This is a genomic window from Streptomyces sp. NPDC001549 (assembly GCF_042894025.1).
Classification (GTDB): domain Bacteria; phylum Actinomycetota; class Actinomycetes; order Streptomycetales; family Streptomycetaceae; genus Streptomyces; species Streptomyces kutzneri.
The window spans coordinates 56021-110794 of sequence record NZ_JBIAVJ010000028.1 but is presented as its reverse complement, the minus strand read 5'-3'; the positions used below and the strand labels follow the sequence as shown (position 1 = coordinate 110794).

The window sequence follows — 54774 nt, the reverse complement described above, 5'->3', positions numbered from 1 at the left end:
ACGGCCAGCACGCCGCCCGCGACGGCCAGCGCGGTGCCCGCACCGCCGCCCGAGTCCTTGCCGGCCGCCGACGGGTCGTTCTCGTGCGACTGGGCCGGGGAGCCGTGCGAGGAGGTGTCCGCGCTCTTCGGCGGCACCAGCTCACCCACCGGCTTGACCTTCCCGGCCGCCGCGAAACCCCAGTCGAGGAGCGCGGCGGTCTGCTCGTACACCTGGTTCGCCCCGCCCCCGTCCGGGTTCATCACCGTGACCAGCAGCTTCCGGGAACCCTGCTGGGCGGCGCCGGTGAAGGTGGCCCCGGCCATCGAGGTGTTGCCGTTCTTCACCCCGGCCATCCCCTTGTACGGGGCGATCCCGGCCGTGCCCGTCAACAGCCGGTTGGTGTTCGCGATCTCGAAGTACTCGCGCGGCTTCCCGGGCTCCTGTAGCCCGGGGAACTTCGCGGTCACCGTGCCGCAGTACTCCCTGAAGTCCTGCTTCTGCAGTCCGGAGCGGGCGAACAGCGTGAGGTCGTACGCGCTCGACACCTGCCCCGGAGCGTCGTACCCGTCCGGGGACACCACATGGGTGTCCAGTGCCTGGAGCTCCTCGGCGTGCGCCTGCATGTCCTTGACGGTCTTGTCGATGCCGCCGTTCATGGCCGAGAGCACGTGCACGGCGTCGTTGCCGGACTTGAGGAACACGCCGAGCCACAGGTCGTGGACCGAGTATTCGAGGTGCTCCTTGACCCCGACCATGCTGCTGCCCGGGCCCACGCCCTCCATGTCCTTGTCGGTGACCAGGTGGATCTGGTCCTTGGGCAGGCTCGGCAGCACGGTGTCCGCGAAGAGCATCTTCATGGTCGAGGCCGGGGGCAGCTGCCAGTGCGCGTTGTGCGCGGCCAGCACCTCGCCGGACTCGGCGTCCGCCACGATCCACGACCGCCCGGTGAGGTTCGCCGGCAGCGCGGGCGCGCCCGGCAGCAGGTTCACCTGGGTCCCCGGCTGGCCGAGCAGCGATCCGCCGACGGTGGACATCGAGACGGGCGGTGCCGGTGCGGGGGCCTTGCCCGGCTGGCCCTTCGCGTCGGCCGGCGGGGTCGGCGCGGCGTGTGCCGGGGCCACCAGCAGGGTGGGGACCAGCAATGCGGCGGAAAGGACCGTCAGCGCGGTCGTCTTGGCAGACACGCAGGTGAAAGTACCTCCCGATGAGCTGGAGAGCGCAGCGGACCGGCCATTTCGAGGCAACCAACCCCGGGACAGCCCACCCCGGCGCGTCCGTCCTGGGGACGAATCCGATACTGAAGGCATGAGACTCAGCCGTACCGCCTCCTGGTTCCTGCTCGCGTTCGGAGTGTGGAGCTGGTTCATCTGGGTGTCTTTCGTCCGGAACCTGTGGAAGAACGGCAGTGGCCTTGCCTTCGATGCGGCGGGCGATCCCACGTCCTACTTCTGGGTGCACCTGACGCTCGCGGTGACGTCCTTCCTCCTGGGGACGGCGGTCGGTCTGCTCGGGTTGCGCAGCGTCCTCGCCCTGCGGCGTGAATCACGCACGGACCGTGCGGACGGCACGGGCAGCACGGACCGTGCCGACCGTCCGGACGCGGGAACCTCGGCATGACGGTCCTGGTCTTGGCACTCGTCGCCCTGGCGGTCTGCGCCCTGCTGGTCCTGGTCCACCGCTGGCTCTGGATCCGCCTGGTCCGCGACACCACCGCCCCCGGCGGCCGGACCCGGCGCATCGGCACGGCCTTGGCCATCGCCCTGCCCCTCCTCTCTGTGGCCGCGCTCACCACGGGCCGCGCGGGCGCCCCCTTCTGGCTCCAGCAGACGGTGGCCTGGCCCGGGTACCTCTGGCTCGCGGTACTCCTGTACCTGACCCTGACGATGCTGGTCGCGGAGCCGATCCGCGCGCTGTTGCTCCGCCGTCTGGCCCACCGCGATTCCGCCGGACCGGTGGCCGGCCGGCCCGCGCCCGTGGAGGTGCCCGCCGCGGCGGCACCCGCGCCCGCTCCGGCCACCGCGGAGCGGCCCGCCGCGGGCGACGGGCTGAGCCGCCGCCGGTTCGTCGCCCGCACGGTCGGCGGGACGGCCGCCGCCGTGGCCCTCGGCACGGTCGGGGCCGGGACCTACGGGGTCCTGCGCGGCCCGAGCGTGAAGCGGGTGCGGGTCCCCCTCGCGAAACTGCCGCGCGCGGCACACGGTTTCCGGATCGCCGTCGTCAGCGACGTCCACCTCGGCCCGGTGCTCGGCCGCGCCCACACCCAGCGCATCGTCGACACCGTCAACCGCACCCAGCCCGACCTCATCGCCATCGTCGGCGACCTCGTCGACGGCAGCGTCCCCGACCTCGGGTCCGCCGCGGAGCCCCTGCGCCGGCTCGCCGCCCGCCACGGCTCGTACTTCGTCACCGGGAACCACGAGTACTTCTCGGGCGCCCAGCAGTGGATCGACCACGTCCGCGAGCTGGGGCTGAACCCGCTGGAGAACGCCCGCCACGAGCTGCCGTACTTCGACCTCGCCGGGGTCAACGACATCCAGGGGGAGCGGGAGGGCAAGGGCCCCGACTTCGGCGCGGCCCTCGGTGACCGGGACCGCACGCGGGCCGCCGTACTCCTCGCGCACCAGCCCGTCGTCATCCACGACGCCGTCCGCCACGGTGTCGACCTCCAGCTCTCCGGCCACACCCACGGCGGCCAGCTCTGGCCCGGCAACTACCTCGCGGAGCTCGCCAACCCCACCGTCGCCGGTCTGGAGCGCTACGGAGACACCCAGCTCTACGTGTCCCGCGGGGCCGGAGCATGGGGGCCGCCGGTCCGGGTGGGAGCGCCGTCCGACATCACGGTCGTCGAACTCGCCTCATTTCAGGCCTGATCCGCCTCAAACCTCGAAGCACCCTCGTCAACTCGCCTTCCGGTGGCTGATATTCCGTGATGGGATGACCGTTAATCGGACAGCGCATCGCTGTCATCGGGACATGGGGTGGGGTTCAGGGGATGCGGTCTGTCCGCTCGAAGGTAATCGCGGCCGGGCTGGTCCTCGGCGTGATCGGCGTGGGGGCCTGGCAGTTGCTGCCGGAGGACGGAAGCGGCCGCGGCGCCGTCCGGGTCGGGACGAGTGACGTCGTCTCCTCCCTCGACCCCGCCGGGGCGTACGACGCCGGTTCCTGGGCCCTGTTCAGCAACATCTACCAGTCGCTGCTGACCATCAAGCCCGGCTCCGACGCCCCCGTGCCGGACGCCGCCGCCTCCTGCGGCTTCGTGGGCCAGAAGCTCACCACCTACCAGTGCGAGCTCCGCCCCGACGTGAAGTTCCCGGGCGGGCGCACCATCACCGCCGAGGACGTCAAGCACTCCTTCGACCGCATCAAGTCGATCAACTCCGACCAGGGTCCGGCTCCCCTCTTCAACACCCTGGAGTCGGTCAAGGCGGAGGGGCGCACGGTGACCTTCAACCTCTCCGCCGGTGACTCCACCTTCCCCTTCAAGATCGCGACGGGCGCCGCCTCGATCGTCGACAAGGACAAGTACCCGGCGAAGGCCCTGCGCGAGGACGGCAAGGCGGACGGCTCCGGCCCGTACACGCTGGGCGGCTACAAGGCCGGCACGAGTGTCGAGCTCAAGCCCAACAGCTCGTACAAGGGCCAGGGCAAGCCGGCCCGCACGCCTGTCACCATCAAGTACTTCAAGGACTCCGAGCAGCTCGACCAGGCCTGGAAGGGCCACCAGATCGACGTCGCCCACCGGGACATGCCGCCCGCCGTGCTCGCCGGCCTCAACCCGGGCATGAAGGACACCCGCTACCAGGCGTCCGGCGGCAGCGAGATCCGCTCCGTCGTCTTCAACGCCCGCCCCGGCTCCACCGCGGCCCCGCTCGCCGTCCGCCAGGCCGTGGCCGCCGTCCTCGACCGCTCCAAGGTGGCAGCCGAGGTCCACAAGGGGACCGTCACCCCGCTGTACTCCCTGGTCCCGGCGGGCATCGCCGGCCACAGCACGCCGTTCTTCGACGCCTACCCGGCCCCGAACGTGGCCACCGCCAAGAAGCTCTTCAAGGACGCCGGGATCACCTCCGCCGTCCACCTCAACCTCGGTGTGAACGTACGCGGCGCGAACATGCCCGAGGCCGAGGAGATCAAGCGGCAGCTGGAGTCCACGAGCCTCTTCCAGGTGACGGTCAAGCCGGTCGAGAAGTGGAGCGACTTCCAGAAGGGGTACGCGGCGGGCGAGTTCGACGCCTACACCATCGGCTGGATCGCGGACTTCCCGGACGCGGACAACTTCCTCGCCCCGCTCGTCGGCACCGACTCGTCCATGAACAACGGCTTCTCCGACAAGCACGTCGACGAGCTGATCGCCCGTACCCAGTCCCACGCGGAGCGGAGCGAGGCGGCGGCCGAGTTCCGCGACCTCCAGAAACTGGTCGCCCAGCAGGCCCCGATGGTGCCGATCTGGCAGAAGAAGGACTACGTGATGTCCCGCGAGGACGTCACCGGAGCCCAGTACCTGTCCGACGGCACCGGCGTCTGGCGCCTGTGGGAACTCGACTGGCTGTAGCCGCCCGGTTCCCGGCGGCTACGCGGGGTCCGTCTCCGGGTCCGGGTCCGGGTCCGAGGCCCTGCGCCGGGCCCCCGCCCTGGCCGTCTGGGCCATGCCCGGCAGGAAGTCCGCGAACAGCTCGTGCACTTCCCGCACCAGCGGCCGCAGCACCCGGAAGCGGGCCAGCACGATGCCCCGCGTCGTCAGCTGCGCGCCGCGCTCGGCGAGCCGCCGCGTCTTCTCGCTGTTCGGCGAGCGGTCGAAGACCCAGTACAGGACCAGGCCCATCTGCGAGAGCCACATCAGCTCCGGCAGTACGTCTTCCAGTTCGGCAGGGACCTTCGTCTTCGCGCCCGCCAGCACCTCGCGGTGGATGTCGATCGCGGCCTTGCGCGCCGGTTCCGATTCCGGCGAGAACGGGCTGAGCGGACTCTCGGGGTCGGCCGCGTTCTTGAAGAACTGCGAGGCGAACTCGTGGTACGGGGCGGCGATGTCCATCCAGCTCGTCAGCACGCCCGCGAGCCGCTTCTGCAGATCGGTCTCGCTGTCCAGGATGGGCCGGACCGCCGCCTGGTGGGCGGCGCCGATCCGGTCGTAGAACCCCTGGACCAGGTGTTCCTTCGACTCGAAGTAGTAGTAGGCGTTGCCGACCGAGACGCCGGCCTCCTTCGCGATACCCCGCATCGTCGTCTTGTCGAAGCCGCGCTCCTGGAAGAGGCGGAGCGCGGTTTCGAGGATGAGCGTGCGGGTCTGCTCGCTCTTGGGAGCCTTCTGATCAGTCACGGTGTATGAGCCTATCGGGGGACGGGGCACTGGTCGTCACAGGCCGGTCCCTCGGCGCCCTCGGGGTGACCCTCGGTACGCACGGCCTGCCGCCAGGCGGAGGCCGTGTACATGGCCGCCCGGGCGAAGGGCCGGCCGGCCGGGGTGGCCAGCCAGTTCGCCTTCGGCCGGTGCTCGACCAGCGCCCACAGGCACACGATGAAGGCATCGGTGCCGGTCCACACCTGCCCCGAGTCCCCGATGACGGTGATCTCCCGCAGCGTCGACGCGTGGTCGAGGCGGGGGAACCGCCGATGCGCCTCCCACGAAGCGGCGGGGACCAGGGCGAGCGGGACCAGCCACCGCTGCGCGAGCAGCCAGTGCCGGATGTGCACGCAGAGCGGGCAGCCGGCGTCGTAGAGGACAGTCAGGTTCCGCACGTGCGCGGCGGCGGCCGTCACGACTCAGGCCCCGACCGGTGCGGTCCACGCCTGCGGGGGGACGGGCGGAGTCTGCTGGCGCTCCATGATCCCGCGGCGGCGCATCTTGTTCAGCACCCACACGTTGCCGAGGTGCATGACGCCGAGGACCAGCAGGACGACGCCGAGCTTGACCGAGAGCGCCTCGAAGAGGGCGCGGGGGGTCTGGATCTCCTCGCTCGACCGGAGGTAGAGGGTCACGAAGCCGATGTTCACGAGGTAGAAGCCGACCACGAGGAGCTGGTTGACGGCGTCCGCGAGCTTCTCGTTCCCGTGCAGGACGTCACCGATGAAGACGCGGCCGTTACGGCTGAGCGTGCGGGCCACCCAGACGGTGAGGGCGATGCTGATGAGCAGGTAGATGACGTACGTGACTACGGTGAGGTCCATGGTCCCCAGTCCCTTTGAACGTGTTCAAACTTGCTGACAGGGATGACTGTAGGCCTCTTTTTGAACAAGTTCAAGCGATGTTCAGCGGGTGCTCCGGAAGCGGTTCGCGATCAGGGAGACCGAGAGCATCGCGGTGATGACGCCGACGGCCAGGGTGAGCGTGCCGGCCGTGCCGCCGCCCATGGCCCAGCCGTTGCCGAGCAGGAGGGCGGTGCCGCCGGCGCGGGAGAGCAGGGCGTACCCGCGGTCGCCGGCGCGGCCGAAGTGGCGGCCCAGGACGAAGCAGGCGGCGATCAGCGAGAGGAAGGTGATCGACCCCGCCGCGAAGTGGGCGTAGCTGTGCCAGGTGAGGGTGGCCGGCTGCCCGTAGGGGGTACCCGCGGGGAAGCCGTCGGCCGGGTCCATGACGAACACCCCCGCGGCGATCATTCCGAAGCCGCAGACGCGCACCAGGCGCGGCGCCCAGATGCCTCCGGGCGTGCCGTGCAGGGCCCGGCGCAGACCCGTCGCCCCCACGGCGAGCAGGGCTCCGACGATCAGGAAGTCGGCGATCTGGAGCCACCCCAGGGATCCGTTGCTCAGGGCGCTCAGCGGGTGGCGGGTGATGTCGAAGCCCTCGCGGAGGGCGGCCTGGGACAGCGCGACGGCCGCCCACAGGGGTGTCGCCGCGACGGCGCAGGTGAGCAGGGGGCGGGTGGCGGTCCGGGCGTGGGACCGGGTCGCGGGGGCGGAGGTGGTGGAGCTGGACGTGGTGGTCATGGCGGGTGCCTCTCGGGTCGGTCGTTGCCGGTTCTCACCGACACGTCGATCCGGAGATGTGACAGGGAACGGCGGCCGTTCCCTGTCACATCTCCTAGTTCGACGTGTTGGCGCAAGCACCGAACGACCGAGGAGAGGCACCCATGCGCTACCTGATGACGACCCGGCCTTCCGACACCGCCCCCGACGAGAACCTGTACGCCGAGATGGGCCGGTTCATCGAGGAACTGTCGGCCGCCGGTGTCCTGCTGGCCACCGGCGGCCTGGAGCCGGGCGGTGTCCTGGTGACGTCGCTCGGGGACGAGATCACCGTGACGGACGGGCCGTTCGCCGAGGCCAAGGAGGCCGTGGCCGGGTTCGCCCTGATCGAGGTCCGCTCCAAGGAGGAGGCGATCGAGCTGGCCCGCCGCTTCCGCAGGATCGCCGGTGACGGCGAGAGCGTGGTCCAGCAGGTCTTCGGCCCCTGATCGGCCGGCGCTGCCGCGCCCCGTGTCCGGCCCCGGCTTGCGTACGAGCCGGGGCCGGTGTTGTGATCGTGCCCGTGCCGGACACCCATCGCACGATCGACGCCGTCTGGAAGCTGGAGTCCGCGAAGATCATCGCCGGGCTCACGCGGCTGGTCCACGATGTCGGCCTCGCCGAGGAACTGGCCCAGGACGCGCTCGTCGCCGCACTCGAACAGTGGCCCGTCTCGGGAATCCCCGACAACCCCGGCGCCTGGCTGACGACCACGGCCAAGCGGCGGGCGGTCGACCACATCCGGCGCGACCGGCGGCTGACGCACAAGCAGGAACAACTCGCCCACGAGCTGGAACAGCAGCGGGAACCCCAACAGGACGACGTCCTGCGGCTGATGCTCATCTCCTGCCACCCCGTACTGCCGACCGAGGCCAGGGCCGCGCTGACGCTCCGGCTGCTCGGCGGCCTGACGGCCGAGGAGATCGCCCGTGCCTTCCTCGTCACCGGGGCCGCGATCGCCCGGCGCATCGCCGCCGCCAAGCGGACGCTGGCCGAGCAGCGCGTGCCCTTCGACCTGCCGGACGAAGCCGAGCTGGCCGGACGCCTCTCGTCCGTCCTGGAGGTCATCTACCTGATCTTCAATGAGGGTTACTCCGCGACCTCGGGCGACGATCTGATGCGGCCCGGGCTCTGCCTCGAAGCCCTGCGGCTGGGCCGGCTGCTGGCGGAACTGGCGCCGCAGGAGGCCGAGGTGCACGCACTCGTGGCCCTGATGGAGATCCAGGCCTCCCGCTCGGCCGCGCGCACCGGCCCGTCGGGCGAGCCCGTACAGCTGCACGAGCAGAACCGCGGGCGCTGGGACCAGTTGCTCATCCGCCGCGGGTTCACCTCGATGCTGCGCGCCCGGCAGGCCGGCGGAACGTCACCCGGCCCGTACCTCCTGCAGGCGGCGATAGCCGTGTGCCATGCGCAGGCCGCCACCGCCGAGGACACCGACTGGGCCCGGATAGCCGGCCTGTACGGGGCCCTGGCGCAGCTGCTGCCGACGCCGGTCGTCCAGCTCAACCGGGCCGTGTCGCTCGGGATGGCGTACGGCCCCCGTGCGGGCCTGGACCTGGTCGACTCCCTGACCGCCGATCCCGCGCTCCGCGACTACCACCTCCTGCCGAGCGTCCGGGGAGACCTGCTGGCGCGCCTCGGCCGGCACCAGGAGGCGCGGCTGGAGTTCCACCGGGCGGCCGCCCTCACCAGGAACGCCGCCGAGCGCGCCTTTCTGGAGCGGCGCGCGGACGCGATCGCCGGCACCGGCCCGGCCGGTCCCACGCTCGGGGAGGCCGCCCGCGATTTCCTCGCCCGCGGCGAGCTGGACGCGGCGACGGTCCGCTCCTACGGACAGACCCTCCGGCGGCTGTGCCTGACCCTTGGCGACCGGCGCCCGCTGGCCTCCCTGACGGCCGGCCAGGTGGCGGGCGTCTTCGCGACGGCCTGGGACGGGGCGGCGGCCAGGACCTGGAACCGGCACCGCTCGGCCGTGCGGTCCTTCGGCTCCTGGGCCCGCCTGGGCGACCTTGCGGCAGGGCTGGAGCGGCGTGCGGAGACGAGCTCCCGGGCGCCGGCACTGGGCCCCGCCCAGCTCGACGCGCTCTGGAGCCACCCGGACCTGCCGTTGCGCGAACGGACGCTGTGGCGGCTCCTGTACGAGTCGGGGGCCGGGGTGAAAGCGGTCCTCTCACTGAACGTCGAGGACCTGGACCTGGCGGACCGCCGGGCTCCGGCCGGCGGTCCCGGTCGCCGCACCTGGGTGAGCTGGCGCTCGGGGACCGCCCGTCTCCTGCCCGGGCTGCTGGCCGGCCGGACTCGGGGCCCGGTCTTTCTCTCCGACCGGCGGCCCGGACCGGGCCGGACGCCCGCACCGGCCGACCTCTGCCCGCAGACGGGCCGGCGCCGTCTCTCCTACGAGCGGGCCGAGTACCTCTTCAAGGAGGCCACCAGGTCACTGGATCCGGCGGGCGGCGGTTACACGCTGGGCCGGCTGAGGCCCCGCCCGGCGGAGCGCGTGCCTCACATGCTCAGCGAACGCGCGTAGTTGAGCTGGGACATCACCCACTGGTAGGTGTACGCGTCCACCGCCGGGATCATCGTGGAGTGGTGGCGGCCGCCGCTGGTGACCGTGATCTGGATGTAGCCGGTGGTGGTCTTCTGCTTCATCAGCAGGAAGAGCAGGCCGAGCAGGCAGAAGAGGAAGAAGATGATCGCGAGCACGATCGCGTGCGGCGGGATCTTCTCCTCGGTGCGCGAGAAGTCGGTCGCGTTCCACATCGCGCCCCTGAGCGGCATGTTGCCCGACGGGGTGATGATCTGGTCCCCGGCGATGGTGATGTCACCGAGGGACAGACCGGCTCCGCCGACCGGGGCGGCGGCGTGGTGGGCAGGGGCCGGGATGCCGGCGCCGCCGATGGTCGGCTGGTAGGCCGGAGGCGCCGGGTAGGGCTGCGGGTAGCCGTAACTGGCCTCGCCGGGACCCCACTTGTAGTCGCCCTGGCCGGGGGTGGCGGGCGTGCCGGGCTGACCGCCCTGGCCGGCGGGGTCGCTCGTGTACGGATTCGGCTGCTGCTCGCTCATGGCGCCGATCCTTCCACAGGGACTTGCGCCCTGTACCCCCGGTCCCGCAACCCAGGTCAGAGCGCTGCACCGACCAGGGCCGTGACGCGCCCCCGCATCAACTCACGCTCCCTGCTTGCCGGAAGGAGGGAGCAGACGACCGTGCGGCGCCCGCCCTCGGTGGCGAACACCCGCTCGTGGAGCGGCCCATGGAGCCGGTCCCGCCCCAGACGACGGTGCCGCCGATCTCGCCGCGCATCAGCCCGCCCACGCTGAAGCGGTCCTGCGCACCCTCGGAGAGCGCCGGCAGTTGGGGCCGTTGTGCCGCGTTGCCAGCACGGGGTATCGGGCGGGCAGCTCCTCGTCTCTCCGGGCGAACACCATCGTCCACCCTGAGCCTGAACTGCACAAAGCCCCCTCTCGGCCTGCGGGCTGGGAAGGGGCGATCTTGTCGTGTGCCGGTACCGTTCTGGTGTCGAGCCAGAACTGGAGCCCAGTATGCACGCTCTTCCTCATGACCACACTGGCGCGCGCATCAAGCGCCTGCGCCTCGAACGCCACCTCACCCAGACGGCGCTGTCCGAACTCTCCGGGGTTCCCTACAGCACGCTCACGAAGGCCGAGCAGGGCGTGAAGCCCGCAAGCCCGTACCTCATCGGCCAGATCGCCCGAGCCCTCCGTGTCGAAGTCGCCACGGTCACCGGCCAGCCGTACGTCAACGAACTCCGCGAGGACCAGCTGGACGTCCTCGTCCGTCCGATTCGCGAAGCCCTCGACGTGTACGACCTCGGCGCCGACCCCGACATCACCCCCCGCCCCCGCCAGCTGCTCGTCGACGACGCTGAAGCGCTCCTCGTCGCCGTCCGCGCCGGGGAGATCAAGCAGGCCGCCACCGTGGTTCCGGGTCTCATCCAGGAGGTCACCACGGCCGCACACGCGGCCCCGGGTCACGAGGGCTGGCTCCTCCTGGCCAGCACGTACCGCTCCGCCTACGACGTCGCGTCCAAGCTCGGCTACAGCGACCTGGCAGCCATCGCCCTCGCCCGCATGGACTGGGCCGCTGAACGCGGCTCCAGCGCGGCACTGGGTGGCATCTACCGCTACATGCGCGCCCTCACCTACCTCCGCGACGGCCAGTACCGCACCGGCCAGCGCCTCACCACCCTCGGCCTGAGCATCCTTGAGCAGGCCGACCCCGGACAGGAACGGGAGGTCGTCACCGGACAGCTCCACCTTGGCGCAGCAGTCATGGCCGGCCGCTCCAAGGATCAGGCGAAGGCGGAAGGGCACCTGGCCGAGGCCGAGCGGATCGCCGCCGGCACCGGGGAGGCGGCCAAGGTGCACTATCTGGCGTTCGGCCCGACGAATGTGAAGGTCCACCGCGTATCCGTACTGGCCGAGCTGGACGAGTACGGGCAGGCCGTGCAGACGGGTCGCAGTGTGCAAGTCCCGCAGGACTGGCCGCAGTCGAGAAAGTCGCACCACTACGCGGAGCTGGCCCGGGCGCAGCTGTGGACCGGCGATCTGCATGCCAGCTTCGAGAACCTGCTGAAGGCGCGGAAGGCTGCGCCGCAGCAGGCCCGCTACCACCAGACGGTGCGGGACACCTACTCGGGGCTGGAGGCGGCACACCGTCAGCTGCCGGATTCGTTCCTCTCGTACGGCAATTGGCTGGGCGTATAACGCCCCGACAGGTCTTGGCCCCGGCTATCACCAACTCGTGGTAGCTGGGGCCTTGTTGTGCCTTCACCCTGGTCTCACCACCCGCTGACGACGGTAGGAGTGACCCGTGTGACCAGCCACATCACGCAGAGCGGTGTCCGGAACGTAGTGAGTATCGACAGCCCGGACCGTTCGCGTCCTGGCGTTCGCGCGGTGAGTGAGCCCAGTGCCGAACTCCTCGATCGCGCCATGGTCGGCTGGGAGCGCTTCACGGGCGCCGACGAGGAGCAGCCGGATGTCTGAGGTGTACGAGTACGTACCGCACCGCCTGCTGCGCAAGCGGGTGCGCGACATCGCGTCCGGCGCCGAGGGCGAGTTGATGGCTGTCATCAACGAGAACGTGTCGAGCTCGGCGGTCGGGGAGCACTGGGTGGAGCTGGCCTACGTCCGGCTCTCGTCCGGCCGTGAGATCACGACCGCCGTCTACAACATCGAGTCGGCATGAGCGAGCTCCGCCGCCAAGGTCCTGTACGTCGTCGCCCTGGCCTCCATACTCGCCGCGATCCTCACCGGCGCCTTCTGACATCCCCTGTAGTGCTCATCCCAGGAGCGACACATGACCGCTCACCCCGTTTCGCCGAACACTGTGCTCGCCAACGCCCTGACCAGTGCTGAGGACGTCCTCGCGCCGCGTATCCACGCGGCCGAACCGGACCGCGTCACCTTCGGCGTCGGCACGCAGATCAACGGTGCACCCCACATCGGTACGAGCCTGGTTCAGGCTCTCACCTTCGCGGCTGCCGCTCGGACACGTGACCGCTACGGGCTCCCCGTTGCCGTCGCCTTCGGGGCCCTGGACAACGCGCCGTACGAGATCACCGTTGACCAGTAGCCGGGATTGTCCTCCCCCGCCGGCCGGGCTACTCCCCGACCGAAGTCGTCCGATACGACGAAGGCCCCGCCCCACGGACAAGATCCGGGGGACGGGGCCTCTGCGGCCCGCCGGTCTCAGCCGAGACCGACGGACGGAGTCCGTCGCAGCGCCTCGAAGCCGGGGAGGCCCGCCAGGGCCGAGCCGTGCGAGAGGCGCGTCGAGAAGGCTAGAAGCGGCGCGTGATCAGCGCACGCTTGACTTCCTGGATCGCCTTCGTGACCTCGATGCCACGCGGGCACGCGTCGGTGCAGTTGAAGGTCGTGCGGCAGCGCCACACGCCGTCCTTGTCGTTCAGGATCTCCAGCCGCTGCTCGCCGGCCTCGTCACGCGAGTCGAAGATGAAGCGGTGCGCGTTGACGATCGCCGCCGGGCCGAAGTACTGGCCGTCGTTCCAGAACACCGGGCACGAGGACGTGCACGCGGCGCACAGGATGCACTTGGTGGTGTCGTCGAAGCGCTCGCGGTCCTCGGCGGACTGCAGACGCTCGCGCGTCGGCTCGTTGCCCTTGGTGATCAGGAACGGCATGACGTCGCGGTAGGCCTGGAAGAAGGGCTCCATGTCGACGACAAGGTCCTTCATCACCGTGAGGCCCTTGATGGCCTCGACGGTGATCGGCTTCTCCGGGTTGATGTCCTTGATCAGCGTCTTGCAGGCGAGCCTGTTCTTGCCGTTGATCCGCATCGCGTCGGAGCCGCAGATGCCGTGCGCGCACGAGCGGCGGAAGGTCAGCGTGCCGTCGAGGTCCCACTTGATCTTGTGGAGACCGTCGAGCACGCGCTCCTTCGGGTCGATCTCGACCTGGAAGTCCTGCCAGGTCGATTCCTCGGAGATCTCCGGGTTGAAGCGGCGGATCCGGAAGGTGACCGTGATGAACGGCGAGGCCGCGGCCGCCGCCTCCATCTTGTCCAGGGTGGGGGTGGCCATCAGTACTTACGCTCCATCGGCTGGTAGCGGGTGACGACGACGGGCTTGTAGTCCAGCCGGACTGAATCCTTGCCGTCGTCGCCGACCTCGCGGTACGCCATGGTGTGGCGCATGAAGTTGACGTCGTCGCGGTTCGGGTAGTCCTCGCGGTAGTGACCGCCGCGGGACTCCTTGCGCGCCAGCGCGGACACGGCCATGACCTCGGCCAGGTCGAGCAGGTTGCCCAGCTCGATGGCCTCCAGCAGGTCCGTGTTGAAGCGCTTGCCCTTGTCCTGGACGGACACGTTCTTGTAGCGCTCGCGCAGCTCCGCGATCTTCTCGACCGCGGTCTTGATGGTCTGCTCCGTACGGAACACCATCACGCACGCGTCCATCGTCTCCTGGAGCTCCAGACGCAGTTCGGCGACCCGCTCGTTGCCCGTGGAGTTGCGCAGGTGCTCGACGAGGTCGATGACCTGCTGCGCCGGGTTCTCCGGGAGCTCGACGTAGTCGTTCTCCTGGGAGTACCTGGCGGCGGCGATGCCGGAGCGCTTGCCGAAGACGTTGATGTCCAGCAGCGAGTTGGTGCCCAGGCGGTTCGCGCCGTGCACCGACACGCACGCGACCTCGCCGGCCGCGTACAGGCCCGGGACGACGGTGGTGTTGTCCGACAGGACCTCACCCTCGACGTTGGTCGGGATGCCGCCCATGGCGTAGTGCGCGGTGGGCTGGATCGGGATCGGGTCCGTGTACGGCTCGATGCCCAGGTAGGTGCGCGCGAACTCGGTGATGTCCGGGAGCTTCGCGTCGAGCTGCTCCGGCGGCAGGTGCGTCAGGTCCAGGTACACGTGGTCACCGGCCGGACCGCAGCCGCGGCCCTCACGGATCTCGGTGTAGATGGAGCGCGAGACGACGTCACGGGACGCGAGGTCCTTCATGACCGGCGCGTACTTCTCCATGAAGCGCTCGCCGTCCTTGTTGCGGAGGATGCCGCCCTCACCGCGGGCGCCCTCCGTCAGCAGGATGCCCATGCGCCAGATGCCCGTCGGGTGGAACTGGAAGAACTCCATGTCCTCCAGCGGCAGGCCGCGGCGGTAGCAGGCCGCCTGGCCGTCACCCGTGAGGGTGTGCGCGTTGGAGGTCACCTTGAAGAACTTGCCGGTGCCGCCGGAGGCGTAGATGACGGCCTTGGCCTGGAACACGTGGATCTCGCCGGTGGCGAGCTCGTACGCGACCACACCGGCCGACTTCTTGACGCCGTCCTCCTCGACCAGGAGCTGGTCCAGGACGTAGAACTCGTTGAAGAACTCCACGCCCTCCTTGACGCAGTTCTGGTACAGCGTCTGGAGGATCATGTGACCGGTGCGGTCCGCGGCGTAGCAGGACCGGCGGACCGGGGCCTCGCCGTGGTTGCGCGAGTGACCGCCGAAGCGGCGCTGGTCGATGGTGCCGTCCGGGGTGCGGTTGAACGGCAGGCCCATCTTCTCCAGGTCGAGGACCGCGTCGATGGCCTCCTTCGCCAGGATCTCGGCGGCGTCCTGGTCGACCAGGTAGTCACCGCCCTTGACCGTGTCGAAGGTGTGCCACTCCCAGTTGTCCTCTTCCACGTTGGCCAGCGCGGCGGCCATGCCGCCCTGCGCGGCACCCGTGTGGGAGCGGGTCGGGTAGAGCTTCGTCAGCACGGCGGTGCGGCTGCGCTTCGTCGACTCGATGGCGGCGCGCATGCCCGCGCCGCCTGCGCCGACGATGACGGTGTCGTACTTGTGGATCTTCATTGGTTTCGCCTCAGCCCCGTTGCCTAGCGGATGTTCGGGTCGAAGGTGAAGATCACCAGCGTGCCCAGAAGGATGGTGAACACCGTGGCGGTGTAGAGCAGGCCCTTCAGCCACAGCCGCGTGTTGGCACGCTCTGCGTAGTCGTTGATGACGGTACGCAGACCGTTGGCGCCGTGCAGCATGGCCAGCCACAGCATCAGCAGGTCCCAGACCTGCCAGAACGGGGACGCCCAGCGGCCGGCCACGAAGGCGAAGCCGATCTTGGACACGCCGCCGTCGAGCACCAGCTGGATCAGCAGGTGGCCGATGACCAGGACGACGAGCACGATGCCCGAGAGGCGCATGAAGAGCCACGCGACCATCTCGAAGTTCCCCCGGGTCGAGCGCGGGGTCTTGCCGGTGCGCTTGCGCGGGGCCTCGATGTAGGGCGCCGGGTTGTCCACGTCGTAGAGGGAAACGCCCTCCACGCCGCCGACTCCCTTTTCGAAAGAAGTGTCAGAAGACATGCGTGTCACTTCCCGAACAGTTCGAGGTAGGCGTGGCCGAGTACGGGGTACAGGGCGCTGCCCATCAGGACGACCCAGATGCCCACGACCCACCAGAGCATCGACTTCTGGTGGCGGGGGCCCTTGGACCAGAAGTCCACGGCGATGACACGGAGACCGTTGAGCGCGTGGAACAGGATGGCGGCGACGAGGCCGTACTCCAGCAGCGCGACGATCGGAGTCTTGTAGGTAGCCACGACATCGTCGTACGCCTCGGGGGAGACGCGGACGAGAGCGGTGTCGAGGACGTGTACGAACAGGAAGAAGAAGATGAGGACGCCGGTGACTCGATGAGCCACCCAGGACCACATTCCTTCCCGGCCGCGGTACAACGTTCCAGCCGGCACGGAAAACCCTCCGGAAGCGGGGCGGGGGCCAGCCGGCTTCTTTGTCGGTCGGGCCCGGCCGGGTACGGTCCTCCGGCCCCGGACATCGTAGCGACGCTTTGTCGGTTCCCTTGCGCGGGGGCCATCGGTGTGATCAAACAGGCACGTACGGGCTATCCCACAGGGGCGAATAGCCCGATTTCCGTGGCAGTCAGCCCATCCGGCGAGGTCAGCCAGCGTGTCAGATCCCAGAGCCGGGCCTGTGCGACACGGCGCAGCTCGTCCGCGGAGAGCGAGCGCTCCTCGTCGACCTCGTGGCCCATCCTCCGGCGGATCGCGCCCAGCAGCTGGTCGGCCTGCTCCTCCGGCGGGTGCCCGTCGAGGCAGATCACGAAGGCATGGCCGAACTTCCGTTCGTACTCCGCATGGGCCGCGTCGAGGGCCAGCAGCGCGGCGTACGAAGCCCCGTGGTCCAGCTCCGCCGAGCACTCCGCGGCCAGCGCCTCGGTCAGATCGCCCTGCGAGAGGTCGTACGAGGCCTCGTCGGCGGCGGCGAGCAGGGCCCCGGCATCCGGGTAGGGGCGGTGCGCCGCCACCCGGTGCGCCCAGCGCCGGCTTCCGCAGCAGTGCAGCAGGACGGCCCGGGCGGCTTCGGGGGACAGGGCGTTGAAACGGGCCAGCCCGAAGGCGGGAGAAGGGCCGGGACTTCCCCCGGACCCGGTCCGGGAGGTGCGCCCTGGGGCCTGTGCCGGAAGGTGGCTGGACAGCAGGGGGCTCCTCGGGGCGCGGCGGGGGTGTACCGCCACGCTATCGACGCAGGGCAGGGTGTGTCGTACCGATTCGGGGATTTCACCCGGAAGTGAGCCGAAAGGATGACGTGAGCGCCACGGGCAGGCATGGTGAGAGCCCCGGGAAGGGGAGGGCGACCGAGGCCGCCACCCCCCACAGGAGAGGCCCCGGCCGCCATCCGTCACGGGCTCGTGCGACAAGCCCGTACCCATGTCAGCGCCTCGGGTGCGTTTTGTGTCACACCTCGCTCCGCACAGGATTGGTTGCGCGTTGTATCACTCGTGGACGAGAGGTGCTTGAAAGCCGTAACGTGCTGATTTGCGCCACACGTACAGGACAGTGAACGGGTTGGGGACTTTGCTGGGGGACGACGCGGAGCTGACCGCCGCGGTGCTCGCGGCACAGGACGGCGACGAGAACGCGTTCCGTGCTGTGTACCGCGCCGTGCATCCACGGCTGCTGGGATACGTACGCACGCTCGTCGGGGACGGCGACGCGGAGGACGTGACCTCGGAGGCCTGGCTGCAGATCGCCCGCGACCTCGACTCCTTCACCGGCGACGCCGACCGCTTCCGCGGCTGGGCGGCCCGTATCGCCCGCAACCGCGCCCTCGACCACATCCGCATGCGCGGCCGGCGCCCCGCCATCGGCGGCGACGACACCGAGCTGACGAGCTGGGCCGCCGAGTCCGACACCGCGGGCGCGGCCATGGAGTCCCTCTCCACCGGGCGGACCATGGCGCTCATCGCGCAGCTTCCGCAGGACCAGGCCGAGGCCGTCGTCCTGCGCGTCGTGGTCGGGCTGGACGCCAAGAGCGCGGCCGAGACCCTGGGCAAGCGGCCCGGCGCCGTACGGACCGCGGCCCACCGGGGCCTGAAGAAGCTGGCCGAGCTGCTCGGCCCGGAGGGCGGCTTCGAGCCGGACCCGGACACCGGCTCGGACACCGGCTCGGATGCCGGCCCGACGGTCGGCCATAATGCCCGTGGCCAGGCATGGGGCGGCGGGGGCGGGAGGGATCTCGACGCCGTACCCGCGCAGCGTGGCCGGAGCGGGGGCTTCGCAGAACAAACCGGTGTGACGGATTCACGTTGGCGGACGCAGAAGGACATGTGATGGCCGACGAGCGCAACAGGTGGCTGGACGAAGCCGCTGCGGAGAAGCTGCTGCGCGGCGAACCGGTGGAACCTGTGGGGCCGGCCGCCGATCAGCGTGCCCGCGACCAGGCCGCCCGGCTGCGTGCCGCCCTGGACGCCCTGGGTGGCGTGAACGGGTCGCTGCGCGCGGGCACGGAACTGCCCGGTGAAGCCGCGGCGGTGGCTGCCTTCCGTACGGCGCGCGGCGGCGCGCGCCCTGCCGCGGCGCCTCCGGCGGCGGCCGCGTCCGCCGAACCCCTGGTCGACCTCGGCCGCGTCGTTCCCGCGCCCGCCCCCCGGCGCCGCCGGGCCGTGAGCTTCGGCCTGGCAGCGGCCCTGGCCAGTGTCGCCGTCGGCGGACTGGCCGCCGCGGCGGGTGCCGGGCTGCTGGAGCGGTCCCGGCACGACAGCGCGGGACCCGGTCCGGCGATGTCCGTGAGCGCCGGCGAGGACCCGGCCCCGGGCATCGGCAGCGGAGCTCCGAGCGCCGGCCCGAAGCCGACGCCCACCCCGCTGCCGAGTGGCTCGAATCCGACGGCCGCCACCGGTACGGCGCAGCCGCCGGGTACGGACGGGCGCGGTGCGACACCCGGGACCGGCACGGGTGCCGGCACCTCCTCGGGCTCGTCGGCGACGGCCGGCTCGGGCAAGGACCTCCAGGGCGGCGCGGCGGCCTCGGGCGGCATGGGCGGCAAGGACGGCGACCGGGAGACCTTCGGCGGCGGCGGCACGGGTGACAAGGACCGCGACCGTGACGGCGAGAACCGTCTCAAGGTCGCCGACCTGTGCACCGAGTTCAAGGCGGGCCGGCTCGACGAGGCCCGCCGTGAGCGGCTCTCGCGCCTGGCCAACGGCCTCACCCGGATCCCGGACTACTGCAAGGCGGTGCTCGACGACGGGGGCTCCGACGGCGGCAAGCGCAGCGACACCCAGCTGGGTGGGACGCTCAGGGCGCCGACCCTGACGCCGACGGTTCCGCGGGGTTCGGCCGACCTGCGCACCGGCCGCTGAAACGTGTGCTGACCTGCCTGTAACACTTTTCGAACCGGCGGCGCAGTACATATCGAGCCGACTGGTCATCGGCCGCGCATGAGCCGGGGTTCCCCCCGTACCCCTGGGCTCTGCGCAACCGGCGCGGGCGGGGCACGTTCCCCCGGCCCTGCCCGCGCCCATTACTTCGGACCTCTCGCCTCAGGCACGAGGCTTCGCGGGACCGGACACCGGTCCCGCCCCCGGCCCCGGCGGCATCACCAGTAGACGACGACCTTGTCGCCGACCTGCACCTGGTTGAACAGCGCCGACAGCTTGCCCTTGTCGCGGACGTTCACGCAGCCGTGCGAGGCCCCGTTGTAGCCGCGGGCCGCGAAGTCGGCCGAGTAGTGCACCGCCTGGCCGCCGCTGAAGAACATCGCGTACGGCATCGGCGTGTGGTAGATCGTCGACGTCCACTCCTTGGCCTTCCAGCCCACGTTGAACACGCCCTCACGGGTCGGGGTGTTCTCGGAGCCGAAGCGCACGTCCATCGTCGAGACGACCTTGCCGTCGATCATCCAGGCGAGGGTGCGGCTCTCCTTGCTGATGCACATGACACGGCCCTGCATGCAGCGCGGGTCCGGGGCGTCGACCTCGTTGACGGTCGAGGGACGCAGCTCGTCGGCGGTGGGCTTCTTGCTGGCGCCCTCGATCTTCTTCCAGGTGGCCTCGTCGACCGAGCCGGTCGCGTTCAGGCCGTTCTTCGACTGGTAGGACTTGACCGCGGCGGTCGTCTTGGAGCCGTAGAAGCCGGTCGGCGCGACCGACATCAGCTTGAGCTGGCGCAGCCGGGCCTGGAGCTCGCGCACCTGCTCGTTCTCGTCGCCGTTTGCCATGATCTGCTTCACCGAGGGCGAAGGGGAGGCAGAGGGGGAGGCCGACGCGGAAGCGGAGGCGGACGGCGACGCCGAGGTCTCGCCGGGCTTGTTGTCGGTGGAGGGGGAGGCTTCGGGGGAGGTGCCCGCCGTGGGCGAGGACGAAGCCGAGGAGGCGGAGGCGACAGGCTCCGTCTTCTGCGGTCCGCAGGCGGTCGCGGCGAGCGCGACGGCGGTTGCCACCCCGATGGTGCGGATTATGACTCTTTGGCGCTGCATTGCAGTCCCCCCGGTCTCTACGTCGTGTATCTAGGTGATGCTCCGCGTGCGTGGACAGTTGCGCTCGGCTCCGGGATGTTGCGCCATTGTGACCGGCAGTCGTCCGCAGCCTTACGCAGCGATGCGCGGCTGGGGGCACCCCAGCGGCGGCTCGGGGGAGGTTCCACCGGTCCCGGGCCCGCTTGCTCCACGGAGGACTACGTCACATGGCACACACCGAGAGCGGAATCCCGATCGAACCCGTCTACGGGCCCGGCGACCTGACGGGGTGGGACCCGGCGGCCGAGCTCGGGCAGCCGGGTGACTTCCCCTACACGAGGGGGATTTATCCGAACATGTACACCGGTCGGCCGTGGACGATGCGGCAGTACGCCGGCTTCGGCACCGCCGCCGAGTCCAACGCCCGCTACCGGCAGCTCATCGAGGGCGGCGGCACCGGGCTGTCCGTCGCCTTCGACCTGCCGACCCAGATGGGACACGACTCCGACGCCCCCCTCGCCCAGGGCGAGGTCGGCAAGGTCGGTGTCGCCGTCGACTCGCTCGACGACATGCGGACGCTGTTCGACGGGATCCCCCTCGACCGGGTCTCCACCTCGATGACGATCAACGCGCCCGCCGCGCTGCTCCTGCTGCTCTACCAACTGGTCGCGGAGGAACAGGGCATCCCGGGCACCGAGCTGACGGGGACGGTCCAGAACGACGTGCTGAAGGAGTACATCGCGCGCGGGACGTACATCTTCCCGCCCGGCCCCTCCCTGCGTCTGACGGCCGACACCTTCCGCTACTGCCGGGCCGAGATCCCCCGGTGGAACACCATCTCCATCTCCGGCTACCACATGGCCGAAGCCGGCGCCTCGCCCGCGCAGGAGGTGGCCTTCACCCTCGCCGACGGCATCGCCTACGTCCGTACCGCCCTGGCCGCCGGGATGGTGGTCGACGAATTCGCGCCCCGGCTCTCCTTCTTCTTCGTCGCCCGCACCACCCTGCTGGAGGAGGTCGCGAAGTTCCGCGCGGCCCGGCGGATCTGGGCCCGCGTCATGCGGGAGGAGTTCGGGGCCCGGGACCCGAAGTCGCTGATGCTGCGCTTCCACACCCAGACCGCGGGGGTCCAGCTCACCGCGCAGCAGCCGGAACTGAACCTCGTACGGGTGGCCGTGCAGGCCCTGGCCGCCGTCCTCGGCGGCACGCAGTCCCTGCACACCAACTCCTTCGACGAGGCGATCGCGCTCCCGACCGAGAAGTCCGCCCGCCTCGCCCTGCGCACCCAGCAGGTCCTCGCGTACGAGACGGACGTGCCGCACACCGTGGACCCCTTCGCCGGGTCGTACGCGGTGGAGCGGATGACGGACGAACTGGAGGCGGCGGCGCTCGCGCTGATGCGCCGGATCGAGGACCAGGGCGGGGCGGTGGCCGCGATCGAGGCCGGGTTCCAGAAGGCCGAGATCGAGCGGAACGCCTACCGCATCGCGCAGGAGACCGAGAACGGGGAGCGGGTGGTGGTCGGGGTCAACCGCTTCGCGCTGGAGCGCGAGGAACCGTACGAGCCGCTGCGCGTGGACCCGGCGATCGAGGCACGGCAGTGCGCGGCACTGGCCCGGCTGCGGGCGGAGCGCGAGGGGGCGGCGGTGACGGCGGCGCTCGCGGCCCTGAAGGAGGCGGCGGCGGGGACGGCGAACGTGCTGTACCCGATGAAGGCGGCGCTGCGCGCCCGGGCCACGGTGGGGGAGGTGTGCGGGGCGCTGCGGGAGGTCTGGGGGACGTACGAGCCGACCGGGTCCACCTGGTGAAACCGACTGGCGCGACAGGTGCAACCTTGTGGGACACTCCTGCGCATGCTGGGTGTGACAGATCTTCCGACTTATCTCGCCGGCCTGGTGCTGATCATTCTGCTGCCGGGGCCGAACTCCCTCTACGTGCTCTCCGTGGCCGCCCGCCGCGGGGTGAGCACCGGGTACAAGGCCGCCGCCGGGGTGTTCACCGGCGACGCCGTGCTCATGCTGCTGACCGCCGTGGGCGCCGGGGCGCTGCTGCGGGCGAGCCCGCTGGTGTTCACCGTGGTGAAGTTCCTCGGGGCCGGCTACCTGGCGTGGCTGGCCGTGGGCATGATGCGGGGCGCCTGGGCGCTGTGGCGCACGCGCGCGGAGCGGGCCGGGGCGGAGGCCGCCGACCCCGCCGACCCGGCCGAGAACGAGCGGCCCTACCGGCGGGCGCTGCTGATCAGCCTGCTCAACCCGAAGGCCATCCTCTTCCTGATGTCCTTCTTCGTGCAGTTCGTGGACCCGGCCTACGCCTACCCGGCGCTGTCCTTCCTGCTTCTGGGCGGTCTGCTGCAGACCGGCAGCTTCCTGTACCTGACGATGCTGATCTTCGGCGGGACCCGTCTCTCGGCGGCCTTCCGGCGCCGCAAGCGGCTGTCGGCCGGGGCCACCTCGGCGGCGGGCGTGCTCTTCCTCGGCTTCGCGGCCAAGCTCGCCGTCAGCTGAGCGCCCGGCGCAGCCATCCCATCCGCCGCACGGCCCGGCGCACCGCCCGGCTGCGCGGCAGGAACGACAGCTGCGCCGGGATGCCGCCCGGCAGGCCCAGGGAGGTCAGCCGGCGGCGCGTGAAGTACCGCCAGGTGCGCGGGGTCAGCTGCTTGGCCAGGTAAGCCTCGGCCGCCGGGCGGCGCGCGGCCAGGATCTGCGGCTGCATGGTGAACCCGACGGCGGTGAGCAGTGCGGCCGGTTCCGCCCGGACCTGCTCGGGGGTCGGGGGCGTCCAGGCGCGGACCGCCCCGGCGTCGGCGAGGTCCGGGAGCAGGGCGTCCACCAGGGCCAGCGGGACACGGTTGCTGTTCGGGTACGGGGTCAGGGTGGCCAGCACCGCGTCGGTGCCGGTCCGGGCCACCGGGAGCCCGTACAGCGTGGCGGCGGTCAGCAGCCCGGTGGAGAAGCAGCCGACGACCAGCGCGGGGCGCAGCCGCTGGTAGAGGGTCTCGGCCAGGACCGGGGCGGCGATCACGGTCAGCCGGGCGCCCAGCCGCTCGGCCTCCTCCTCGGCCCGGCGCCAGTACGCGGCCGGGGCGCCGGGGTGCGGCTTGAAGACCAGCTCCCGGTGGCCTAGGGCGTGCGCGCCCCGGACCATCGACACGTGCAGCTCCTCCTCCTCGGCCAGGGTCATCAGGTCGAGCGCGGAGAGGTACTGGCCCAGCAGGAGGGCCGGGGGCCCGGCGGGCCCGGCCGCCTCGTCCGGGGTGGCCTCGGCGAGCTCCGCGAGGACCTTGAGGAACGGCTCCGTCGGCACCAGTTCCACCCGCACCCCGAACTCCGACAGCAGCAGGGGCTCCAGCCCGGGCACCAGGTCCAGGTGGAGCACCCGCCGTACCCGCATCCCGAGCTGCGGGTCGAGGCGGAAGCGGGTGGGCCCGTAGCTCATGAGCCCGTCGGCGTAGACGTCGACGGCCGCCCCCGGGAAGAGCCGGCACAGGCTCTGGGCCGGCGGGACCTGGAGGGACTCCACGATCAGCTCGACCCGGTCCTCGCCCAGGTTCCACAGCGTGCGCAGCTGCCGCTCCCAGATCGGGACGTCCTCCGCGCGCGGGGCCCAGGTGCTCGGGTGCTGCGGCTCGATGACGCGGTTCCAGTCGAGGACCTCGTCGAAGCGCGAGCGCAGGGCGGCGAAGCCCGGCATGTCCGTGACCCCCGGGGTGACCTCGGCCGTGACGGCGTGGTTGCTGGTCAGCAGGATGCGGCGGCCGGAGGGCTGGAAGGAGCCCGCGTCGATGCCCGCCGCGAGCGTGGCCGCACCGTAGAGGGTGGAGGCCAGGAAGATCTGGGTGGGCATCAGGCACCCGCTCCCGAGGGGGCGGTGCGGCGGCCGGTGCGCAGGCGGCGCAGCACGGTGGAGCGTTCGGCGTCCATCGAGTCCAGGACCTGGTCCAGTACGTCCTGCGGCATGCGGCCGAGCGCGGCCGCGCTCATGAGGCGGAGTTTCTTGGCCACGTCCGGCTCCAACCTTTCGATGGACCCGAAATGGTGGGCGATAATTGCACAATAGGTTCGGACGGCTTTCGGGAGCAGTCGATCGGATTCCCGGTCGGCGATGACTTCCGCGAGCACTTGATCGAATGCGCGGATGAAATCGAGCTGCCGTTCGTCCCCTACCTGCGTCAATGACGTGGAAATCCCGCGCCGGTAGAAGACACCGGGCAGCCCGACCGCGGCGAACGACTCCGCCTCCCGGTGCAGCCGCCAGATCCACGGCCGGTCCTCCGCGGTCCGCAGCCCGTCGGTGAAGTGCAGCACCCCGCGGTCCAGCAGCCGCCGGTGGTACATCCCGGCCCAGGCGTACGGATAGTCCACCGAGGTGGCCCGGTCGGCCGGCAGGATCGCGGTGCGCGGCGCGGCGACCACCGACTGCGGGCCGAAGGGGACGCGCTGCACGCTCCGCGACCGGCCGGTGCACCGCACATGGTCGGTGCGGACGAAATCGCAGCTCAGAGCCTCTATGGCGGCCAGGGTGCGGGCCAGGTGGCCGGGCGCCAGCCAGTCGTCCCCGTCCAGGAAGGCCAGGTATTCGCCGCGGGCCGCGTCCAGACCGGTGTTGCGCGCGGTGGCCAGGCCCCCGTTGCGCTCGTGTCTGAGGTGCACCGCCCCCGGCAGCTCGCGCGCCGCCCGTTCCAGCAGGCCGGGCGTCCCGTCCGTCGAGCAGTCGTCGACGAGCAGGAACTCGAAATCCTCCCGGGCGTTGAGTTCGAGACTCTTCAGGGCGTCCGGTGCGTATGTCTGGACGTTGTAGAACGGCACGACAACAGAGAGCTTGGGCACCTGCGAGACATTAGGGCGCCGCCCGTCATTCACTGTGGCCCGGATGCGGATTCCATGTGAACGGCGCGGGGCGGGCGAGTTAACCCGTGCGCTTTCGTATTCAGTCGACGCGTTGTTAACCCGCTGTTGTGCGGTCGTTGGGCTGATCACCGAAATTCCGGAATAGCTTCTGCCGCGTGCCAGAACGCAAACGCGTCGCCGTACTCGCCGATTCCGATACGCGATGGAAATGGGGCGCACTCACCGCCCGCCGTCTCGTGCCCGACCACCAGCTCACCGGGTTCCTGCTGCGCGGCCGGGCCACGCCCACCGCGCGCCAGCTCGGCGAGGTGGGGGTGCGGGCCGACCGGCTGTCCGAAGTGACCTGCGCCGAGTTCCTCGCCGAGATCGAACGCGAGCGCTACGACGTGATCGTCCTCGCGCTCGTCGGCGGGGCCGTCCAGGCCGTCCTGCACGGGGCCCGTGCCCTGTGGCCCGCCCCGGCCCGGCGCCCCGTGCTCGTCACCGGCTACGTGGGCGTCGTGTACGAGAAGCTCGCCGACGGGCTGCTGCTGCGCCACGGCGCCGACCTCGTCCTCGCCAACTCCCGCCACGACGCGGAGCGCTTCCGCGCCGTGTACGAGGGGGTCGGCGCGGACGCCGCCGCCGTCACCGAGACCGCGCTGCCCTTCCTGGGCGGGGCGCCGTACGAGCCGGCCGGGAGCCGGGCCCACACGGTGGTCTTCGCCGTCCAGCCCTCCGTGCCCGACAGCCGCGCCGACCGCGCCTACCTGCTGGAACGGGCCGCCGGACACGCCCGGCTGCACCCCGACCGGGACGTGCTGATCAAGCTGCGCAGCAAGCCCGGGGAGCACACCACGCACCTGGAGGAGCAGCCGTACCAGCGGCTCGCGGAGCGGCTCCCCGGCGGACTGCCCGCCAACTGCCGCCTGGTGTACGGGAACATGGGCGAGGTCCTGGACGGCGCCGATCTGCTCGTCACCGTCTCCTCCACGGCCGCCCTGGAATCCCTGCACCGGTCCATCCCGACGGCGATCCTCACCGACCTCGGCATCCGCGAGGCCCTCGGCAACCACCACTTCCTCGGCTCCGGCTGCCTGGCCTCCTGGGACCAGATCGACTCCGGTCTCCTCCCGGCCGGGGATCCGGTCTGGCTGGCGGCGCAAGGCGTCCTGCCCGCGCCGGGTGTCGTGCCCGCGCCGGGCGCGGACGCCGGGACGGGTACGGGCGCAGGGAAGGGCGCGGACCCCGCGCCGGGCACGGACGCCTACGCCGTCGCCCGGGCCAAGGTCGCCGGACTGCTCGCCGCGGCCCGGCTGCCCTCGCCCGCCCCGTACTACACGCGCACCACCGCCCCCGGATACCTCCCCGGAATCCTCGCCCGCCACCACCTCGCGCCCGACGGCACCCCGCTGCCCGGCGCGGTGCGCCCGGCCGCGGGGGAGTCCCGGCTGCGCCGCAGGCTCCGCGCCCACCTGCGCGAGGCCGCCCGCGGGGCCTACCGGCACGGAGTGCAGCGCGTGGCCCCGGTGATCCGCAGGCTGGGGGAGCTGTGAGGGTCCTCGCCGTCATCCCGGCCCGCGGCGGCTCCAAGGGAGTCCCGGGCAAGAACCTCGCCGAGGTCGCCGGCACCCCGCTCGTCGCCCGCGCCGTCCTGGCCTGCCGCGCCGCGCCGACCGTCACCGACGTGGTGGTCTCCACCGACTCCGAGGCGATCGCCGCCGCCGCCCGCGCCGCCGGAGCCGACGTCATCGCCCGCCCCACCGGGATCTCCGGCGACACCGCGAGCAGCGAGGCCGCCGTCCTGCACGCGCTCGCCGCCTTCGAGGAACTGCACTCCCTCGCCGTGGACGTGGTCCTCCTCGTCCAGTGCACCAGCCCCTTCCTCGCCACCTCCGACGTCGAGTCGGTCGCCGTGGCCGTCGCCTCCGGGGCGGCCGACTCGGCCCTGACCGTGGCCCCCTTCCACGGGTTCCTCTGGCGGGAGGGGGCCGACGGCTCCGCGGCCGGCGTCAACCACGACGCGGCCTGCCGCCCCCGGCGCCAGGACCGGCCGCAGGACCTGCTGGAGACGGGCGCCGCCTACGCCATGGACGCCGCGGGTTTCCGCACCGCCCGGCACCGGTTCTTCGGCCGCACCCTCCCCGTCGCCACCGACCCCGCGCGGGTCCTGGAGATCGACGACCCGCACGACCTGGCCCGCGCCCGACTGCTCGCACCCCTGCTCGACCCGCGCCCCGGAGCACACCCCGCACCGCCCGCCCCGGACCGCGACGCGCACCCCGACCCGCAGCCCACACCCCGTACACCCCCGCACCGAAGGACGCCTCCTGCCATGACGACCATCCCCGACTCCCGCCTGCGTACCTTCGGCTCCCGCACCGCGGGCCCCGGCCGCCCCGTCTACGTCGTCGGTGAGATCGGCATCAACCACAACGGCGACCTCGGCAACGCCTTCGCCCTCATCGACGCCGCCGCCGAAGCCGGCTGCGACGCCGTGAAGTTCCAGAAGCGCACCCCGGAGATCTGCACCCCGCGCGACCAGTGGGACATCGAACGCGACACCCCCTGGGGCCGGATGACCTACATCGACTACCGCCACAAGGTCGAGTTCGGCGAGGACGAGTACCGCGCCATCGACGACCACTGCGCCAAGCGCGGCATCGACTGGTTCGCCTCCCCGTGGGACACCGAGGCCGTCGCCTTCCTGGAGAAGTTCGACGTCCCCGCCCACAAGGTGGCCTCCGCCTCCCTCACCGACGACGAGCTGCTGCGCGCCCTGCGCGCCACCGGCCGCACCGTCGTCCTGTCCACCGGCATGTCCACCCCGCAGCAGATCCGCCACGCGGTGGAGGTGCTCGGCAGCGCCAACATCCTCCTGTGCCACGCGACTTCGACGTACCCGGCCAAGGCCGAAGAGCTCAACCTGCGGGTGATCAACACCCTCCGGGAGGAGTACCCGAACGTCCCGATCGGCTACTCCGGCCACGAGACGGGCCTGCAGACCACCCTCGCCGCCGTCGCCCTCGGTGCCACCTTCGTCGAGCGCCACATCACCCTCGACCGCGCGATGTGGGGCTCCGACCAGGCCGCCTCCGTCGAGCCCGGCGGCCTCACCCGTCTGGTCCGCGACATCCGCACCATCGAGACCGCCCTCGGCGACGGCGTCAAGCGCGTCTACGAGTCCGAGCTCGGCCCCATGAAGAAGCTCCGCCGCGTCCGGGGCGAGCTCGCAGCCGTCTGACCTCCCGCCCGGCGCGTACGCGTGCCGTCCCCCGACAAGGAGCACGTGGTGACCCCCTCCAGCCCCTCCGCCTCCACCCTGGCGTTCGTCGAGAGTCCGGTCCAGCTCCTGAACGTGCTGGAGTGGGCGTACGCACGCCCCGGAGCGCAGCCGCAGCTGGACGGCGTCCCGCGCCAGCGGGGGCGCCGCGCCGGCGGCGGGGACCTGCCCGGCCCCGCCCCCCGGCCGGCGGACGACGCCTCGCCCCTGCGGATCGTCGTCCTGCCGCCCACCGACCCGATGTCCCGCGGCCAGCTGCGCCGGGTGGCCGCGCTGGCGCGGGACGAGGGGCACGAGGTCCGGTGGCAGGAGGCGCGCGGCAGCCGGTTCGCGCCGCTGAAGGCGCTCGCCGCGCTGGCGCACGACGTGCGCGCCGCGCGTACGGTCGTCGTCGGCGACCCCTTCTCGCGCTACGTCCAGCTGCTGCTCACCCTCGTGCGCGCCGAGGAGCTCGTGGTGGTCGACGACGGCACCGCCACCATGGAGTTCATGTCCCAGACCGCCCGCGGCGAACGCCTCGTACGGTGGCACCGGGTCGGTGGCGGCGGACTGCCCGGCCGGGTCCGCGAGCTGGCGTACGGACCCGTCTCGGCGACCGCGCGCCGCCGCTTCACCCCGGCCGCGCACCGCGGCCACCGCGTCGAGGTGTTCAGCTCGATGCCCGTCACCGCCCACGGCGGGATGACGCTGCGGGTCAACGACTTCGCCTGGACCCGCGCCCGGTTCGGCCCGCCCCGGCTGACCAAGGGCACCGACCTGGTCGGCACCTCGCTCGTGGAGACCGGGGTGGTGGACCCGGACCGCTATCTCGACGCGGTGCGCGCCCTGACCCTGGAGCACGGAGCCACCCGCTACTTCGCCCACCGCCGCGAGTCCCCGGAGAAGCTGCGCGCCCTGAGCCGGGCGACGGGGCTGGAGATCGTGCGCCCGGACCTGCCGCTGGAGCTGATCGCCCGGCGCGGTCCGGTCGGCCGGACGATCGTCAGCTTTCCGTCCACCGTCGTCCACACGCTGCCGTACGCCCTGACCGGTACCGGTGTCACGGTCGCCGTATGCGATGTGGACCCCGCCTGGCTCACCGGGTCCGCCTCCCCGCGCGCCCGCAGCTTCCTCGCGGGGGTCATTGACACCGCCCGTGATGTGCGCAGACTGCCTGCCCAGGCGGCTCCTACGGCCGGATGAGCGCGCGAGTTTACCCCCGGGTGCATCCGGTCATGCGTCCAGAGGCCGGGTTTCTTTCCCCTAACGGCATGAACTTTTCGTGATCCCCGGCCAGTTGACCCGTCCGTGCGCCTACCCTTCAACGGGTGAACCAGTTGATGTCCCGCGAGTCCCAGACCGCCCAGCCCGCCGCGTCCGACCGGCCCGAGCTGCCCGGCAAGCTTCCGGACCACCTGCGTACCGAACTGATCGCCTTCCGCCGGGACTTGCACATGCACCCGGAGCTCGGACACCAGGAATTCCGGACCACCGCGGCGATCAAGGCCCGGTTGGAGAAAGCCGGCCTGCGACCACGGGTGCTGAAGTCCGGCACGGGCCTGATCTGTGACGTGGGCACCTGGGACGGGGGCCGGCCGATGCTGGCCCTGCGCGCGGACATCGACGCCCTGCCCATCCCGGATGCCAAGACGCACGTCCCGTACCGCTCGACCTTCGCCGACCGCGCCCACGCCTGCGGCCACGACGTGCACACCGCGGTGGTCCTCGGCGCCGGTCTGGTCCTCGCCGAGCTCGACCGGCAGGGGCTGCTGCCCCGCCCCGTGCGGCTGCTCTTCCAGCCCGCCGAGGAGGTGCTCCCCGGCGGGGCCACCGACGCCATCGAGTCCGGGGTCCTGGACGGGGTCGGCCGGATCGTCGCCGTGCACTGCGACCCCCGGGTCGACGCGGGGCGCATCGGGCTGCGGGCCGGCCCCATCACCTCCGCCTGCGACCGGCTGGAGGTCACCCTCTCCGGCTCCGGCGGGCACACCGCGCGGCCGCACCTGACCACCGACCTGGTGACGGCCGCCGCACGGGTGGCCGTCGACGCACCGGCCCTGCTGGCCCGCCGGATGGACGCCCGCTCGGGCATGTCCGTCACCTGGGGCCGGATCGAGGCCGGGCACGCCTGCAACGTCATCCCCATGCACGCCGAGCTCTCGGGGACGGTGCGCTGCCTGGACCTGAACGCCTGGCACGAGGCGCCGGACATGATCCACGCGGCGATCGACGAGATCGCGACCATGCACGGGGCCAAGTTCGAGATCAACCACGTGCGCGGGGTGCCCCCGGTGGTCAACGACCCGGTGATCACCGAGCTGCTGCGTGAGGCGATGGGGGTCCGCTGCGGAGCGGAGTCGGTCGAGGACACCGAGCAGAGCCTGGGCGGGGAGGACTTCTCCTGGTACCTGGAGCACGTTCCGGGCGCGATGGCCCGGCTGGGGGTCCGTACGCCCGGTGACACCGCCAAGCGTGATCTGCACCGGGGCGACTTCGACGTGGACGAGTCCGCGATCGGTGTCGGCGTGGAGTTCTTCACGGCCGCCGCACTGATCGACGGGCATCGCGCGAGGCCCGCCGGCGACCGTTGACCGAAGGGGGCCGGGCCATCATCGCCCGGCCCCCTTCGGTGGATGTGAGCCACGCCTTGCTACCGGTGCGCGGCGCTTGAACGCTGCGTGCAGGAAGGCGCGGGCTCAGTGGCGGATCAGATGCGCCAGTGCTCGTATCCGAGCTTGTAAATGCCCGCGTTCGGGGCCCCGGGGCACGTGGCGGACGACGTCTCCCCGTTCTGCTTGGTGCTGCCCTTGATGACGGCCTGGGTGCCGTGGGAGTCGATACAGGTCACCTTGACGCGGAAGCGGTCGATGAAGGGCCACAGGCCGGTGCATTTGGCGTAACCCGTGTTGCCGGACTGCCATGTCTCGCAGCTAATGGCTTCGGCGCCATTGGTGGCTGCGGATGCGGAGGGTGCGGTAATGAGCGACGTGGCCGCCATTCCGATTCCAATGAGGCTGGCGATCTTAGCCTTGTGCATGTCTTTCTCCCCGATTTTGGTCGTACGAAAGTCTTAGGCGGATTCCTCGACGGCCACGCTCAGGACGCCGACGTTGGGGTCGGAAGAGCAGGTCGCGCTCGAGGTTTCGTTCGTGTGCTTCTTGGGTCCGTAGACGGTGAACGTCTGACCGCGGTAGTTGATGCACGTGAGCTTCACGCGAAACGTGTCCGCCCAGGCCATGCCGCTGCAGTACGCGGAGCCGCCCCAAGGTGCGCGGTTCGTCTTCCACGTGTTGCAGCTTGCGTCCTGCGGCCCCGGCTTTGCGCCGGAGACAGCGGCCGGAGCCGCCGACGTGTGGCTCGCGGCGACAGCCGGCGAGCCGACGCCCACGGACATGATGGTCAGCGCGGCGGCACCGAGCTGAACGATCGACTTCTTTTTCATTTCCCCGCTTCTCTTTTCGCGTTTCGTCGACTCCCAGGAAGCCGATGGTGCAGGCATGAGGAAATGACCACCCGGCAGGTGTCACGCGGGGCGGAAATGATCCTCGGGTAAAGATTTGACCATTGAGATCCCTTGCTTTGGTCATCTGACACGGGGAAGTAGGGAGTGGTCAATCTATTTTTTATAGTGTGGCGCGCATCACGCCATGCGTATGAGTGCGAGATTGAGACAGGTTGGCGAAATTATGCCTATTGGCTGAATCTGTTCATTGCGCATTGAGGCTCGCCGGTTCAATGAAAGGTTGAGCATGGCTGTTTCCTGGGATTTCGAGTTCCGTCCGATGCGGCCTGACGGTGTGCCGAGAGCTCCCGTTGCGACCGGTTTCGAGGCCGCCGGCGCGTGTGCGCCGGCGCGTGCCGGGAGGGATGCTTCGGGCTCCGCGGTTGCCGAGCGGCTGTCGGAGGGAGGGACGGCCGCGGCGCGGCGGTCCGCTTCGGTACACCGTCGACGATCCGCTGTGCAGGTGAGTCCAGCCCCTGGGACGCAAGGGCTGGGCGTGCGAGCGTTACCGATCGGTCACTGTCCGGTTCGCGACGATCCGATAACGACTGATGAACGGGCCTTTAACTGACATCTACGCGCGTTACGATCGCCGCGAAACCAGCGCCAGAAGAGGCGCTTTCGGTCAGTCTCGAAGGGACCCTCCTCTTGCGCCGGGTATCCAAGATCCTCTCCGCGTCCATCGCGACTGCGGCACTCGCCCTCACCGCCACCGCCTGCGGTGAGTCGTCCACCGAGAGCTCCGGCTCCGGCGACGGCAAGGTCAAGGTCGGTATGGCCTACGACGTCGGCGGCCGTGGCGACAACTCCTTCAACGACTCCGCCGCGCGTGGCCTGGACAAGGCCAAGGCGGACCTCGGTGTCGAGACCAAGGAGCTCACCGCCAAGACCGGTGAGACCCCGGCCGACCGCGAGCAGCGTCTCGTCTCCCTCGCCGAGGGCGGCTTCAACCCCGTCATCGGTGTCGGCTTCGCCTACAAGGACGCGCTCGAGAAGGCCGCGGCCAAGTACCCGAAGACCACCTTCGGCCTCATCGACTCCGTCTCCGAGAAGCCGAACGTCTCCTCGATCGTCTTCACCGAGGAGCAGGGCTCCTACCTTGCCGGTGTCGCTGCCGCGCTGAAGTCCAAGGACGGCCAGATCGGCTTCATCGGCGGGGTGGACATCCCTCTGATCAAGAAGTTCGCCGCCGGCTTCCAGCAGGGTGTCAAGGACACCAAGCCGGGCGCCAACGTCCAGATCCAGTACCTGTCCACCGGTACGGACATGTCCGGTTTCGGTGCCCCGGACAAGGGCAAGGCCGCTGCCAAGGGCATGCTCGACAAGGGCATCGACGTCGTCTACTCGGCCGCGGGCGGCTCCGGCGCCGGCGCCATCGAGGCCGTCGCCGCCAAGCCGGGCGCGTGGGCGATCGGTGTCGACTCGGACCAGGCCAAGGACCCGGCCCTGTCCAAGTACGCCGGCTCCATCCTGACCTCGGTCGTCAAGAACGTCGACACCGGTGTCTTCGAGCTCGTCAAGTCCGTCCAGGACGGCAAGCCGATGACCGGCACCCACGCCTACTCGCTCGCCGAGAACGGTGTCTCGCTGACGACCACGGGTGACCACCTCAAGGACATCCAGGCCCAGCTGGACGAGGCCAAGAAGAAGATCATCGACGGTCAGATCAAGGTCGCCACGACCCTCTGACACGGGTCACACTGGGGGCCCGGAACGGCTTCGGCCGACACTCCGGGCCCCTTTCCGTGTAAGCCTGCGGGCAGTTGAACATTTTTGCCAATGCTACGCGCGTAGCATGTCTGGTCGCACGGTAGCTTTCGCCACCAGCGCCCGCGTTCCCGCCCGTTCCTCGCCTCGTCCGAGCCCGTCCCAGCCTCGTCCTCCCACGCTCCCGTCCTTGGAGAGTGCGCCATCAAAGCCTCCAGTCCCAACGCCGTAGAACTCCGCGGCATCACCAAGCGTTTCCCCGGAGTCGTGGCCAACCACGACATCGACATCACCGTGCGCCGCGGCACCGTGCACGCCCTCGTGGGCGAGAACGGCGCGGGCAAGTCGACCCTGATGAAGATCCTCTACGGCATGCAGAAGCCGGACGAGGGGACCATCACGGTCGACGGCGAGCAGGTGGTCTTCAACGACCCCGGCGACGCCATCGACCGCGGCGTCGGCATGGTGCACCAGCACTTCATGCTCGCGGACTACCTCACCGTCCTCGAGAACGTCGTCCTCGGCTCCGAGAAGCTGTACGGCATCGGCGACAAGGCCCGCGCCAAGATCAAGGAGATCTCGGACGCGTACGGACTGGGCGTCCGCCCGGACGTCCTCGTCGAGGACCTCGGTGTGGCCGACAGGCAGCGTGTGGAGATCCTCAAGGTCCTGTTCCGCGGAGCCCGGACGCTGATCCTCGACGAGCCCACCGCCGTCCTGGTCCCGCAGGAGGTCGACGCACTCTTCGACAACCTCCGCGAGCTCAAGGCCGAGGGCCTCACCGTCATCTTCATCTCGCACAAGCTGGGTGAGGTCCTGTCGGTCGCCGACGACATCACCGTCATCCGGCGCGGCACGACCGTCGGTACGGCGGACCCGGCGCACATCACGACCAAGCAGCTCGCCGAGCTGATGGTCGGCGCCGAGCTGCCCTCCCCGGAGACCCGGGAGTCGACGGTGACGGACGTCCCGATGCTCACGGTCGACGGTCTGTCGCTGAGCGCGGTCGACTCCGACAGCGTGGTCCGCGCGGTCCTTGACGGCATCACCTTCACCATCCACAAGGGCGAGGTCCTGGGCATCGCCGGCGTGGAGGGCAACGGCCAGTCCGAGCTCGTGGACGCGGTCATGGGGATGCGCCACCCGGACACCGGCGTCGTCACCCTCGACGGCAAGGACATCTCCACCGCGCCGACCCGCAAGCGTCGCGAGGACGGCATCGGCTGCATCCCCGAGGACCGTCACCGGCACGGTCTGCTCCTGGAGGCCCCCCTCTGGGAGAACCGCATCCTCGGCCACGTCACCGAGAAGCCGAACTCCCGGGGCCCGATCCTCGACCTGAAGGCCGCCCGCAAGGACACCGAGCGGATCGTGCGCGAGTACGACGTCCGCACGCCCGGCATCGAGGTCACCGCGGCCTCGCTCTCCGGCGGCAACCAGCAGAAGCTGATCGTCGGCCGGGAGATGAGCCACAACCCCAAGCTGCTGATCGCCGCGCACCCCACCCGGGGCGTGGACGTCGGCGCGCAGGCGCAGATCTGGGACCAGATCCGCGAGGCGCGCCGCGAAGGCCTGGCGGTGCTGCTGATCTCCGCAGACCTGGACGAGCTGATCGGCCTCTCCGACACCCTGCGCGTGATGTACCGCGGCCGACTGGTCGCGGACGCCGACCCGGCCACCATCACCCCGGAGGAGCTCGGCTCGGCCATGACCGGCGCCGCCGCCGGACACCTTGAGCACGAAGAGAGCCCTGAGGGCACCGACGGCCCGGAGGACGAGGCCCGATGAAGAAGATCGACAAGGAGCGGCTGCTCCTGGGTATCGCGGCGCCGCTCCTCGCGGTCGTCGCCGCCTTCCTGATCACCGCCCTGGTCCTGGCCGCGACCGGCAAGGAGCCGTTCAGCGCCTTCGGGATCATGTTCGAGTACGGCGTGAAGTCGGACAGCCAGGTCTACATCATCAACAAGGCGACGACGTACTACCTGGCGGGTATCGCGGTAGCCGTCGGCTTCCGCATGAACCTGTTCAACATCGGTGTCGACGGCCAGTACCGCCTCGCCGCCTTCCTCGCCGCCGCCGTGGGCGGAGCGCTGACCCTGCCGGGCATCGTGCAGATCCCGCTGATCATCCTCACCGCGATGATCGTCGGCGCCATGTGGGCCGGCATCGCCGGTGTCCTCAAGGTCACCCGGGGCGTCAGCGAGGTCGTCTCCACGATCATGCTGAACATGATCGCGACCGCGATCATCGGCTACCTCCTCCAGCCTGGCCGCCTCGGCCACCTGGACGAGGCCGGCACCAAGGTCGCCACGACCCCGCTGTCGGACTCCTCGCACTTCTTCGAGATCCCCACCACGCCGACCCCGATCTACGGCTTCGTCGTGGTCGCAGTGATCGCGGGTGCCGCGTACTGGTTCACGCTGGCCCGCACCCGCTTCGGCTTCGACCTGCGCACCGTCGGCCAGTCCGACACGGCCGCCGCCGCCAGCGGTGTCAACGTCAAGAAGATGGTCATCACCGCCATGCTGATCTCCGGCGCCATGGCCGGTCTGATCGGCATGCCGACGCTGCTCAACGACTCGTACGAGTTCGGCGGCGACTTCCCCGTCGGCATCGGCTTCACCGGTATCGCCATCGCCCTGCTCGGCCGCAACCACCCGATCGGCATCGGGCTCGCCGCGATCCTCTGGGCCTTCCTGGAGCGCGGCGGTCAGAAGCTGGAGTTTCAGGACTACGACCGGGAGATCGTCGGCGTCATGCAGGGCGTCATCGTCCTCTGTGTCGTCATCGCCTACGAACTCGTGCGCCGCTACGGCCTCAAGCGCCAGCAGCGACAGGTCGGCGAGAAGCTCGCCGCCCAGGCCCGTTCCAACGACCAGACGGAGGTGTCGGCGTGACCGCCACGGCGACTTCCACCCCGCCGCCCGCCGCCCCCAAGGCGGCCGGTGGCAAGGGCGGCCGCACCCGGCTCTCCCTCCCGGTGATCCTGCTGATCATCGCGGGCGCGCTCGTCGCGCTCTCCGCCGTGCGCGCCATCACGGGAGCGCAGGACCTGACCTCGGCGGGCCAGGTCAGCGCGGCTCTCTCGCTGGCCGTCCCGATCGGCATGGCCGGTCTCGGCGGTCTGTGGGCCGAGCGCGCGGGTGTGGTCAACATCGGCCTTGAGGGCATGATGATCCTCGGCACCTTCTTCGGTGCCTGGGCCGGCTGGCAGACCAGCCCCTGGCTCGGCGTCCTCGTCGGCATCCTGGGCGGCATGTTCGGTGGCCTGCTGCACGCGGTCGCCACCGTCACCTTCGGCGTCGACCACATCATCTCCGGTATCGCGATCAACATCCTGGCCGTCGGTTTCACCACCTACTTCGCCAAGCTGTGGTTCAACACCGGTGCGGCCGCGGCCGCGGGCGGCAGCCCCAAGCAGTCGCCGCCGGCCGACAGCATCACCTCGATCACCGTGCCGGGTCTGTCCGACTGGCTGGCCGACATCGAGGGGCACCACTGGTTCGTCGTCTCGGACGTCGCGGGCATCCTCGGCGGCCTGGTCACCAACCTCTCGCTGCTGACGATCGTCGCCGTGGCACTCGTCATCGGCACGTTCTTCGTGCTGTGGAAGACGGCGTTCGGTCTGCGGCTGCGCTCCTGCGGTGAGAACCCGATCGCGGCCGAGTCGCTGGGCGTCAACGTCTACAAGTACAAGTACATCGCGGTGATCGTCTCCGGCGGTCTGGCCGGTCTCGGCGGCGCCTACCTGTCGCTGGTCACCTCGCACATCTACAACGAGGGCCAGACCGGTGGCCGTGGTTACATCGGCCTCGCGGCGATGATCTTCGGTAACTGGCGGCCGGGCGGTCTCGCGATGGGCGCCGGCCTGTTCGGCTTCGCCGACGCCCTGCAGCTGCGCAGCGGCGGCCAGTCCGTGCACGCGCTGCTCCTGCTGCTGTTCGCGGTCCTCGTCGCGATCGCGGCCTGGAAGGCGTACAAGAAGCGCTGGATCACCTCCTCGATCGCCATCGTCATCGGCGTCGGCGTGTTCATCTGGTACCTCGGCACGGAAAGCGTCCCGGTCGAGTTCGTCAGCGCCACCCCGTACATCGTGACCCTGCTGGTGCTGTCGCTCTCCGCGCAGCGGCTGCGGATGCCCAAGGCCGACGGCATGCGCTACCGCAAGGGCGAGGGTAAGTGACCTCGGACCCGACGGTGGACTGGGAAGCCCTGCGGACGTCCGCCCGGGAAGCGATGACCCGGGCGTACGCCCCGTACTCGGGCTTCCCGGTCGGGGTTGCCGCCCTGGTGGACGACGGCCGCGTGGTGACCGGCTGCAACGTGGAGAACGCCAGCTACGGGCTGGGCCTGTGCGCCGAGTGCGGGCTGGTCTCCTCCCTCCAGGCCACCGGCGGCGGCCGCCTCACGCACTTCACGTGCGTGGACGGCAAGGGCGAGATCCTCGTCCCGTGCGGCCGCTGCCGCCAGCTGCTCTACGAATTCGGCGGCGACGAGCTGCTGGTGGAGACCCCGGACGGGATTCTCCCGCTGGCGGCGATGCTGCCGCAGGCCTTCGGGCCCGATCACCTGAGATAGCCGTGCCGACGGCCCTCCGCCCCTGCCGGGGCGGAGGGCCGTCGTACTTCCGTTCCTGAACCCCTCATTTCCCCCTCTCTATGCGCGTAGAAGGAAGCACCTCATGGACGTCATCTCCGTCATCCGGACCAAGCGGGACCGCGGTGAACTGAGCCCCGAGCAGATCGACTGGGTCATCGACGCGTACACCCGCGGTGTCGTGGCCGACGAGCAGATGTCGGCGCTGGCGATGGCCATCCTGCTCAACGGCATGAACCGGACCGAGATCGCCCGCTGGACCGCGGCGATGATCGCCTCCGGCGAGCGCATGAACTTCGATTCCCTCTCCCGCCCGACCGCCGACAAGCACTCCACGGGCGGCGTCGGCGACAAGATCACCCTCCCGCTCGCCCCGCTCGTCGCCGCGTGCGGCGCGGCCGTGCCCCAGCTGTCCGGCCGCGGCCTCGGCCACACCGGCGGCACCCTCGACAAGCTGGAGTCCATCCCCGGCTGGCGCGCGCTGCTCTCCAACGAGGAGATGCTGCACGTCCTGGACACCACCGGCGCGGTCATCTGCGCGGCCGGCGACGGCCTGGCCCCGGCGGACAAGAAGCTCTACGCGCTGCGCGACGTCACCGGCACGGTCGAGGCCATCCCGCTGATCGCCTCCTCGATCATGTCGAAGAAGATCGCCGAGGGCACCGGCTCGCTCGTCCTGGACGTCAAGGTCGGCTCCGGCGCCTTCATGAAGAACATCGAGGACGCCCGCGAGCTGGCCCGCACCATGGTCGGCCTCGGCACCGACTCGGGCGTCAAGACCGTCGCACTCCTGACGGACATGTCCACCCCGCTCGGCCTGACCGCCGGCAACGCCCTCGAAGTCCGCGAGTCGGTCGAGGTCCTCGCGGGCGGCGGCCCCGCCGACGTCGTCGAGCTGACCATCGCGCTGGCCAAGGAGATGCTGGACGCGGCGGGCATCAAGGACGCCGACCCGGCGAAGGCCCTGGCCGACGGCTCCGCGATGGACCACTGGCGCCGGATGATCGCGGCCCAGGGCGGCGACCCGGACGCGACCCTCCCGGTGGCCCGCGAGCAGCACGTGGTCACCGCCTCCGAGTCGGGCGTCCTGACCCGCCTGGACGCGTACGGGGTCGGCGTCGCCGCCTGGCGCCTGGGCGCCGGCCGCGCGCGCAAGGAGGACCCGGTGCAGGCGGGCGCGGGCGTCGAGCTCCACGCGAAGCCGGGCGACACCGTCACGGCCGGCCAGCCGCTGATGACCCTGCACACGGACACCCCGGAGAAGTTCGACTACGCCCTGGCCTCCCTGGCGGGCACGTACGACATCGCCCCGGCGGGCACGGCCTTCTCCGCCACGCCGATCGTCCTGGACCGCATTGCCTGACCTGTACTCACTCGTGAGGCTGAACGGGACCGGTGGACGCCCACCGGTCCCGTTCGTCATGCTGGGACCGGTGCCAACAGCATGAGGACGCCATAAGCGCACTCACCGTCCAGCGCGAGCCCACGGGTGGCGACGGCTGGGACGACCTCGTCCGCCTCTGGGAGGAGACGGACGGGCCGGAGGGCTGCAAGTCGAACGCTTCGCACGACCGCATCGCCAAGGCCGCCGGGTACGCCCAGGCAGGCATCCCGCTTTACCTGCTCATCGACGCTCACGCGCCTGGCGGCGCGACCATCACCCTCTACGGTGAGCCCGGTAACGCCGTTTACCGGGTCCTCCAGGCCGGCAAGTTCGGCGAGACCTTCCACCTGCCCGCGCCGTTCGACCTCAAGCCGGACACGTCGGTCTTCCCCACCCCCTGAGGCGATCGCCCGGCACCGATGAATTCCGGCGGGCCGGGCGGTCACCCTCTCGTGGAGATCCGACGACTCGTGCTGCCCGGCCCCGGACCGGCCGCCCCGCAGGACACCGCGCTGCTGTGCGCCCGGCTGGCCCGGCTCTACGACGGCGGGGCGGGCGCGGTGGTCTGCGACGCCACCGCGGTGACCGCACCCGGGCTGGCCGACGTCGAGGTGCTGGCGCGGCTGCGGCTGGCCGCCCGGGGGCGGCCGCTGCGGGTGACCGGGGCCGCGCCCGCCCTGCGGGCCCTACTGGACCTCGTAGGCCTCGTCGAGCTGCTCGGGGAGGCCGAACAGCGGGAACCACCGCGCGGTGTCCAGGAAGGCGTTGAGCCCGACGATCTTGCCGTCTGAGATCTCCAGCACCTGGAGCGCCCACGGGGTGTGCCCCGGCCGCCCGTCCTCGCGCGGACGGTACTGGCCGAAGGCGGGCAGGCCGTTCGCCGTCGTCGGGACGAGCCGGGAGCCCTTGCAGCCGAGGCCCTGGTTCAGGTGCCAGGCCGCGATGTCCTCGTGGCCCTGGAGCCACAGGTCGAACGGCGGCATCGAGAGCACCGCGTCCTCGTGGAGGAGGGTGGTGAGCCGCGCGATGTCGTAGGCCTCGAAGGCGGAGAGGTACCGCTCCAGCAGCTTCGCCTGGTCCGCGTCGAGCGGATCCGCCGGGTCGCTGTCGCGCAGCGACTGCCCGGCCAGGGTGGCCCGCGCCCGCTGGAGGGCGCTGTTCACCGAGGCCGTCGTGGTCTCCAGGAGCTGGGCCACCTCGTCGGCCTTCCAGGCCAGCACCTCGCGCAGGATGAGCACCGCCCGCTGCTTCGCCGGCAGGTGCTGGAGCGCCGCGACGAAGGCCAGGCGGACGGATTCCTTCGCCAGCGCCATCTCCGCCGGGTCGGCGGTCTGCGGCAGCACCCGGCCGTCCGGCACCGGCTCCAGCCAGGTGACCTCGGGGCGCTCGTTGAGCACGGCGGAGGCCTGGTGCTGCGGGGCGGTCAGGTCCATCGGGCGGGCCCGCCTGTTCCCGGCGTTCAGCAGGTCCAGGCAGACGTTGGTGGCGATCCGGTACAGCCACGACCGCAGCGAGGCGCGGCCCTCGAACGTGGCGTAGCTGCGCCAGGCGCGGATGTACGTGTCCTGCACCGCGTCCTCGGCGTCGAAGGACGAGCCGAGCATGCGGTAGCAGTAGCCGGTGAGCTCGACGCGGTACCGGTCCATCGCCGTGTCGAGGTCCACATCGGTGGCGAGGTCGCTCATGTCCGTTCATCCCCCTGGTCGTTCCGCTCCTTCGGAACCTACCGGAGGGGTCTGACAACGGCAGCCGGAAGCGCTGAGCGCCCATATATGTCGCCATCAAGTATCTTGACGTCAAGATTAATATCCGGCAGGCTTCCGTCATGTATCTCGACATCGAGATACATGACGGCGGACGCGGTCGATACGGGAGACTGGGATGCGGCGCGGCAGGCAGATCCGGACGGCACGGCAGGGGGACGGCGGTCTGCTGGCGCAACTGCGCCGGCCGCCCGGCGGCCGGGATGCGCGGATCATGCTGCTCACCCAGGTGCTGGACCGAGCGGGTACCGGCGTGTGGGCCGCGTCCTCCGTCCTCTACTTCACCTTCGTCGTCGGCCTCGACGCCGGGCGGCTGGGCCTGCTGCTGGGCGCGGCCGGGGTGGCGGGCATCGCCGGATCGCCGCTGGCGGGCCACCTCGCCGACCGCTTCCAGGTGCGCACCCTGCTGATCGGCTGCCACCTCATCCGCCTCGGAGCCCTCTGCGTGCTGCTGGTGGTCACCGACTTCGGCCTGCTGCTGCTCCTGTTCGCCGTCACCCACCTGGGAGACCGGGCGGCCAAGACGCTGGAGATGCTCTTCGCCACCCGGGTCGCGGGCGAGCGCCGCTCCACCTACCAGGCGCTGTCGCGCAGTTCGGCGAACGCCGGATACGCCCTCGGCGCGGGCCTCGCCGCCATCGGCCTCGCCGTCGGCACCCGGGGTGCCTACCAGGTGCTGATCCTGGCCAACGCCCTGTCGTTCCTCGTGGCCGCGGCCCTCGTGTGGCGCACCCGGGAACCGCACGGCTGCGGGCTCGTGGTCGCACGGCCCGAGGCGGAGGAAGGCGCTCCGGTGGCCGGGCCCAGCCCCTGGCGGGACCGCGGCTACCTGCGGTTCGTCCTGCTGGACATCCCGATGAACCTGGACGACTCGATCCTCGGCGTCGGCGTGCCGCTGTGGCTCGTCGGCCACACCGCGGCCCCGCACGCCCTGATCCCGGCCTTCCTGGTCATCAACACCGTGCTCGTCGTCGCCCTGCAGCTACGGGTGTCGGCGCGGGTCCGGGACGCCCGCCAGGCGGCGGGCGCGGTCGGCCTGTACGGGGTGACGACGCTCGCCTGCTGCCTCTTCCTGGCCACCGCCCCCGCGGGCGGGGCCTGGGCCGCCTCGGTGGTCCTGCTCGCCGCGGCCGTGCTGGCCACCGCGGCGGAGCTGATGCGCTCGGTGAGCTCCTGGGAACTGGCGGTCTCCCTCGCACCCCAGGAGGCGCGCGCCTCGTACCTCGGAGTGGCCGGCATGGCCCAGTCCGTCCAGAAGTCCGCGGGCCCGCTGCTGCTCACTGGCGCGGTGATGGCGGCCGGCCCGGCCGGCTGGCTGGCCCTCGGGGCCGGGGTGGCGGGCCTTTCCCTCGTCCAACGCCGCTCCGCCCTGCGGCGGTTGGACCACCTGGGCGCCGCGCCCGCGCCCTCATCCGCGCCCGCGCCGGCCTAGGTGCCGGGCTTGCGCCCGTACACGTAGACGTCCTCGCCCTGTCCCAGCAGGTTCCAGTACGCCTTGGCGTCCGCGGAGCGCATGTTCACGCAGCCGCCCGAACCGGGCGGGTTCCACATGCTCTTGGTGGTCGAGTGGAAGGCGATGCCGCCGTCGAAGAACTGCGCGTACGGCATCGAGACGTTGTAGAGCGTCGACCAGTGGTCGATGTTGCGGTAGTAGATCTTCTTCAGCCCGGTTCGCGTCTCCGTGCCGTCCTTGCCGGTGCGGACCGGGACGGGCCCGTACTTCAGGGTGGCGCCGTCCTGGATCCAGCTGAGCTGCCGCGTCAGGTCGACGCAGGCGATCCGCCCCCGGTTCACCGGGCAGTCACCCGCCTTGTCCGGGGTGCTGCCGGCCGCCCGCTGGGCCAGCATCGTGCTCATCGTCTGCCAGGTCAGCGGCCCGGAGTAGCCCTGGGTCGGGGTGATCCCGTGGCTCGCCTGGAAGGACCGGATCGCCGTGCAGTCGGCCGCCGACTGCTTCCCGTCCACCGGCCGGCCGAGGAACTGCTCGACCTGCCGCTGGTACGGCCCGGTGGTGAGGTTGCAGGAGGCGGCGGCCTGCGCCGCCCCGCCTCCCGTGACCACCACCGGCAGCGCCAGCGCGACCGCCCCGCCCAGCACGGCCGCCCGCACCCCGATCCTCGTACCCATCCGGTCCTCCCCTGCTCGCACAGCATCGTTCTCCGTGTTGAATGCCCGGAAAACAAGCAGGGGTTGCCTACGGCGGGAGCGTAGATTTCGTCAGCGCGCGCCCACGGCCGACGCCGGCATCCGCCGCTCCGCGCGCGCCGCGTGGGTCCCGTACAGGGTGATCGACACGACGCCGAGCACCGCCAGCAGCGCGATGCCGACCGTGGCCGCCCATCCGGCCCCGTGGTAGGCCAGGGCGCCCAGGGTGCCGCCCGCGCTGGAGCCGAGGTAGTACGCCGACTGGTAGAGCGCGGAGGCCTGCGCCCGGCCGGTCTTCGCCGTCCGGCTCACCGCGGCCGAGGCCACCGCGTGCCCCGCGAAGAAGCCCGCGGTGATCAGGACCAGCCCGAGCACGATCACCGCCAGGGAGTCGGACAGCGACAGCAGCAGCCCGAGCGCCGTGGTCGTCACGGCCAGGTACAGCGCGCCGCGCCGTCCGGTGCGGGCCACCAGCTTGCCGGCGGCGGCCGAGGAGACCGTGCCGACCAGGTAGATCAGGAAGATAGACCCGACCACGCCCTGCCCGAGCGAGAACGGCTCGTCCATCAGGCGGTAGCCGATCACGGTGTAGACCGCGCCGAAGACCGTCATGAACAGCGCGCCGATCCCGTACAGGCGCAGCAGCAGCGGATCGCGCAGGTGCCCTGCGACGGTACGGCCCACCGCGCGCGGGTTCAGCGACGCCGGGCGGAAGAACCGCGCCCGGGGCAGCAGCACCAGGAAGGCCACGGCGCACGCCAGCGCCATCAGGGCGACGGCCAGCAGGCCCGCCCGCCAGCCCCACAGCTGCGCGGCCCAGCCGGTGACGAGACGGCCGCTCATACCGCCGATGGAGTTCCCCGCCACGAACAGGCCGATCGCGGCCACCAGGGCCTTCGGCTTGACCTCCTCCGCCAGGTACGCCATCGCGGAGGCCGGGATCCCGGCGATCGCCGCGCCCTGGACGGCGCGCAGCGCCACCAGCCACTCCACGTTCGGCGCGAACGGCACCAGCACGCCGACGCCGACGGCGATCACCATCGAGTACGTCATCATCCGGGTGCGGCCGAACCGCTCGGACAGCGCGCTCAGCGGGAGGACGAACAGTGCGAGCGCGCCGGTGGCCGCGGACACCGTCCAGCTGGCCTGGCCCGCCGTCACTCCGAAGCCGGCGGAGATCGCGGGCAGCAGCGCCTGGGTGGAGTAGAGGAGGGCGAACGTCGCGAGTCCGGCGGCGAAGAGCGCGAGGCTCATCCGGCGGTAGCCGGGGCGGCCGGGGGAGAGGGGCTGCGGTGCGGGGGACGACGGGGTGGAGGCACCCGGGATGACGGGTGCCCCGGTATGAACGGGAGGCATGCTTCGACGGTAGGCCTGTCATTTTCATGCGTCCAATGCACGGAATCGCGATAATCGATCCACTGATGCATCAACCCAGCTCAGAGGCGTGGATGTCGATGAACCGTTACGTAGAAGACATGGCCGTGACAACATTGCTCGCGCCGCGACTGGCCTATTTCGTCGCCGTCGCCCGCCACGAGCACGTCACCCGCGCCGCCCACGAGCTGGGCGTCCCGCAGTCCACCCTGTCCCGCGCCATGGTCCGGCTCGAACAGGACCTGGGCGTCACGCTGTTCGCCCGCAAGGGCCGTACGGTCGCCCTCACCACGGCCGGCCGCACCTTCCTGGCCTCGGCCGAGCAGGCCCTCACGGAGATCGGCCGCGCCGCCGAATCCGTACAGCAGGACGCCGATCCGGCGGCCGGCAAGGTGGCCTTCGGCTTCCTGCACACCCTCGGGTCCGAGACCGTACCCGGTCTCATCCGTGCCTTCCGCGCCGACCACCCGCGCATCCGCTTCTCCCTCGTCCAGAACTACGGCGAGGCCATGCTGGAGAAGCTCCGGGCCGGCGAACTCGACCTGTGCCTGACCTCCCCGCTGCCGGACGCCCCCGGCCTGGTCGCCCGGCGCCTCGACGAGCAGCGGCTGCGGCTGGTGGTCCCGGACGACCACCGGCTCGCGACCCGCAAGCGCATCCGCCTCGCCGAGGCCGCCGAGGAAACCTTCGTCACCCTGGAGCCCGGCTACGGCATGCGCCGCATCACCGACGACCTGTGCGCGGAGGCCGGGTTCACCCCGAAGATCGCCTTCGAGGGCGAGGAGGCCGAGACCCTGCGCGGCCTGGTCGCCGCCGGCCTCGGCGTGGCCCTCCTGCCGCCCCCGGCCGTGGCCCGCCCCGGCGTGGTCGAGCTGACGGTCACCGCCCCGCGGGCCGTCCGCGAGATCGGCCTCGCCTGGCTCGACGGCCACCCCGACACCCCGCCGGTGGCGGAGTTCAAGCGCTTCCTGCTCTCCCGCCGCGGCCGCCTGATCCCCGAACTGGAACCCCTGCCCTAGCCGGGCCACCCCCGCCCCGGCCGATTCCGCCCGGCCCGGCCAATTCCGCCCGGCCCCGGGCCAATCCCGTGTGGTCCGGCCGATTCCGCCCCGCCCGGGCCACATCCGGCTTCGCCGAGCCGACTTCAGCCTCGCCGGCGTTCGAGGCGCGGGTCCGGGCAGAGCCCGGTGCCCGGCGGAGCCGGGTTTCCCGGGGCTCCGCCCCAGACCCCGCGCCTCAAACGCCAGCGAGGCTGGGATGTGCCCCGGCGAGGCTGGGATGTGCCCAGGCGGGGCTGGATGTGCCCTGGCGGGGCTGGAATTGGCCCGGGTGGGGCTGGAGGCCCGTGAGGCAGGGGGCCCGGCCCGGGCGCTAAGGCACGGGCGGCCGGGACGGGGCCGGGGACAGCAAGTAGCCCGCCTGGAAACGGGACTTGGCGCCCACCGCGCGCATGATCTCGGCGATGTGGCGCTGACAGGTCCGCTCCGACATACCCAGCCGGCGCGCGATCACCTTGTCCTCCAGCCCCTCCGACAGCAGCCGGACGATCGTCTGCCGCAGCTCGTCCGAGAGCGACCGGGCCGCCTCCGGGCTCACCGACGTGGGGAAGGGCTCCGCGCCCACCCAGGAGCGCTCGAAGGCCGCCGTCATGAAGTGCACGACACTCGGCTCCCGCACCACCAGCGCCGCCCCGCTGCGGTCCGGCACCGCCATCAGGCCCGTGTGGTCGTCGAAGATCAGCATCCGCATCAGCCCGTCGCCCAGGGTCCGTACCTGGGCGCCCAGTGCCGTCACCCGCTCGACGTACGCCGCCGTGGGCCGTGAGTAGCGTGCCGTGTGCTGGTAGATCGTGCGCATCCGGACCCCGCGCGTCAGCAGCGACTCGTCCCGACCGATCGACTCCTCCAGCGTCTCCAGCGGGCGGCCCCCGCCCGGCTGCGAGGTCAGCAGCTCCCGCTCGCACGCCGCGACCAGCTCCGTGATCAGCCCCCGCACCGCCCCGAGGTCCGTGACCAGCTCCAGCCGGCCCGATCCGCCGAGGTCCCGGTGCGCGGTGCCCGCCTCGTACGCCGGCACCAGCGCCTCCAGCCGCCCGCGCAGCCGGTCCATCTCGTCGTGGGTCTCCCGTACGAGCAGGGCCAGCGGGGCCAGGGCCCGGGCCGCCGCGGCCCGGGGGGCCACCGCGCTCCAGCGGTCCGGGTCGTCGCCCGGGGCCCGCTGCAGCAGGTGCGCGGCGGCCAGCTCGGTGATCGCGGCCGCCGCGCGTACGCCCAGGGCCCCGGTGGCCTCGCACAGGTCGAAGGCGTGCCGCTCGACGGCGTACGCGTACAGGCGCCGGGCGGCGGGGCTCAGCTCCCCGGCCGCTCCGGCCGGCCCGGATTCCTCGGCAGGCATATGCGTATGCGTCCCGAGTTATGCCCCTTTATAAACCCCTCGTGTTCCCGCAAGGCGGCAAGACGACGCCTGGACGGCCGCCATCGGCATATGCCGAAGCGGCACAGTGGCAGCACGGCGTGAGGGGGAAGCGCGGTATGCGGCAGCGGACACCCAGGCGAGGACGGGGGCCCGTGTCCTGCTGAGCCCGCGGCCCGCCGTGGTGGTCGCGCCAGATCCATCGGTGCCATCCGACCGTGAGGGGGCGGAGCGGCGGGTACGGACGGACTGGCGCGACCCCGAAACGTGGCCCCGAAGCCGTCAGTCGGCGGCCGGCTTCGCGTAGTCGGCGTAGCCGGTCCAGTCCAGCACGACGCAGGGATCGTCACCCAGAACCCAGGCGTCGTGCCCGGGCGTGATGTGGATGAAGTCGCCCGGGCCGATCTCGGCGCTTTCCCCTTCGTCCATGACGATCTTCATGCGGCCGCTCACCACGTACCCCGTGTGGTGGGCCTGGCAGCTCTCCGTGCCCACGATCGGCTTGATGTGCAGGGACCAGCGCCAGCCCGGCTCGAAGACGGCGCGTCCCACACCCCCGCTCGCGGTGTCGATCAGGTCCAAGTGGCCCGTACCGGCCGCGAACGGTCGCGTTTCGTCCGGCTTGTCGAAGTTCTTGTTCACCAGTTCGCCCATGGCCGGTCAGCCTCCGGGAGAGAAGCAAGCACCCCGAGTCCACTCCTCACGGTACGCGCCAGGCCCGTGGATCACCGCCTCAGCGACCTCCCGAAGCCCGAGGCCAGCGGCATCCGCAGGCCCAGCGGCGGGGGCGCGGCCAGGGCGTCGGTCACCGGCCGCGAGTACCGCCCCGAGGAGACCGCGCCCAGGATGAAGTCCACGGCCAGCGCCACCACTTCCGGCTGGTGCTCGCGCAGCCCGTGCCCGTCCGAATGCACCTCGAAGCGGCAGGTCGAACGATTCGCCTTCTTCGCGCGCGCCGCCAGCCGGAAGGAGGCCTCCGGGTCGCTGCGCGCGTCGTTGGTGCCGTGCACGATCAGCACCTGCCGTCCCGACAGCTGTTTCACCGGTTCAGGGGAGTCGGCCCGGGCCGCCGCCTCTAAGCAAGGGGCGATCACCACGACCGAGTTGACGGCCGCGTGCCCCGCCGCCCGCAGCGCGGCCAGGCCTCCCGCGTCATAGCCGGCCAGGCACACCGGCACGTCCCCGTACCGCCGCACCACCTCGTCCGCGGCCCACCCCGCCTGCTCCTCCCGGGCGGAGTCCCCGCCGTGGATGACCATGTGCGTGACCAGCCCCTCCGCCCCGCCCGCCCGGGCCAGCGCCCGCGCGAGCGGACGCAGGGGACCCGGCGAGAATCTGGAGGCCCCCGGAAGCAGGAGCACCACCCCGTGGACCGCACTTTCCGTCGAACCCGAGCCGGTTCTCGCGCCGGCCGCCCGCCCCAGGCGGGCCCCGCGCGCCGGCGGCGCATGCTGTGCCATGGCGGAACAGTCTCAGACCTTCAGGTGTACGCCATCCGTCCGCGCGGTCTCTGTTACATATCGACGCCTGCCGGGGACATTCCGCTCTACGCGCGTAGGAGTAGAGTGCGCAGATGACGAGCGAGACCCCCAACCTGCCGACCCCGGATCAGATCCGTCGTTCCCCGAAGGTGCTGCTGCACGATCACCTCGACGGTGGACTGCGCCCCGGGACCATCATCGAGCTGGCCCGCGAGGTCGGCTACGAGAACCTTCCCGAGACCGACGCCGACAAGCTCGGCATCTGGTTCCGCGAGGCCGCCGACTCCGGCTCCCTGCCTCGCTACCTGGAGACCTTCGCGCACACCTGCGCGGTCATGCAGACGAAGGCCGCCCTCTTCCGGGTCGCCGCCGAGTGCGCCGAGGACCTGGCCGAGGACGGCGTCGTGTACGCCGAGATCCGCTACGCGCCCGAGCAGCACCTGGAAGCCGGCCTTTCCCTCGAAGAGGTCGTCGAGGCCGTGAACGACGGCTTCCGCGAGGGCGAGCGCCGCGCGAAGGCCAACGGCCACCGCATCCGCGTCGGCGCCCTGCTGACCGCGATGCGCCACGCCGCCCGCGCGCTGGAGATCGCCGAGCTGGCGAACCGCTACCGCGACAACGGCGTGGTCGGCTTCGACATCGCCGGCGCCGAGGCGGGGTTCCCTCCCACCCGCCACCTCGACGCCTTCGAGTACCTCAAGCGCGAGAACAACCACTTCACCATCCACGCGGGCGAGGCCTTCGGCCTGCCGTCGATCTGGCAGGCCCTGCAGTGGTGCGGCGCCGACCGCCTCGGTCACGGCGTGAAGATCATCGACGACATCGAGGTCGCCGAGGACGGTTCCGTGACCCTGGGCCGCCTGGCCTCGTACGTCCGGGACAAGCGCATCCCCCTGGAGATGTGCCCGACCTCGAACCTGCAGACCGCCGCGGCCGCCTCGTACGCCGAGCACCCGATCGGTCTGCTGCGGAAGCTGCACTTCAGGCTCACGGTCAACACGGACAACCGCCTGATGAGCGGCACCAGCATGAGCCGCGAGTTCGAGCACCTGGTCGACACCTTCGGCTACACCCTCGACGACATGCAGTGGTTCACCGTCAATGCGATGAAGTCCGCGTTCATTCCTTTCGATGAACGACTGGCCATGATCAATGAAGTGATCAAGCCCGGCTATGCGGAGCTGAAGTCGGAGTGGCTGTTCCAGCAGACCGCTTCCACCAGCCGTTCTGTCTCGGCCTAGGCCATGGCATGACATAGCGGAAGCGCCCGGGAGGGATAATTCCCGGGCGCTTTCTCGTATTTAAGGATGTTTGCGGACGGGGGTTTGAAGTGACTAGTTTGCGGAGCCGCTCAATTCCCCGTCGCAAGGACAACTTTTCATGAAGAAGTCAGCTGCCAAGACCCTCGGTACCGCCGTTCTCGGTGCCGCCTTCGCCGCGGTCGCCGCCGGTACCGCCTCCGCCGCCGTCCCGGCGGTCGGCCTCACCGACGCGCTGGGCTCTGCCGCGGGCGCGCTCCAGGGCGTCACCAGCCAGCAGCAGGTGGGCGGCGGGGCCCAGCAGTCGAGCGACCCCACCACCCAGATCACCGGAGCCCTGACCCCGCTCACCGGTGCCCTGAACGGCCTCGGCGGCTGACGCTGCCCCTGCCGTGGATTCGTACGCGTGTGCGGTGGGTGCATGCTCCTCGATCGGGCATGTGTCCCGCCGCGCCGTGTGCCACGATCGCCACCAACTGCCCGCCGACGTCTTGGGTACGAGGTTCTCGGTCATGCGCATGAAGGCACGAGCGACGATGGTCGCGCTGGTCCCCACCCTGCTGTTCGCGGCGGTGGGGTGCAGCACTACGAACACCCCCACGACGGGCAAGGCCCCCGATCCCAAGGGCTCCGCGGGCAGCGCCGCCGCCGCGCCCGGAGCCCCGGCGCCGTCCGCCGCGGCGGCGGCGGGATCGGCCGCGCCGAAGACCGGTGGCAGCAGGCTTGAGCGGTCCGCGCTGGCACAGGGAGACCTGCCCGGCTACCAGGTCTCCGCCCAGGGCAAGAATCCCAACGCCCCGGACGGCCAGCCGCAGGCCGACAAGAAGGCCTGCCAGCCGCTGGCCGACGTCATGGGCGACAAGCCGGACCCGTCCGCGCGCGAGACCATCAGCCGCGGCGTCGGCTCCCAGAAGCAGGTCGGGCTGGCCGTCTCCGCCTCCGTCAGCTCCTACGCCGAGAGCGACGCCAAGGCGCTGATCGCCCGGCTGAAGGCCGCCGTCGCCGCCTGCGGTACGGGCTTCTCGGCCACGGTCGGGAAGCAGACCGGTGCCTACCGCGAGGTGCGCCCCGCCGACTACCGCACGGGCGGCGACGAGAGCGTCAGCTGGACCATGACCGCCGCCGCCCAGGGCGTCTCGGCGCAGGTCCACCTGGTCCTCGTACGCGAGGGCGACACCGTCGTGCGGCTGACGGCCCTCAATGTGGCGACGGCGGCCCAGCAGAAGGCGCAGGTGCCGCAGGAAGTGGCCGACAAGCAGCTGGAGAAGATCCAGAAGGTCCAGCGGGCCGGCTGACGGGCTGATCGGACGGCCCGTCGGCCGCCGGACTACCAGGCGGCCGAAGCGGACTTCTCGTTCGGCAGCAGGACCCAGAGCGCTATGTAGATCAGGAACTGCGGTCCGGGCAGCAGACACGAGACCACGAAAATGGCGCGCATCGCGTTCGTCGAAATTCCGAAACGCCGCGCCAGTCCGGCGCAGACTCCGCCGATCCAGCGGCCGTCACGGGGGCGGACCAGGGCGCTCATGAGATTCTCCTTCGTCGGTATCGCTTTCTGCGATAGCTCAATACTCCCGCTGGACCGCCGACAGAACGTCGGTCCAGGGGCCGAGCCCGACCCTGGAAATCTTCGGGGTATCCCCCTGATAAACGGTGTGTGAGCGCCTCAGCCGGGCCCGCAGCGCCGGTACGACGGCCACGTGCGCGAGCACCACACCGACGGTGTTCAGCAGCACCGAGTCCACGTCCACGACCTGCCCCGGAACCGCGGTCTGCAGCATCTCGATGCACACCGAGACCAGCGCGCCCGCGGCGGCCGTCCGGGCCAGCGAGGACCACGCGGACAGGGCCGACGGCGCGAGCCGTCCGCTGATCAACGGGACCAGCACTCCGAGCGGGGCCAGCAGCGCGAGTCCCTCGCCGATCTGCCGGGCGGCCTCCAGCGGCCCGAGGGCCAGGTCCGCCGCGATCCCTTCCAGCGGGCTCAGATTGGCCGCCGCGGCCCAGGGCACGTCCAGCGGCCGCAGAGTCAGCCAGCCGACCACCACGAAATGGGCGGCGAGCAGGACCCCGGCCAGGAGTCGGAGACGGAGGTGGATCGCGGTGGCGGCGCTTTCGCCGGCCTCATGACGCTGCACACCTGCGAGGACGCATCACCCGGTAGCCCCGGTTCCGGCCCGGAGGGGCGTGTGGCGGGGAGCACCCGACAGGGTCGGCCCCGGTGTCCTGGCCGGTCAGCGCGTGGCGATGAGGACGATCAGAAGGAGTGCGCCGACCAGGGCGGGCGCGATGATCTCGTACGACCAGCGCACGCGCACACTGCCCTGCGCGCCCGGCCGCGCGGCGTTCAGCTCGGCCAGTCCCTGAAGCTCGTCGACGATCCGGTCGGCATTGGCCCGCATCGGTTCGGAGGCGGCGGCGGAGGTACGGGACCGCGCGCCGGGGTCGCCCGAGCTGCCCGGGTCGCGGCGGTCGATCGCGTTGCGGCGGATCTGCTGCCGGCTGGCCTTCTTCCGCTCCCGCAGCGAGACCGGCACGGACCAGAGCTGGTACTTCGATCCCTCGGCCAGCACCTCGGCCGAGTACCCGGCGCGCACCGCGTCCACGGCCGCCCAGGGCAGCTCGATGATCCGGAAGGGGTTCCGCACGCGCATCCGGTCCTCGTTGGCGAAGACGGCCGGGCGGATCGTGAACGCGACGATCAGCGGTACGACGCACAGCGCCACCGCCAGTCCGATCCACGGGGTGTTGCCGGAGCCCCGCACCACGGCGTCGCCGCAGAGCCAGGCGGTCAGCGCGAGCAGCAGTACCCCCGAGACGACGCCCATGGAGGATCGGTAGACCCGGTCTGCGTACACCGGCTCGTCGGTCGGCTGCTGGCTGCTCATGGGGTCGATTCTGCCCCACGCCATCTCAGCCCACGAGATCGGCGTACAGGATGATGTTGTCGGGCCGGTGGCCGTCGGTGAGCTCGCCGCCGCAGGTGATGACGCGCAGCTCGGGGCGGGCGGTGTCCCCGTACACCTTGGCGGTCGGGAACTCCTCCTTCCCGACCTGCTCCAGCTCCCGGACGCGGAAGACGGCGGTGGTGCCGTCCGCCCGGGAGACGGTGATCTCCTCGCCGGTGCGCACGCGCGAGACGTCCTTGAGCACGGCCGGGCCGCGCGCGGTGTCGAAGTGGCCGATCAGCACGGCGGGACCGGTCTGGCCGGGCGTGACGCCCTTGGTGTACCAGCCGATCCTGTCGGCGTCGGCCACCGAGGGCACCTCGACGGTGCCGTCGGCGGCCAGTCCCAGCCCCAGCACCGGGGAGGCGTCCACCCCGGCCGAGGGGATCCGTACGCGCACGGGCGCGGAGGCGGGCATCGCAGCGGCGGTCGCGGACGGGGCCTCGGCCGGAGCGGCGGACGCCGGGGTGACGTGCGGATCCGGCACCGGGCCCGCGGCGGGGGCGCCGCCGCAGCCGGTCAGGGCGGCGAGGGCGAGCGGGGCGAGCAGCGCGGTGGCGCGGAGGGCGGCGCGGGACATGCGGGGCTCCTGAACGGGGACGGGCGGGCCACCACGAGGGTGGCCCGCCCAGTGCTGTGGCCGGGGAGGTCTGCCGGGTTGCGGCGTCCGGTGCATGGGGTTCCCCCAGGCCCGCAGGGCCTGGGGGAAGCACTCGTACTGGACGTACGTGCGCGGTCCGGCAACGCGGCGAGGTGCCGTGCCGGGCGTCGCGACCCGGTGAACCCTGCCGGTCACAGCACCAGGGGGTGTCGTGACGCGGGGGCCGCGCGGGGCGGCCGTTCGTCAGCTGTGGCTGCGGCGACGGCGCAGGACGGTCGAACCGAGCGCGGCGACGACCGCGAGGAGGCCGGCGCCGGCGGCGACGGTGATGCCGTTGTCGGTGTCCTCGGACGCGATCTCGGCGCCTGCGGCGACGGATCCCCGGGGGACGACGGTGGTCTGGCCCGTGGTCTGGGTGGAGACGTTCGTGCCGGTCACCGGCTTCGTGGTGGAGGGCTCGGGCTTCGGGGCCGGGGTCTCCTCCGTGACCGGGTACTCGGGGGTGCAGCCCTTGGGGAGGGCGGGGAAGGCTTCGAAGCCGGAGGGGACGTTCGGGCCGCCCTGGGTCTTCCATTCGAAGACGGGCCCCGCGCCGCTCGGGTTGTTGATGCGGGAGAAGTAGGCCTCGGAGCCCTTGGGGTTGGTCCGGGTCAGGGTCTGGGACCAGGTGGAGCTCGGGTCGGCGCTGTGCATGTAGGCCTTGGGGCCCTTGGGGGACATGGTCAGGTCGGCCAGCAGTCCGGCACCGAGGTCGATCTGCTTGACCTTGGAGACGCACGAGGTGGACTCGTCGTCGTGGACCGGGTACTCGGGGGTGCAGCCCTTGGGGAGGGCGGGGAAGGTCTCGAAGCCGGAGGGGACGTTCGGGCCGCCCTGGGTCTTCCATTCGAAGACGGGCCCCGCGCCGCTCGGGTTGTTGATGCGGGAGAAGTAGGCCTCGGAGCCCTTGGGGCTGGTCCGGGTCAGGGTCTGGGACCAGGTGGAGCTCGGGTCGGCGCTGTGCATGTAGGCCTTGGGGCCCTTGGGGGACATGGTCAGGTCGGCCAGCAGTCCGGCGCCCAGGTCGATCTGCTTGACCTTGGAGACGCAGTCGGCCGGGCCCGTCGCCGCCTGCGGCAGCGGGTAGGACTTGGTCGTGCCGTCCTTGGCCGCGGTGAGGACGTGGCCCTTGCCGCTCTTGACCAGCTTCAGCTCCAGCCCGTTGGCCGAGATGGAGGGCCCGCCCGGGGTCAGCACCCCGAGGGAGCGGGTCGGGAAGGTGTCCGGCTCCCCCGAACCGAGGGCCAGGATCTCGGCCTCCGGGCCGCCGGCGGTGTGCCGCACCACCGCGGCGAACCCGGGTGCGATGTCGATCCGCGTGCCCGTTTCGCGGTCGTTG

The 54774-nt window shown here is 71.2% G+C and carries 56 protein-coding genes and 2 pseudogenes (2 of these 58 only partly in view); 31 read left to right on the top strand and 27 right to left on the bottom strand.

The annotated features are described in order from the left end of the window. On the bottom strand, positions 1-1349 hold the 5' portion of the coding sequence (locus ACFY04_RS34945; RefSeq protein ID WP_389123239.1) for a D-alanyl-D-alanine carboxypeptidase. Its footprint begins 76 nt before the window's first position; the window shows 1349 of its 1425 coding nt (coding positions 1-1349); the start codon lies at positions 1347-1349; its stop codon lies off the left edge, out of view. On the opposite strand from ACFY04_RS34945, the gene ACFY04_RS34940 reads away from it, so the two are divergent. The 3 genes from ACFY04_RS34940 to ACFY04_RS34930 all read left to right on the top strand — a co-directional run bounded on the left by ACFY04_RS34940 (position 1288) and on the right by ACFY04_RS34930 (position 4531). After that, on the top strand, positions 1288-1599 hold the full coding sequence (locus tag ACFY04_RS34940; protein WP_389123237.1) for an SCO4848 family membrane protein: 312 nt from the start codon (positions 1288-1290) through the stop codon (positions 1597-1599). The genes ACFY04_RS34945 and ACFY04_RS34940 overlap by 62 nt on opposite strands. Next, positions 1596-2852: a metallophosphoesterase gene (locus tag ACFY04_RS34935; RefSeq protein WP_389123235.1), complete on the top strand. Its 1257-nt coding sequence runs from the start codon at positions 1596-1598 to the stop codon at positions 2850-2852. The genes ACFY04_RS34940 and ACFY04_RS34935 overlap by 4 nt, the downstream gene beginning before the upstream one ends. 122 nt (positions 2853-2974) lie before the next feature. Beyond that, complete coding sequence (locus ACFY04_RS34930; protein WP_389123233.1) at positions 2975-4531, top strand: ABC transporter substrate-binding protein; 1557 nt, start codon at positions 2975-2977, stop codon at positions 4529-4531. Between the two features lie 18 nt (positions 4532-4549). On the opposite strand, the gene ACFY04_RS34925 is transcribed toward ACFY04_RS34930, so the two are convergent. From ACFY04_RS34925 to ACFY04_RS34910, 4 genes are all read right to left on the bottom strand, one after another. Further along, positions 4550-5296 (bottom strand): TetR/AcrR family transcriptional regulator, encoded by a 747-nt coding sequence (locus ACFY04_RS34925; protein WP_389123231.1) that lies wholly within the window; start codon positions 5294-5296, stop codon positions 4550-4552. Positions 5297-5307: 11 nt separating this feature from the next. Then, positions 5308-5715 (bottom strand): thiol-disulfide oxidoreductase DCC family protein, encoded by a 408-nt coding sequence (locus tag ACFY04_RS34920; protein ID WP_389123229.1) that lies wholly within the window; start codon positions 5713-5715, stop codon positions 5308-5310. A 24-nt stretch (positions 5716-5739) separates the two neighbouring features. Then, complete coding sequence (locus tag ACFY04_RS34915) at positions 5740-6144, bottom strand: hypothetical protein (RefSeq protein ID WP_389123227.1); 405 nt, start codon at positions 6142-6144, stop codon at positions 5740-5742. A gap of 81 nt (positions 6145-6225) precedes the next feature. Beyond that, positions 6226-6903, bottom strand: coding sequence for a DUF998 domain-containing protein (locus tag ACFY04_RS34910; RefSeq protein WP_389123226.1), 678 nt, complete (start codon positions 6901-6903; stop codon positions 6226-6228). Positions 6904-7046: 143 nt separating this feature from the next. Between ACFY04_RS34910 and ACFY04_RS34905 the strand changes: the two genes are divergently transcribed. The 3 genes and pseudogenes from ACFY04_RS34905 to ACFY04_RS34895 all read left to right on the top strand — a co-directional run bounded on the left by ACFY04_RS34905 (position 7047) and on the right by ACFY04_RS34895 (position 9448). Next, on the top strand, positions 7047-7370 hold the full coding sequence (locus ACFY04_RS34905; RefSeq protein ID WP_389123225.1) for a YciI family protein: 324 nt from the start codon (positions 7047-7049) through the stop codon (positions 7368-7370). 62 nt (positions 7371-7432) lie between these two features. Next, positions 7433-8659, top strand: a pseudogene (locus ACFY04_RS34900) (RNA polymerase sigma factor); the annotation flags it as partial. Next, positions 8636-9448 carry a site-specific integrase gene (locus ACFY04_RS34895; protein WP_389123311.1) on the top strand — a complete coding sequence of 271 codons (813 nt, stop codon included), beginning with the start codon at positions 8636-8638 and terminating at the stop codon, positions 9446-9448. The pseudogene ACFY04_RS34900 and the gene ACFY04_RS34895, both read left to right, overlap by 24 nt. Here the strand turns inward: ACFY04_RS34895 and ACFY04_RS34890 are convergent. Beyond that, positions 9424-9984 (bottom strand): hypothetical protein, encoded by a 561-nt coding sequence (locus ACFY04_RS34890; protein ID WP_389123223.1) that lies wholly within the window; start codon positions 9982-9984, stop codon positions 9424-9426. The genes ACFY04_RS34895 and ACFY04_RS34890 overlap by 25 nt on opposite strands. A 477-nt stretch (positions 9985-10461) precedes the next feature. On the opposite strand from ACFY04_RS34890, the gene ACFY04_RS34885 reads away from it, so the two are divergent. From ACFY04_RS34885 to ACFY04_RS34875, 3 genes are all read left to right on the top strand, one after another. After that, positions 10462-11646: a helix-turn-helix domain-containing protein gene (locus ACFY04_RS34885; RefSeq protein WP_389123219.1), complete on the top strand. Its 1185-nt coding sequence runs from the start codon at positions 10462-10464 to the stop codon at positions 11644-11646. Between the two features lie 274 nt (positions 11647-11920). After that, entirely contained in the window at positions 11921-12130 is a 210-nt protein-coding gene (locus ACFY04_RS34880; RefSeq protein WP_389123217.1) for a hypothetical protein, read from the top strand. Positions 12131-12241: 111 nt separating this feature from the next. After that, positions 12242-12517 (top strand): hypothetical protein, encoded by a 276-nt coding sequence (locus ACFY04_RS34875; RefSeq protein WP_389123216.1) that lies wholly within the window; start codon positions 12242-12244, stop codon positions 12515-12517. Positions 12518-12725: 208 nt separating this feature from the next. On the opposite strand, the gene ACFY04_RS34870 is transcribed toward ACFY04_RS34875, so the two are convergent. The 5 genes from ACFY04_RS34870 to ACFY04_RS34850 form a co-directional block, all read right to left on the bottom strand. Further along, entirely contained in the window at positions 12726-13484 is a 759-nt protein-coding gene (locus ACFY04_RS34870; RefSeq protein WP_389123214.1) for a succinate dehydrogenase iron-sulfur subunit, read from the bottom strand. Next, on the bottom strand, positions 13484-15238 hold the full coding sequence (gene sdhA, locus ACFY04_RS34865; protein WP_327264098.1) for a succinate dehydrogenase flavoprotein subunit: 1755 nt from the start codon (positions 15236-15238) through the stop codon (positions 13484-13486). Before sdhA ends, ACFY04_RS34870 begins: the two co-directional genes overlap by 1 nt. Before the next feature lie 23 nt (positions 15239-15261). Beyond that, positions 15262-15744 (bottom strand): succinate dehydrogenase hydrophobic membrane anchor subunit, encoded by a 483-nt coding sequence (locus ACFY04_RS34860; protein WP_373042669.1) that lies wholly within the window; start codon positions 15742-15744, stop codon positions 15262-15264. Between the two features lie 5 nt (positions 15745-15749). Further along, positions 15750-16130, bottom strand: a complete 381-nt coding sequence (gene sdhC / locus ACFY04_RS34855; protein WP_389123211.1) for a succinate dehydrogenase, cytochrome b556 subunit — start codon at positions 16128-16130, stop codon at positions 15750-15752. Positions 16131-16282: 152 nt separating this feature from the next. After that, on the bottom strand, positions 16283-16915 hold the full coding sequence (locus ACFY04_RS34850) for a 2-oxo-4-hydroxy-4-carboxy-5-ureidoimidazoline decarboxylase (RefSeq protein ID WP_389123209.1): 633 nt from the start codon (positions 16913-16915) through the stop codon (positions 16283-16285). A gap of 340 nt (positions 16916-17255) precedes the next feature. Between ACFY04_RS34850 and ACFY04_RS34845 the strand changes: the two genes are divergently transcribed. Then, positions 17256-18011 carry an RNA polymerase sigma factor gene (locus ACFY04_RS34845; RefSeq protein ID WP_389123309.1) on the top strand — a complete coding sequence of 252 codons (756 nt, stop codon included), beginning with the start codon at positions 17256-17258 and terminating at the stop codon, positions 18009-18011. Beyond that, entirely contained in the window at positions 18011-19042 is a 1032-nt protein-coding gene (locus tag ACFY04_RS34840) for a hypothetical protein (protein WP_389123206.1), read from the top strand. The genes ACFY04_RS34845 and ACFY04_RS34840 overlap by 1 nt, the downstream gene beginning before the upstream one ends. A 236-nt stretch (positions 19043-19278) precedes the next feature. On the opposite strand, the gene ACFY04_RS34835 is transcribed toward ACFY04_RS34840, so the two are convergent. After that, positions 19279-20157 carry a peptidoglycan-binding protein gene (locus ACFY04_RS34835; protein ID WP_389123204.1) on the bottom strand — a complete coding sequence of 293 codons (879 nt, stop codon included), beginning with the start codon at positions 20155-20157 and terminating at the stop codon, positions 19279-19281. Between the two features lie 206 nt (positions 20158-20363). On the opposite strand from ACFY04_RS34835, the gene ACFY04_RS34830 reads away from it, so the two are divergent. Both ACFY04_RS34830 and leuE read left to right on the top strand, forming a co-directional pair. After that, positions 20364-21944, top strand: a complete 1581-nt coding sequence (locus ACFY04_RS34830) for a methylmalonyl-CoA mutase (RefSeq protein WP_389123202.1) — start codon at positions 20364-20366, stop codon at positions 21942-21944. Positions 21945-21989: 45 nt separating this feature from the next. Continuing rightward, positions 21990-22640: a leucine efflux protein LeuE gene (gene leuE, locus ACFY04_RS34825; RefSeq protein WP_389123200.1), complete on the top strand. Its 651-nt coding sequence runs from the start codon at positions 21990-21992 to the stop codon at positions 22638-22640. Here leuE and ACFY04_RS34820 read toward each other — a convergent pair. Further along, positions 22633-23979 (bottom strand): polysialyltransferase family glycosyltransferase, encoded by a 1347-nt coding sequence (locus tag ACFY04_RS34820; protein WP_389123198.1) that lies wholly within the window; start codon positions 23977-23979, stop codon positions 22633-22635. The two genes, leuE and ACFY04_RS34820, sit on opposite strands and share 8 nt — an antisense overlap. Then, positions 23979-24962 carry a glycosyltransferase family 2 protein gene (locus ACFY04_RS34815; RefSeq protein WP_389123195.1) on the bottom strand — a complete coding sequence of 328 codons (984 nt, stop codon included), beginning with the start codon at positions 24960-24962 and terminating at the stop codon, positions 23979-23981. Before ACFY04_RS34815 ends, ACFY04_RS34820 begins: the two co-directional genes overlap by 1 nt. A 176-nt stretch (positions 24963-25138) precedes the next feature. Here ACFY04_RS34815 and ACFY04_RS34810 point away from each other — a divergent pair, with 176 nt between their 5' ends. From ACFY04_RS34810 to ACFY04_RS34790, 5 genes and pseudogenes are all read left to right on the top strand, one after another. Then, positions 25139-26518 carry a DUF6716 putative glycosyltransferase gene (locus tag ACFY04_RS34810; protein ID WP_389123193.1) on the top strand — a complete coding sequence of 460 codons (1380 nt, stop codon included), beginning with the start codon at positions 25139-25141 and terminating at the stop codon, positions 26516-26518. Further along, positions 26515-26880, top strand: a pseudogene (locus tag ACFY04_RS34805) (cytidylyltransferase domain-containing protein); the annotation flags it as partial. The gene ACFY04_RS34810 and the pseudogene ACFY04_RS34805, both read left to right, overlap by 4 nt. A 426-nt stretch (positions 26881-27306) precedes the next feature. Next, the gene (locus ACFY04_RS34800) at positions 27307-28206 is read left to right on the top strand and encodes an N-acetylneuraminate synthase family protein (protein ID WP_389123307.1); all 900 of its coding nucleotides are present in this window, start codon (positions 27307-27309) and stop codon (positions 28204-28206) included. Positions 28207-28254: 48 nt separating this feature from the next. After that, a complete protein-coding gene (locus ACFY04_RS34795; RefSeq protein WP_389123191.1) occupies positions 28255-29427 on the top strand; it encodes a hypothetical protein in 1173 nt (390 codons plus the stop codon). A 137-nt stretch (positions 29428-29564) separates the two neighbouring features. Continuing rightward, entirely contained in the window at positions 29565-30815 is a 1251-nt protein-coding gene (locus ACFY04_RS34790; RefSeq protein ID WP_389123305.1) for an amidohydrolase, read from the top strand. A 116-nt stretch (positions 30816-30931) separates the two neighbouring features. Here the strand turns inward: ACFY04_RS34790 and ACFY04_RS34785 are convergent, their stop codons facing one another. Both ACFY04_RS34785 and ACFY04_RS34780 read right to left on the bottom strand, forming a co-directional pair. Beyond that, on the bottom strand, positions 30932-31261 hold the full coding sequence (locus tag ACFY04_RS34785) for a hypothetical protein (protein WP_266380931.1): 330 nt from the start codon (positions 31259-31261) through the stop codon (positions 30932-30934). 33 nt (positions 31262-31294) lie between these two features. Next, entirely contained in the window at positions 31295-31666 is a 372-nt protein-coding gene (locus tag ACFY04_RS34780; RefSeq protein WP_389123190.1) for a hypothetical protein, read from the bottom strand. A 708-nt stretch (positions 31667-32374) separates the two neighbouring features. On the opposite strand from ACFY04_RS34780, the gene ACFY04_RS34775 reads away from it, so the two are divergent. From ACFY04_RS34775 to ACFY04_RS34740, 8 genes are all read left to right on the top strand, one after another. Further along, on the top strand, positions 32375-33415 hold the full coding sequence (locus ACFY04_RS34775) for a BMP family protein (RefSeq protein WP_389123186.1): 1041 nt from the start codon (positions 32375-32377) through the stop codon (positions 33413-33415). Positions 33416-33637: 222 nt separating this feature from the next. Beyond that, on the top strand, positions 33638-35221 hold the full coding sequence (locus ACFY04_RS34770) for an ABC transporter ATP-binding protein (RefSeq protein ID WP_389123304.1): 1584 nt from the start codon (positions 33638-33640) through the stop codon (positions 35219-35221). Continuing rightward, a complete protein-coding gene (locus ACFY04_RS34765) occupies positions 35218-36330 on the top strand; it encodes an ABC transporter permease (RefSeq protein WP_389123184.1) in 1113 nt (370 codons plus the stop codon). The genes ACFY04_RS34770 and ACFY04_RS34765 overlap by 4 nt, the downstream gene beginning before the upstream one ends. Then, on the top strand, positions 36327-37616 hold the full coding sequence (locus ACFY04_RS34760) for an ABC transporter permease (RefSeq protein WP_266380919.1): 1290 nt from the start codon (positions 36327-36329) through the stop codon (positions 37614-37616). Before ACFY04_RS34765 ends, ACFY04_RS34760 begins: the two co-directional genes overlap by 4 nt. Then, a complete protein-coding gene (locus ACFY04_RS34755) occupies positions 37613-38011 on the top strand; it encodes a cytidine deaminase (RefSeq protein ID WP_389123183.1) in 399 nt (132 codons plus the stop codon). The genes ACFY04_RS34760 and ACFY04_RS34755 overlap by 4 nt, the downstream gene beginning before the upstream one ends. Positions 38012-38114: 103 nt before the next feature. After that, a complete protein-coding gene (locus ACFY04_RS34750) occupies positions 38115-39392 on the top strand; it encodes a thymidine phosphorylase (protein ID WP_389123180.1) in 1278 nt (425 codons plus the stop codon). A gap of 32 nt (positions 39393-39424) precedes the next feature. Then, entirely contained in the window at positions 39425-39814 is a 390-nt protein-coding gene (locus ACFY04_RS34745; RefSeq protein WP_389123178.1) for a hypothetical protein, read from the top strand. A gap of 51 nt (positions 39815-39865) precedes the next feature. After that, positions 39866-40204, top strand: coding sequence for an STAS domain-containing protein (locus ACFY04_RS34740; RefSeq protein WP_389123177.1), 339 nt, complete (start codon positions 39866-39868; stop codon positions 40202-40204). Here the strand turns inward: ACFY04_RS34740 and ACFY04_RS34735 are convergent. Then, complete coding sequence (locus ACFY04_RS34735; RefSeq protein ID WP_389123174.1) at positions 40100-41098, bottom strand: sigma-70 family RNA polymerase sigma factor; 999 nt, start codon at positions 41096-41098, stop codon at positions 40100-40102. The two genes, ACFY04_RS34740 and ACFY04_RS34735, sit on opposite strands and share 105 nt — an antisense overlap. A gap of 196 nt (positions 41099-41294) precedes the next feature. On the opposite strand from ACFY04_RS34735, the gene ACFY04_RS34730 reads away from it, so the two are divergent. Continuing rightward, positions 41295-42608: an MFS transporter gene (locus ACFY04_RS34730; protein ID WP_389123172.1), complete on the top strand. Its 1314-nt coding sequence runs from the start codon at positions 41295-41297 to the stop codon at positions 42606-42608. Here ACFY04_RS34730 and ACFY04_RS34725 read toward each other — a convergent pair. After that, entirely contained in the window at positions 42605-43303 is a 699-nt protein-coding gene (locus ACFY04_RS34725) for a L,D-transpeptidase family protein (protein WP_389123171.1), read from the bottom strand. The two genes, ACFY04_RS34730 and ACFY04_RS34725, sit on opposite strands and share 4 nt — an antisense overlap. A 90-nt stretch (positions 43304-43393) precedes the next feature. Beyond that, on the bottom strand, positions 43394-44677 hold the full coding sequence (locus ACFY04_RS34720) for an MFS transporter (RefSeq protein ID WP_389123169.1): 1284 nt from the start codon (positions 44675-44677) through the stop codon (positions 43394-43396). Positions 44678-44739: 62 nt separating this feature from the next. On the opposite strand from ACFY04_RS34720, the gene ACFY04_RS34715 reads away from it, so the two are divergent. Further along, positions 44740-45714 carry a LysR family transcriptional regulator gene (locus tag ACFY04_RS34715; protein WP_389123301.1) on the top strand — a complete coding sequence of 325 codons (975 nt, stop codon included), beginning with the start codon at positions 44740-44742 and terminating at the stop codon, positions 45712-45714. A 352-nt stretch (positions 45715-46066) separates the two neighbouring features. On the opposite strand, the gene ACFY04_RS34710 is transcribed toward ACFY04_RS34715, so the two are convergent. The 3 genes from ACFY04_RS34710 to ACFY04_RS34700 all read right to left on the bottom strand — a co-directional run bounded on the left by ACFY04_RS34710 (position 46067) and on the right by ACFY04_RS34700 (position 48567). After that, positions 46067-47089, bottom strand: coding sequence for a LuxR C-terminal-related transcriptional regulator (locus tag ACFY04_RS34710; RefSeq protein WP_389123168.1), 1023 nt, complete (start codon positions 47087-47089; stop codon positions 46067-46069). 300 nt (positions 47090-47389) lie between these two features. Next, positions 47390-47761: a cupin domain-containing protein gene (locus ACFY04_RS34705; RefSeq protein ID WP_389123165.1), complete on the bottom strand. Its 372-nt coding sequence runs from the start codon at positions 47759-47761 to the stop codon at positions 47390-47392. Between the two features lie 71 nt (positions 47762-47832). Then, complete coding sequence (locus ACFY04_RS34700) at positions 47833-48567, bottom strand: alpha/beta hydrolase (RefSeq protein WP_389123163.1); 735 nt, start codon at positions 48565-48567, stop codon at positions 47833-47835. 113 nt (positions 48568-48680) lie between these two features. On the opposite strand from ACFY04_RS34700, the gene ACFY04_RS34695 reads away from it, so the two are divergent. The 3 genes from ACFY04_RS34695 (at position 48681) to ACFY04_RS34685 (ending at position 51142) form a co-directional block, all read left to right on the top strand. Then, positions 48681-49829, top strand: coding sequence for an adenosine deaminase (locus ACFY04_RS34695; RefSeq protein ID WP_389123161.1), 1149 nt, complete (start codon positions 48681-48683; stop codon positions 49827-49829). A gap of 139 nt (positions 49830-49968) precedes the next feature. Then, the gene (locus ACFY04_RS34690) at positions 49969-50226 is read left to right on the top strand and encodes a hypothetical protein (protein ID WP_314254070.1); all 258 of its coding nucleotides are present in this window, start codon (positions 49969-49971) and stop codon (positions 50224-50226) included. A gap of 133 nt (positions 50227-50359) precedes the next feature. After that, complete coding sequence (locus ACFY04_RS34685; RefSeq protein WP_389123158.1) at positions 50360-51142, top strand: hypothetical protein; 783 nt, start codon at positions 50360-50362, stop codon at positions 51140-51142. A gap of 32 nt (positions 51143-51174) precedes the next feature. On the opposite strand, the gene ACFY04_RS34680 is transcribed toward ACFY04_RS34685, so the two are convergent. The 5 genes from ACFY04_RS34680 to ACFY04_RS34660 form a co-directional block, all read right to left on the bottom strand. Then, positions 51175-51375 carry a PspC domain-containing protein gene (locus ACFY04_RS34680; RefSeq protein WP_030012491.1) on the bottom strand — a complete coding sequence of 67 codons (201 nt, stop codon included), beginning with the start codon at positions 51373-51375 and terminating at the stop codon, positions 51175-51177. Between the two features lie 37 nt (positions 51376-51412). Beyond that, positions 51413-51985, bottom strand: a complete 573-nt coding sequence (locus ACFY04_RS34675) for a VanZ family protein (RefSeq protein ID WP_389123156.1) — start codon at positions 51983-51985, stop codon at positions 51413-51415. Between the two features lie 96 nt (positions 51986-52081). Beyond that, positions 52082-52735 (bottom strand): PH domain-containing protein, encoded by a 654-nt coding sequence (locus ACFY04_RS34670; protein ID WP_389123153.1) that lies wholly within the window; start codon positions 52733-52735, stop codon positions 52082-52084. A gap of 25 nt (positions 52736-52760) precedes the next feature. Next, positions 52761-53375, bottom strand: a complete 615-nt coding sequence (locus tag ACFY04_RS34665; RefSeq protein ID WP_389123151.1) for a class F sortase — start codon at positions 53373-53375, stop codon at positions 52761-52763. Between the two features lie 264 nt (positions 53376-53639). Further along, positions 53640-54774, bottom strand: partial view of a hypothetical protein gene (locus ACFY04_RS34660; protein ID WP_389123148.1) — the 3' portion only. It continues 122 nt past the right edge of the window; 1135 of the gene's 1257 nt are visible here — the last part of the coding sequence; its start codon lies off the right edge, out of view; the stop codon is at positions 53640-53642.

What these genes read in the sequence shown, in the direction of transcription:
- ACFY04_RS34940 (WP_389123237.1), top strand. Translation starts at nt 1,288, where the DNA reads ATGAGACTCAGCCGTACCGCCTCCTGGTTCCTGCTCGCGTTCGGAGTG.
- ACFY04_RS34935 (WP_389123235.1), top strand. Translation starts at nt 1,596, where the DNA reads ATGACGGTCCTGGTCTTGGCACTCGTCGCCCTGGCGGTCTGCGCCCTG.
- ACFY04_RS34930 (WP_389123233.1), top strand. Translation starts at nt 2,975, where the DNA reads ATGCGGTCTGTCCGCTCGAAGGTAATCGCGGCCGGGCTGGTCCTCGGC.
- ACFY04_RS34915 (WP_389123227.1), bottom strand. Translation starts at nt 6,144, where the DNA reads ATGGACCTCACCGTAGTCACGTACGTCATCTACCTGCTCATCAGCATC.
- ACFY04_RS34910 (WP_389123226.1), bottom strand. Translation starts at nt 6,903, where the DNA reads ATGACCACCACGTCCAGCTCCACCACCTCCGCCCCCGCGACCCGGTCC.
- ACFY04_RS34905 (WP_389123225.1), top strand. Translation starts at nt 7,047, where the DNA reads ATGCGCTACCTGATGACGACCCGGCCTTCCGACACCGCCCCCGACGAG.
- ACFY04_RS34890 (WP_389123223.1), bottom strand. Translation starts at nt 9,984, where the DNA reads ATGAGCGAGCAGCAGCCGAATCCGTACACGAGCGACCCCGCCGGCCAG.
- ACFY04_RS34885 (WP_389123219.1), top strand. Translation starts at nt 10,462, where the DNA reads ATGCACGCTCTTCCTCATGACCACACTGGCGCGCGCATCAAGCGCCTG.
- ACFY04_RS34880 (WP_389123217.1), top strand. Translation starts at nt 11,921, where the DNA reads ATGTCTGAGGTGTACGAGTACGTACCGCACCGCCTGCTGCGCAAGCGG.
- ACFY04_RS34875 (WP_389123216.1), top strand. Translation starts at nt 12,242, where the DNA reads ATGACCGCTCACCCCGTTTCGCCGAACACTGTGCTCGCCAACGCCCTG.
- ACFY04_RS34870 (WP_389123214.1), bottom strand. Translation starts at nt 13,484, where the DNA reads ATGGCCACCCCCACCCTGGACAAGATGGAGGCGGCGGCCGCGGCCTCG.
- sdhA (WP_327264098.1), bottom strand. Translation starts at nt 15,238, where the DNA reads ATGAAGATCCACAAGTACGACACCGTCATCGTCGGCGCAGGCGGCGCG.
- ACFY04_RS34860 (WP_373042669.1), bottom strand. Translation starts at nt 15,744, where the DNA reads ATGTCTTCTGACACTTCTTTCGAAAAGGGAGTCGGCGGCGTGGAGGGC.
- ACFY04_RS34840 (WP_389123206.1), top strand. Translation starts at nt 18,011, where the DNA reads ATGGCCGACGAGCGCAACAGGTGGCTGGACGAAGCCGCTGCGGAGAAG.
- ACFY04_RS34835 (WP_389123204.1), bottom strand. Translation starts at nt 20,157, where the DNA reads ATGCAGCGCCAAAGAGTCATAATCCGCACCATCGGGGTGGCAACCGCC.
- ACFY04_RS34830 (WP_389123202.1), top strand. Translation starts at nt 20,364, where the DNA reads ATGGCACACACCGAGAGCGGAATCCCGATCGAACCCGTCTACGGGCCC.
- leuE (WP_389123200.1), top strand. Translation starts at nt 21,990, where the DNA reads ATGCTGGGTGTGACAGATCTTCCGACTTATCTCGCCGGCCTGGTGCTG.
- ACFY04_RS34820 (WP_389123198.1), bottom strand. Translation starts at nt 23,979, where the DNA reads ATGCCCACCCAGATCTTCCTGGCCTCCACCCTCTACGGTGCGGCCACG.
- ACFY04_RS34790 (WP_389123305.1), top strand. Translation starts at nt 29,565, where the DNA reads ATGTCCCGCGAGTCCCAGACCGCCCAGCCCGCCGCGTCCGACCGGCCC.
- ACFY04_RS34785 (WP_266380931.1), bottom strand. Translation starts at nt 31,261, where the DNA reads ATGCACAAGGCTAAGATCGCCAGCCTCATTGGAATCGGAATGGCGGCC.
- ACFY04_RS34780 (WP_389123190.1), bottom strand. Translation starts at nt 31,666, where the DNA reads ATGAAAAAGAAGTCGATCGTTCAGCTCGGTGCCGCCGCGCTGACCATC.
- ACFY04_RS34765 (WP_389123184.1), top strand. Translation starts at nt 35,218, where the DNA reads ATGAAGAAGATCGACAAGGAGCGGCTGCTCCTGGGTATCGCGGCGCCG.
- ACFY04_RS34750 (WP_389123180.1), top strand. Translation starts at nt 38,115, where the DNA reads ATGGACGTCATCTCCGTCATCCGGACCAAGCGGGACCGCGGTGAACTG.
- ACFY04_RS34735 (WP_389123174.1), bottom strand. Translation starts at nt 41,098, where the DNA reads ATGAGCGACCTCGCCACCGATGTGGACCTCGACACGGCGATGGACCGG.
- ACFY04_RS34730 (WP_389123172.1), top strand. Translation starts at nt 41,295, where the DNA reads ATGCGGCGCGGCAGGCAGATCCGGACGGCACGGCAGGGGGACGGCGGT.
- ACFY04_RS34725 (WP_389123171.1), bottom strand. Translation starts at nt 43,303, where the DNA reads ATGGGTACGAGGATCGGGGTGCGGGCGGCCGTGCTGGGCGGGGCGGTC.
- ACFY04_RS34720 (WP_389123169.1), bottom strand. Translation starts at nt 44,677, where the DNA reads ATGCCTCCCGTTCATACCGGGGCACCCGTCATCCCGGGTGCCTCCACC.
- ACFY04_RS34710 (WP_389123168.1), bottom strand. Translation starts at nt 47,089, where the DNA reads ATGCCTGCCGAGGAATCCGGGCCGGCCGGAGCGGCCGGGGAGCTGAGC.
- ACFY04_RS34705 (WP_389123165.1), bottom strand. Translation starts at nt 47,761, where the DNA reads ATGGGCGAACTGGTGAACAAGAACTTCGACAAGCCGGACGAAACGCGA.
- ACFY04_RS34700 (WP_389123163.1), bottom strand. Translation starts at nt 48,567, where the DNA reads ATGGCACAGCATGCGCCGCCGGCGCGCGGGGCCCGCCTGGGGCGGGCG.
- ACFY04_RS34695 (WP_389123161.1), top strand. Translation starts at nt 48,681, where the DNA reads ATGACGAGCGAGACCCCCAACCTGCCGACCCCGGATCAGATCCGTCGT.
- ACFY04_RS34690 (WP_314254070.1), top strand. Translation starts at nt 49,969, where the DNA reads ATGAAGAAGTCAGCTGCCAAGACCCTCGGTACCGCCGTTCTCGGTGCC.
- ACFY04_RS34685 (WP_389123158.1), top strand. Translation starts at nt 50,360, where the DNA reads ATGCGCATGAAGGCACGAGCGACGATGGTCGCGCTGGTCCCCACCCTG.
- ACFY04_RS34680 (WP_030012491.1), bottom strand. Translation starts at nt 51,375, where the DNA reads ATGAGCGCCCTGGTCCGCCCCCGTGACGGCCGCTGGATCGGCGGAGTC.
- ACFY04_RS34670 (WP_389123153.1), bottom strand. Translation starts at nt 52,735, where the DNA reads ATGAGCAGCCAGCAGCCGACCGACGAGCCGGTGTACGCAGACCGGGTC.
- ACFY04_RS34665 (WP_389123151.1), bottom strand. Translation starts at nt 53,375, where the DNA reads ATGTCCCGCGCCGCCCTCCGCGCCACCGCGCTGCTCGCCCCGCTCGCC.